The organism is Streptomyces sp. NRRL F-4489, from assembly GCF_001509485.1.
Taxonomy (GTDB): Bacteria; Actinomycetota; Actinomycetes; order Streptomycetales; family Streptomycetaceae; genus Streptomyces.
Genome location: NZ_LLZI01000229.1, coordinates 1 through 54,165 on the forward strand (window position 1 = coordinate 1; position 54,165 = coordinate 54,165).

The 54,165-nt window shown below is 69.1% G+C and carries 65 protein-coding genes and 4 tRNA genes (1 of these 69 only partly in view); 61 read left to right on the forward strand and 8 right to left on the reverse strand.

Annotated features, from left to right (window positions below; genetic code table 11):
• Positions 1-117: 117 nt before the first annotated feature.
• Both htpX and ADL22_RS19010 read left to right on the forward strand, forming a co-directional pair.
• On the forward strand, positions 118-984 hold the full coding sequence (gene htpX, locus ADL22_RS19005; protein ID WP_066980786.1) for a zinc metalloprotease HtpX: 867 nt from the start codon (positions 118-120) through the stop codon (positions 982-984).
• Between the two features lie 87 nt (positions 985-1,071).
• Positions 1,072-1,464, forward strand: coding sequence for a YccF domain-containing protein (locus ADL22_RS19010; protein ID WP_066980789.1), 393 nt, complete (start codon positions 1,072-1,074; stop codon positions 1,462-1,464).
• 136 nt (positions 1,465-1,600) lie between these two features.
• Here the strand turns inward: ADL22_RS19010 and ADL22_RS19015 are convergent, their stop codons facing one another.
• Complete coding sequence (locus ADL22_RS19015) at positions 1,601-2,110, reverse strand: hypothetical protein (RefSeq protein ID WP_066980792.1); 510 nt, start codon at positions 2,108-2,110, stop codon at positions 1,601-1,603.
• A 238-nt stretch (positions 2,111-2,348) separates the two neighbouring features.
• Positions 2,349-2,837: a YajQ family cyclic di-GMP-binding protein gene (locus ADL22_RS19020; protein WP_066980795.1), complete on the reverse strand. Its 489-nt coding sequence runs from the start codon at positions 2,835-2,837 to the stop codon at positions 2,349-2,351.
• A gap of 188 nt (positions 2,838-3,025) precedes the next feature.
• On the opposite strand from ADL22_RS19020, the gene ADL22_RS19025 reads away from it, so the two are divergent.
• Positions 3,026-3,107, forward strand: a tRNA-Tyr gene (locus ADL22_RS19025).
• A 202-nt stretch (positions 3,108-3,309) separates the two neighbouring features.
• Here the strand turns inward: ADL22_RS19025 and ADL22_RS19030 are convergent.
• Positions 3,310-3,972: an NAD(P)H-binding protein gene (locus tag ADL22_RS19030; RefSeq protein ID WP_066980798.1), complete on the reverse strand. Its 663-nt coding sequence runs from the start codon at positions 3,970-3,972 to the stop codon at positions 3,310-3,312.
• Positions 3,973-4,030: 58 nt separating this feature from the next.
• On the reverse strand, positions 4,031-5,287 hold the full coding sequence (locus ADL22_RS19035) for an amidohydrolase family protein (RefSeq protein ID WP_066980801.1): 1,257 nt from the start codon (positions 5,285-5,287) through the stop codon (positions 4,031-4,033).
• Between the two features lie 193 nt (positions 5,288-5,480).
• On the opposite strand from ADL22_RS19035, the gene ADL22_RS19040 reads away from it, so the two are divergent.
• From ADL22_RS19040 to ADL22_RS19065, 6 genes are all read left to right on the forward strand, one after another.
• Positions 5,481-5,553 (forward strand) — tRNA-Thr (locus ADL22_RS19040).
• 47 nt (positions 5,554-5,600) lie between these two features.
• Positions 5,601-5,673 (forward strand) — tRNA-Met (locus tag ADL22_RS19045).
• 89 nt (positions 5,674-5,762) lie between these two features.
• Positions 5,763-5,927, forward strand: a complete 165-nt coding sequence (gene rpmG, locus ADL22_RS19050) for a 50S ribosomal protein L33 (protein WP_006604855.1) — start codon at positions 5,763-5,765, stop codon at positions 5,925-5,927.
• Positions 5,928-6,012: 85 nt separating this feature from the next.
• A complete protein-coding gene (locus tag ADL22_RS19055; RefSeq protein WP_066980804.1) occupies positions 6,013-6,468 on the forward strand; it encodes a MaoC family dehydratase N-terminal domain-containing protein in 456 nt (151 codons plus the stop codon).
• A 1-nt stretch (position 6,469) separates the two neighbouring features.
• Positions 6,470-6,904: a MaoC family dehydratase gene (locus ADL22_RS19060; RefSeq protein ID WP_066980807.1), complete on the forward strand. Its 435-nt coding sequence runs from the start codon at positions 6,470-6,472 to the stop codon at positions 6,902-6,904.
• 59 nt (positions 6,905-6,963) lie between these two features.
• On the forward strand, positions 6,964-8,028 hold the full coding sequence (locus ADL22_RS19065; protein ID WP_066980811.1) for a UDP-N-acetylmuramate dehydrogenase: 1,065 nt from the start codon (positions 6,964-6,966) through the stop codon (positions 8,026-8,028).
• A 37-nt stretch (positions 8,029-8,065) separates the two neighbouring features.
• Here the strand turns inward: ADL22_RS19065 and ADL22_RS19070 are convergent, their stop codons facing one another.
• Together ADL22_RS19070 and ADL22_RS19075 are read right to left on the reverse strand one after the other, a co-directional pair.
• On the reverse strand, positions 8,066-9,094 hold the full coding sequence (locus ADL22_RS19070) for an adenosine deaminase (protein WP_066980813.1): 1,029 nt from the start codon (positions 9,092-9,094) through the stop codon (positions 8,066-8,068).
• A 119-nt stretch (positions 9,095-9,213) separates the two neighbouring features.
• Positions 9,214-10,449 carry a pyridoxal phosphate-dependent aminotransferase gene (locus ADL22_RS19075; RefSeq protein WP_066980815.1) on the reverse strand — a complete coding sequence of 412 codons (1,236 nt, stop codon included), beginning with the start codon at positions 10,447-10,449 and terminating at the stop codon, positions 9,214-9,216.
• A gap of 192 nt (positions 10,450-10,641) precedes the next feature.
• Between ADL22_RS19075 and ADL22_RS19080 the strand changes: the two genes are divergently transcribed.
• The 47 genes from ADL22_RS19080 (at position 10,642) to truA (ending at position 47,674) form a co-directional block, all read left to right on the forward strand.
• Positions 10,642-10,714, forward strand: a tRNA-Trp gene (locus ADL22_RS19080).
• Between the two features lie 107 nt (positions 10,715-10,821).
• Positions 10,822-11,118, forward strand: a complete 297-nt coding sequence (gene secE / locus ADL22_RS19085) for a preprotein translocase subunit SecE (RefSeq protein ID WP_066980818.1) — start codon at positions 10,822-10,824, stop codon at positions 11,116-11,118.
• A 73-nt stretch (positions 11,119-11,191) separates the two neighbouring features.
• Positions 11,192-12,118, forward strand: coding sequence for a transcription termination/antitermination protein NusG (gene nusG, locus ADL22_RS19090; protein ID WP_066980821.1), 927 nt, complete (start codon positions 11,192-11,194; stop codon positions 12,116-12,118).
• Between the two features lie 165 nt (positions 12,119-12,283).
• Complete coding sequence (gene rplK, locus ADL22_RS19095; RefSeq protein ID WP_004941595.1) at positions 12,284-12,718, forward strand: 50S ribosomal protein L11; 435 nt, start codon at positions 12,284-12,286, stop codon at positions 12,716-12,718.
• 112 nt (positions 12,719-12,830) lie between these two features.
• Entirely contained in the window at positions 12,831-13,547 is a 717-nt protein-coding gene (gene rplA / locus ADL22_RS19100) for a 50S ribosomal protein L1 (RefSeq protein ID WP_066980824.1), read from the forward strand.
• A gap of 169 nt (positions 13,548-13,716) precedes the next feature.
• Entirely contained in the window at positions 13,717-14,571 is an 855-nt protein-coding gene (locus ADL22_RS19105; protein WP_324615586.1) for a hypothetical protein, read from the forward strand.
• A 324-nt stretch (positions 14,572-14,895) separates the two neighbouring features.
• Positions 14,896-15,426, forward strand: coding sequence for a 50S ribosomal protein L10 (gene rplJ, locus ADL22_RS19110; protein ID WP_066980830.1), 531 nt, complete (start codon positions 14,896-14,898; stop codon positions 15,424-15,426).
• Positions 15,427-15,533: 107 nt separating this feature from the next.
• Positions 15,534-15,923: a 50S ribosomal protein L7/L12 gene (rplL, locus tag ADL22_RS19115; RefSeq protein WP_066980833.1), complete on the forward strand. Its 390-nt coding sequence runs from the start codon at positions 15,534-15,536 to the stop codon at positions 15,921-15,923.
• Positions 15,924-16,553: 630 nt separating this feature from the next.
• Positions 16,554-20,039, forward strand: coding sequence for a DNA-directed RNA polymerase subunit beta (gene rpoB, locus ADL22_RS19120; protein ID WP_066980836.1), 3,486 nt, complete (start codon positions 16,554-16,556; stop codon positions 20,037-20,039).
• Between the two features lie 97 nt (positions 20,040-20,136).
• Complete coding sequence (locus ADL22_RS19125) at positions 20,137-24,036, forward strand: DNA-directed RNA polymerase subunit beta' (protein WP_066980839.1); 3,900 nt, start codon at positions 20,137-20,139, stop codon at positions 24,034-24,036.
• 223 nt (positions 24,037-24,259) lie between these two features.
• Entirely contained in the window at positions 24,260-24,739 is a 480-nt protein-coding gene (locus ADL22_RS19130; protein ID WP_066980843.1) for a DUF1707 and DUF4190 domain-containing protein, read from the forward strand.
• A gap of 345 nt (positions 24,740-25,084) precedes the next feature.
• Entirely contained in the window at positions 25,085-25,456 is a 372-nt protein-coding gene (rpsL, locus tag ADL22_RS19135; RefSeq protein ID WP_003948652.1) for a 30S ribosomal protein S12, read from the forward strand.
• Between the two features lie 2 nt (positions 25,457-25,458).
• A complete protein-coding gene (gene rpsG, locus ADL22_RS19140; RefSeq protein ID WP_066980846.1) occupies positions 25,459-25,929 on the forward strand; it encodes a 30S ribosomal protein S7 in 471 nt (156 codons plus the stop codon).
• Positions 25,930-25,968: 39 nt separating this feature from the next.
• The gene (fusA, locus tag ADL22_RS19145; RefSeq protein WP_066980848.1) at positions 25,969-28,089 is read left to right on the forward strand and encodes an elongation factor G; all 2,121 of its coding nucleotides are present in this window, start codon (positions 25,969-25,971) and stop codon (positions 28,087-28,089) included.
• Positions 28,090-28,245: 156 nt separating this feature from the next.
• Positions 28,246-29,439 carry an elongation factor Tu gene (gene tuf, locus ADL22_RS19150; protein ID WP_066980851.1) on the forward strand — a complete coding sequence of 398 codons (1,194 nt, stop codon included), beginning with the start codon at positions 28,246-28,248 and terminating at the stop codon, positions 29,437-29,439.
• Positions 29,440-29,863: 424 nt separating this feature from the next.
• On the forward strand, positions 29,864-30,172 hold the full coding sequence (gene rpsJ / locus ADL22_RS19155) for a 30S ribosomal protein S10 (protein ID WP_003948644.1): 309 nt from the start codon (positions 29,864-29,866) through the stop codon (positions 30,170-30,172).
• A 17-nt stretch (positions 30,173-30,189) separates the two neighbouring features.
• Positions 30,190-30,834: a 50S ribosomal protein L3 gene (rplC, locus tag ADL22_RS19160; protein ID WP_066980854.1), complete on the forward strand. Its 645-nt coding sequence runs from the start codon at positions 30,190-30,192 to the stop codon at positions 30,832-30,834.
• Between the two features lie 8 nt (positions 30,835-30,842).
• A complete protein-coding gene (rplD, locus tag ADL22_RS19165; RefSeq protein ID WP_066980857.1) occupies positions 30,843-31,496 on the forward strand; it encodes a 50S ribosomal protein L4 in 654 nt (217 codons plus the stop codon).
• Complete coding sequence (gene rplW, locus ADL22_RS19170; protein ID WP_066980860.1) at positions 31,496-31,819, forward strand: 50S ribosomal protein L23; 324 nt, start codon at positions 31,496-31,498, stop codon at positions 31,817-31,819. Before rplD ends, rplW begins: the two co-directional genes overlap by 1 nt.
• Before the next feature lie 42 nt (positions 31,820-31,861).
• Positions 31,862-32,698 carry a 50S ribosomal protein L2 gene (rplB, locus tag ADL22_RS19175; RefSeq protein WP_016571056.1) on the forward strand — a complete coding sequence of 279 codons (837 nt, stop codon included), beginning with the start codon at positions 31,862-31,864 and terminating at the stop codon, positions 32,696-32,698.
• 12 nt (positions 32,699-32,710) lie between these two features.
• Positions 32,711-32,992 (forward strand): 30S ribosomal protein S19, encoded by a 282-nt coding sequence (gene rpsS, locus ADL22_RS19180; RefSeq protein WP_004571826.1) that lies wholly within the window; start codon positions 32,711-32,713, stop codon positions 32,990-32,992.
• Between the two features lie 70 nt (positions 32,993-33,062).
• A complete protein-coding gene (gene rplV / locus ADL22_RS19185) occupies positions 33,063-33,410 on the forward strand; it encodes a 50S ribosomal protein L22 (RefSeq protein ID WP_066980928.1) in 348 nt (115 codons plus the stop codon).
• Positions 33,410-34,231 carry a 30S ribosomal protein S3 gene (rpsC, locus tag ADL22_RS19190; RefSeq protein ID WP_066980863.1) on the forward strand — a complete coding sequence of 274 codons (822 nt, stop codon included), beginning with the start codon at positions 33,410-33,412 and terminating at the stop codon, positions 34,229-34,231. The genes rplV and rpsC overlap by 1 nt, the downstream gene beginning before the upstream one ends.
• A 5-nt stretch (positions 34,232-34,236) precedes the next feature.
• Positions 34,237-34,656: a 50S ribosomal protein L16 gene (rplP, locus tag ADL22_RS19195; RefSeq protein ID WP_004571829.1), complete on the forward strand. Its 420-nt coding sequence runs from the start codon at positions 34,237-34,239 to the stop codon at positions 34,654-34,656.
• Positions 34,656-34,880, forward strand: a complete 225-nt coding sequence (gene rpmC, locus ADL22_RS19200; protein ID WP_004950453.1) for a 50S ribosomal protein L29 — start codon at positions 34,656-34,658, stop codon at positions 34,878-34,880. The genes rplP and rpmC overlap by 1 nt, the downstream gene beginning before the upstream one ends.
• Complete coding sequence (gene rpsQ / locus ADL22_RS19205) at positions 34,880-35,161, forward strand: 30S ribosomal protein S17 (RefSeq protein ID WP_066980866.1); 282 nt, start codon at positions 34,880-34,882, stop codon at positions 35,159-35,161. The genes rpmC and rpsQ overlap by 1 nt, the downstream gene beginning before the upstream one ends.
• A 98-nt stretch (positions 35,162-35,259) precedes the next feature.
• Positions 35,260-35,628, forward strand: a complete 369-nt coding sequence (gene rplN / locus ADL22_RS19210) for a 50S ribosomal protein L14 (protein WP_003998823.1) — start codon at positions 35,260-35,262, stop codon at positions 35,626-35,628.
• A 3-nt stretch (positions 35,629-35,631) separates the two neighbouring features.
• Complete coding sequence (gene rplX, locus ADL22_RS19215) at positions 35,632-35,955, forward strand: 50S ribosomal protein L24 (protein WP_066980869.1); 324 nt, start codon at positions 35,632-35,634, stop codon at positions 35,953-35,955.
• Positions 35,955-36,515, forward strand: coding sequence for a 50S ribosomal protein L5 (gene rplE / locus ADL22_RS19220; protein ID WP_066980871.1), 561 nt, complete (start codon positions 35,955-35,957; stop codon positions 36,513-36,515). The genes rplX and rplE overlap by 1 nt, the downstream gene beginning before the upstream one ends.
• A gap of 4 nt (positions 36,516-36,519) precedes the next feature.
• On the forward strand, positions 36,520-36,705 hold the full coding sequence (locus tag ADL22_RS19225; protein WP_003956452.1) for a type Z 30S ribosomal protein S14: 186 nt from the start codon (positions 36,520-36,522) through the stop codon (positions 36,703-36,705).
• A gap of 239 nt (positions 36,706-36,944) precedes the next feature.
• Positions 36,945-37,343 (forward strand): 30S ribosomal protein S8, encoded by a 399-nt coding sequence (gene rpsH, locus ADL22_RS19230; protein WP_066980874.1) that lies wholly within the window; start codon positions 36,945-36,947, stop codon positions 37,341-37,343.
• A 21-nt stretch (positions 37,344-37,364) separates the two neighbouring features.
• Complete coding sequence (gene rplF, locus ADL22_RS19235) at positions 37,365-37,904, forward strand: 50S ribosomal protein L6 (protein ID WP_018538749.1); 540 nt, start codon at positions 37,365-37,367, stop codon at positions 37,902-37,904.
• Between the two features lie 3 nt (positions 37,905-37,907).
• Positions 37,908-38,291, forward strand: coding sequence for a 50S ribosomal protein L18 (rplR, locus tag ADL22_RS19240; protein WP_066980877.1), 384 nt, complete (start codon positions 37,908-37,910; stop codon positions 38,289-38,291).
• A gap of 47 nt (positions 38,292-38,338) precedes the next feature.
• Positions 38,339-38,941, forward strand: a complete 603-nt coding sequence (rpsE, locus tag ADL22_RS19245; protein WP_039635375.1) for a 30S ribosomal protein S5 — start codon at positions 38,339-38,341, stop codon at positions 38,939-38,941.
• Positions 38,941-39,123 carry a 50S ribosomal protein L30 gene (rpmD, locus tag ADL22_RS19250; protein WP_066980880.1) on the forward strand — a complete coding sequence of 61 codons (183 nt, stop codon included), beginning with the start codon at positions 38,941-38,943 and terminating at the stop codon, positions 39,121-39,123. Before rpsE ends, rpmD begins: the two co-directional genes overlap by 1 nt.
• A gap of 1 nt (position 39,124) precedes the next feature.
• On the forward strand, positions 39,125-39,580 hold the full coding sequence (gene rplO / locus ADL22_RS19255) for a 50S ribosomal protein L15 (RefSeq protein WP_066980882.1): 456 nt from the start codon (positions 39,125-39,127) through the stop codon (positions 39,578-39,580).
• A 227-nt stretch (positions 39,581-39,807) separates the two neighbouring features.
• Entirely contained in the window at positions 39,808-41,121 is a 1,314-nt protein-coding gene (secY, locus tag ADL22_RS19260) for a preprotein translocase subunit SecY (RefSeq protein WP_066980885.1), read from the forward strand.
• On the forward strand, positions 41,121-41,774 hold the full coding sequence (locus ADL22_RS19265; protein WP_066980888.1) for an adenylate kinase: 654 nt from the start codon (positions 41,121-41,123) through the stop codon (positions 41,772-41,774). Before secY ends, ADL22_RS19265 begins: the two co-directional genes overlap by 1 nt.
• 104 nt (positions 41,775-41,878) lie before the next feature.
• Entirely contained in the window at positions 41,879-42,715 is an 837-nt protein-coding gene (map, locus tag ADL22_RS19270; protein ID WP_066980931.1) for a type I methionyl aminopeptidase, read from the forward strand.
• 171 nt (positions 42,716-42,886) lie between these two features.
• Positions 42,887-43,108 carry a translation initiation factor IF-1 gene (gene infA, locus ADL22_RS19275; RefSeq protein WP_003956442.1) on the forward strand — a complete coding sequence of 74 codons (222 nt, stop codon included), beginning with the start codon at positions 42,887-42,889 and terminating at the stop codon, positions 43,106-43,108.
• A 60-nt stretch (positions 43,109-43,168) separates the two neighbouring features.
• Complete coding sequence (gene rpmJ, locus ADL22_RS19280; protein ID WP_003956441.1) at positions 43,169-43,282, forward strand: 50S ribosomal protein L36; 114 nt, start codon at positions 43,169-43,171, stop codon at positions 43,280-43,282.
• Between the two features lie 206 nt (positions 43,283-43,488).
• Positions 43,489-43,869: a 30S ribosomal protein S13 gene (gene rpsM / locus ADL22_RS19285; RefSeq protein WP_018538741.1), complete on the forward strand. Its 381-nt coding sequence runs from the start codon at positions 43,489-43,491 to the stop codon at positions 43,867-43,869.
• A 64-nt stretch (positions 43,870-43,933) separates the two neighbouring features.
• On the forward strand, positions 43,934-44,338 hold the full coding sequence (rpsK, locus tag ADL22_RS19290) for a 30S ribosomal protein S11 (RefSeq protein WP_004571845.1): 405 nt from the start codon (positions 43,934-43,936) through the stop codon (positions 44,336-44,338).
• Positions 44,339-44,365: 27 nt separating this feature from the next.
• Positions 44,366-44,992, forward strand: a complete 627-nt coding sequence (gene rpsD, locus ADL22_RS19295; RefSeq protein WP_066980891.1) for a 30S ribosomal protein S4 — start codon at positions 44,366-44,368, stop codon at positions 44,990-44,992.
• A gap of 109 nt (positions 44,993-45,101) precedes the next feature.
• Positions 45,102-46,124, forward strand: coding sequence for a DNA-directed RNA polymerase subunit alpha (locus ADL22_RS19300; RefSeq protein WP_066980894.1), 1,023 nt, complete (start codon positions 45,102-45,104; stop codon positions 46,122-46,124).
• 127 nt (positions 46,125-46,251) lie between these two features.
• Positions 46,252-46,740 carry a 50S ribosomal protein L17 gene (gene rplQ, locus ADL22_RS19305; RefSeq protein WP_066980897.1) on the forward strand — a complete coding sequence of 163 codons (489 nt, stop codon included), beginning with the start codon at positions 46,252-46,254 and terminating at the stop codon, positions 46,738-46,740.
• 82 nt (positions 46,741-46,822) lie between these two features.
• On the forward strand, positions 46,823-47,674 hold the full coding sequence (gene truA, locus ADL22_RS19310) for a tRNA pseudouridine(38-40) synthase TruA (RefSeq protein WP_066980899.1): 852 nt from the start codon (positions 46,823-46,825) through the stop codon (positions 47,672-47,674).
• An 18-nt stretch (positions 47,675-47,692) separates the two neighbouring features.
• Here the strand turns inward: truA and ADL22_RS19315 are convergent, their stop codons facing one another.
• A complete protein-coding gene (locus tag ADL22_RS19315) occupies positions 47,693-48,556 on the reverse strand; it encodes a hypothetical protein (protein ID WP_066980903.1) in 864 nt (287 codons plus the stop codon).
• 352 nt (positions 48,557-48,908) lie between these two features.
• On the opposite strand from ADL22_RS19315, the gene rplM reads away from it, so the two are divergent.
• From rplM to glmM, 3 genes are all read left to right on the forward strand, one after another.
• A complete protein-coding gene (gene rplM, locus ADL22_RS19320) occupies positions 48,909-49,352 on the forward strand; it encodes a 50S ribosomal protein L13 (RefSeq protein WP_066980906.1) in 444 nt (147 codons plus the stop codon).
• A gap of 42 nt (positions 49,353-49,394) precedes the next feature.
• Complete coding sequence (gene rpsI / locus ADL22_RS19325; protein ID WP_066980909.1) at positions 49,395-49,898, forward strand: 30S ribosomal protein S9; 504 nt, start codon at positions 49,395-49,397, stop codon at positions 49,896-49,898.
• Between the two features lie 125 nt (positions 49,899-50,023).
• Positions 50,024-51,382 (forward strand): phosphoglucosamine mutase, encoded by a 1,359-nt coding sequence (gene glmM / locus ADL22_RS19330; protein ID WP_066980912.1) that lies wholly within the window; start codon positions 50,024-50,026, stop codon positions 51,380-51,382.
• A gap of 60 nt (positions 51,383-51,442) precedes the next feature.
• Here glmM and coaA read toward each other — a convergent pair whose 3' ends face one another.
• The gene (coaA, locus tag ADL22_RS19335) at positions 51,443-52,438 is read right to left on the reverse strand and encodes a type I pantothenate kinase (protein ID WP_234430771.1); all 996 of its coding nucleotides are present in this window, start codon (positions 52,436-52,438) and stop codon (positions 51,443-51,445) included.
• 149 nt (positions 52,439-52,587) lie between these two features.
• Here coaA and ADL22_RS19340 point away from each other — a divergent pair, with 149 nt between their 5' ends.
• Together ADL22_RS19340 and glmS are read left to right on the forward strand one after the other, a co-directional pair.
• Positions 52,588-52,845 (forward strand): hypothetical protein, encoded by a 258-nt coding sequence (locus ADL22_RS19340; protein ID WP_066980918.1) that lies wholly within the window; start codon positions 52,588-52,590, stop codon positions 52,843-52,845.
• A 25-nt stretch (positions 52,846-52,870) separates the two neighbouring features.
• A protein-coding gene (gene glmS, locus ADL22_RS19345; RefSeq protein ID WP_066980922.1) for a glutamine--fructose-6-phosphate transaminase (isomerizing) crosses the window boundary here: on the forward strand, positions 52,871-54,165 show its 5' portion. It continues 553 nt past the right edge of the window; the window shows 1,295 of its 1,848 coding nt (coding positions 1-1,295); its start codon is at positions 52,871-52,873; the stop codon falls past the right edge of the window.

Genomic DNA, 54,165 nt, shown 5'->3' on the forward strand with positions numbered 1-54,165 from the left:
CTCCCGGGCCGGGGAACCAGCCCCGCCCCTCTCGCGTTGACCAGGGAGTAAGGGTCCACTGGAGAGTGGAGAAACGAAGCCAAGGGTTCCCCTGCCGCACCATTTGGAGGGCGTACCGTGCACCGCCGGCACAACGGGCTCAGGACCGCCGTACTCCTCGGGGGACTGTCCGCACTCATCATCGTCATCGGCAGCTTCTTCGGCCGTACGGGCCTGATCGCCGCGGTCCTCATCGCCGTGGGCACCAACGCCTACGCGTACTGGAACAGCGACAAGCTCGCCCTGCGCGCCATGCGGGCCCGCCCGGTCAGCGAGTTCGAGGCGCCCCAGCTCTACCGCATGGTCCGCGAGCTCTCCACGGCCGCCCGCCAGCCCATGCCGCGCCTGTACATCTCCCCGACCCAGGCCCCCAACGCCTTCGCCACCGGCCGCAACCCCCGCAACGCCGCCGTCTGCTGCACCGACGGCATCCTCCGGCTCCTCGACGAGCGCGAGCTGCGCGGCGTCATCGGCCACGAGCTCAGCCACGTCTACAACCGCGACATCCTCATCTCCTCGGTGGCCGGCGCGCTCGCCTCCATCGTGATGTTCCTGGTGAACTTCGCCTGGCTGATCCCCATAGGCCGCTCCGAGGACGACGAGGGCCCCGGCCTCGTCGGCATGCTCCTGATCATGATCCTCGGCCCGGTCGCGGCCTCCCTGATCCAGCTCGCCGTCAGCCGCTCCCGCGAATACCAGGCCGACGCCTCCGGCGCCCAGCTCACCGGCGACCCGCTCGCCCTCGCCTCCGCCCTGCGCAAGCTGGAGATCGGCACCCAGCAGCTCCCGCTGCCCCCCGAGCCGCGCCTGGAGACCGCCGGCCACATGATGATCGCCAACCCGTTCCGCCCCGGCGAGGGCCTCTCCCGCCTCTTCTCCACCCACCCCCCGATGCCCGACCGCATCGCCCGCCTGGAACGCATGGCCGGCCACCGCCCCTACTGACCCGGCCCCCGCTGCAACGTTTCCCGCGCCCGGCGGCGTCCCCTACGGCGGAACGTTCACCACCCCGCCCGTGGAAGGCTGCCGATCATGAAGTTCCTCCTCAACGTCATCTGGCTGATTCTCAGCGGCTTCTGGATGGCACTCGGCTACGTCCTCGCGGGCGTGATCTGCTGCGTCCTGATCATCACCATCCCGTTCGGCATCGCGTCGTTCCGCATCGCCGGCTACGCCCTGTGGCCGTTCGGCCGGACGACCGTGGAGCGGCGGGACGCCGGCGCCGGTTCGGTGATCGGGAACGTGATCTGGATCATCTTCGCCGGCTGGTGGCTGGCCCTGGGCCATATCGTCACCGGCCTCGCCCTGTGCGTGACGATCATCGGCATCCCGTTCGGCATCGCCAACTTCAAGATGATCCCGATCTCCCTGCTCCCCCTGGGCCGCGAGATCGTCCCCACCGACCAGCCCTTCGCCACGCGCTGAACGAGCCGGACCGGACGCCGAGCGCGCCCCGGCGCGCATCGGCCCGGCAAGGAACAGCAAGAGGCCCCCTCCCGCGAGAACGGGACGGGGCCTCTCGCCGTCTTCAGGGCCCTGACGGGCGGTCTGTCCGGCCCTCTCAGTGCTGGACCGCCGGGCAGCGGCCGGTCTCCTCGCCGATGGAGTTGATCTCGGCGTTGGGCCGCCGGTCCCCGGCGTAGTTGACCTGGTCCGTGCAGCGCACCCCGGGCTTCTTGGGCGTACCGGACGACGCCCCGCCGCCCTTCTGCGGCGCCGGGCAGTGCCCGGTCTGCGCGCCGATGGAGTTGATCTCGGCGTTCGGGCGCGGGTCCCCGGCGTAGTCGATCCGGTCGGTGCAGCGCTTGGCGGACTGCGCGGGGGCGCCCGCCGGCGCGCCGCCGGCGGCGGTGGACTTGGCGGACCTGCCCGGGGTGGCCTTGCCCGGCGCGGCGGTGTCCTGGGCGGTCTTGTCCGGGGCGGCGGCCGACGGCTGGGTGCTGACCGAAGTGGCGGGCGGGGGCGCGGCGTTGGCGCCGCCCTGGCAGGCGGTGAGGCCGAACGCGGCGGCGGCGATCACCAGCGCGGCGGCGGCGCTGCGGGCGTGGCGGAGAGCGGTGCGGTGCGGCATGGTCTTCCCCCGGGTCTACGACGTGGCGGTGCGGGTTCGTGGCACCAACACTGCCGGGCACCGCTGACGCCCCGCCGCCGCACGGCTAACGCCTCACTAACGCACCCGGGGAAGGCCCGGCCCCGGCCGCCGGCCCCCGGCGCGCGCCAGGGGAACGCGGAGGGGGCGGCACCCCCGTGGCGTGCCGCCCCCTCCGCGTACCGCGTACCGCACGGCCCCTTCCGGGACCCGGCGGTGGTCAGCGGTAGTTGACGAACTGGATCGCGAAGTCCAGGTCCTTGCCGCGCAGCAGCTGCTGCACCGCCTGGAGGTCGTCCCGGCTCTTGGAGGTGACCCGCAGCTCGTCGCCCTGCACCTGCGCCTTGACGCCCTTCGGGCCCTCATCGCGGATGATCTTGGCGACCTTCTTCGCGTTCTCCTGCGTGATCCCCTCCTGGAGGGACGCGGAGATCTTGTACTCCTTGCCCGACGCCTGCGGCTCGCCCGCGTCCAGGGCCTTCAGCGAGATGCCGCGCTTGACCAGCTTGGACTGGAAGATGTCCAGGACGGCCTTCACCCGCTCCTCGGCGTTGGCCCGCATCTCGATCTTCTCGCCCGACCACTGGATGGACGCGTCCACGCCCTTGAAGTCGTAGCGCTGGGAGATCTCCTTGGCGGCCTGGTTGAGGGCGTTGTCGACCTCCTGCCGCTCGACCTTCGAGACGATGTCGAAACTGGAGTCGGCCATCGTGGGTTGGCTCCTCGTACGTAGATCCATCAGAGAGGCGGCCCGTCCGGACCGCCCGCCAAGCCTAGCCACCCGGCCAAGATCGAGCGCTCCCGAAGTGAGTGGCGGACCACCCCCTGCCATCGGGTATGGTTTACGTCGTTGCCAGGGAGCACCGCCCCACAGCGGGTCTCCCGGTCAACGTTCTTGGCGGTGTGCCCGAGCGGCCAAAGGGAGCAGACTGTAAATCTGCCGGCTCAGCCTTCCCAGGTTCGAATCCTGGCGCCGCCACAGCCGAAGAGGCCCTGATCGCAGCGATGCGGTCAGGGCCTCTTCGCGTGCGCGGGACGGGAGGGACCGGGTCCGGCCCCGAGGCCGTAGCGGCGCCGCTGGCGGCCTGCCGCCGCGCGGACGGCCCGGGACAGCCCGGCGGTCGTCCGGAGGCGGCAGGCGCGCGCTCAGGGCGCTGACGGGGCGTCCGGCCCCAACGGGCTCAGTGCGCCGCGACGTTCCGCACCGCGTCGGCCACCGGCACGTCCCCGCCGATCAGCTCCAGGGTCCGGCCGATCGTGCCGGGCTCGTCCAGCAGCGCCACCAGCACCGCCGCCACGTCGTCCCGCGGCACCGCCCCGCGCCCGGTGGCGTCCGCCAGCGTCACCTGCCCGGTGCCCGGGTCGTCGGTGAGCCGGCCGGGCCGCAGGATCGTCCAGTCCAGGCCGGCCCGGGCCCGTACGTCGGCGTCCGCGGCGCCCTTGGCGCGCAGATACGCGGCGAAGACCGGATCGGTGCCCTCCGGCGGCTCCCGGTCCGCGCCCATCGACGAGATCACCACGAACCGCCGGACGCCCGCCGCCTCGGCCGCGTCCGCGAACAGCGTCGCCGCGGCCCGGTCCACCGTCTCCTTGCGCGCCACGCCGCTGCCCGGCCCGGCGCCCGCCGCGAAGACCGCCGCGTCCGCGCCCTCCAGATGCCGGGCGATATCGCCCACCGACGCGGACTCCAGGTCGCAGACCACCGGTTCGGCCCCGGCGGCCAGCAGATCGCCGGCCTGTTCCGGACGCCGGACGATGCCCGCCACGTCCTCCCCGCGCGCGTGCAGCAGCCGCTCCAGCCGCAGCGCGATCTGACCATGTCCACCTGCGATGACAATGCGCATGCCGCCGACCGTACGCCGAACCGCCCCGGCGCACCCGGGGGACCGGCCGGTGCGCCGCTCAGCGCTGCGACTGGCGCGGCAGCTCCAGCGCCGCGTCCACCGCCGAATCGCAGTACTCGCGCACCGCGCTGGTCCGCGCCACCACGCGCCCCCGGTGCACCACGATCCGGCTGTACGCCAGCGACAGCACCCCGGCGATCCGCTCCCCGCGCACCGCCAGCAGCTCCGCCGGGAAGCCCGCCTCGACCCGCACCTCCGGGAGCCCCAGCGTGGCCCGCGCCGCCGTGCTCACCGCCTCGTACGCCGCCTCCGGGGTGGCCTCGCCCAGGGACGCCAGGAGGTACGCGGCCTCCAGCGGGTCCCCGCGGCCCACCGGGTTGGCCGCGTCCCGCAGCGCCCCGCTGCCCGCCGCCACCCGCACCCCGGCCGCCCGCAGCAGCCGCACCGGCGCCGGCCGCGCCACCCGCGAACCGTGCCGCTCCAGCCCCGAGCAGTCCCCCTGCGGCAGGCACACCACCGCCACGTCGGCCGCCGCCAGCTGCTCGGCGACCCGGGACGCCACGCTCCGCGGCATCCGCGCCATCCCGGCGCACGGCCCGATCGCCACCCCCGGGCGCAGCCCGCCGCACATCGCCGCGAACCGCGCCAGCCGCGCCGGATCGTCCCCGTCGGTGTGCAGGTCCACCGGGCAGCCGTGCTCCCCGGCGACCTCCAGGACGGTCTCGACGTACCCGGCCGGATCGGGGTCCAGGTCCGGGCAGCCGCCGATGACCGTGGCGCCCATCCGCACCGCGTCCCGCAGCAGCGCCACCCCGTTGGCGCCGGCCACCCCGGTCAGCACCCGGGGCACCGCCACCGCCGCCAGGTCAGCCAGGCCCCGCAGCGACCGGCGGGCCTGGAGGACGGCCTCCAGCGCGCGCAGCCCCTGGACGCCGCCGATCCGCACATGGCTCCGGGAGGCGGTGGCGCCGTGGCCCAGCTGGAGGAGCGCGGCCTCCGTGGTCCGGCGCTGGACGTCCTCGGGGGAGTCGGAGGCCGGCCCGTCCTCGTCGGCGGTCAGCGCGGTGTCGCAGTGCGCGTGCGGTTCGGCGGGCGCGGGGAGCAGCAGATAGCCGGCGAGGTCCACCCGGGCGCCCTGCGGCGCCAGGCTGCCGGCCGTGCCGACCGCCTCGATGCGCCCGCCGCCCAGCCGTACGTCCACGGTGCGGCCGTCGGCGAGCCGGGCGCCGCACAGGACCAGCGCGCCGGAATCCGGCCGGGCGTACCGGCCGGCGCCCCCGGGCTTCCCCGGCTGCGGCGAACTGCTCTCGGACATCGCGCTCCTCGAAGCCCCGGGCGTGCAAGATCACGCAGCGTGGGTCCGAGCCTAGGGCGCCGCCCGGAGACCGCCGCGCAGGCGCGGAATAGTCGTACCGGTGTGGTGCGGGGGCGGCGCGCGGGGCCGGAGGGACGCGGCGCGGATACGGATTTCACGTTTGGCGGCGGGCCGTGTAATGTCTTCCTCGCTCGCCCCAATAGCTCAGTCGGCAGAGCGTCTCCATGGTAAGGAGAAGGTCTACGGTTCGATTCCGTATTGGGGCTCTGATGTGTGGGGGATCCCGCCCTCGGGCGGGGAACTCTCACATCACAGCGGTGTAGCTCAGTCGGTAGAGCAAGCGGCTCATAATCGCTGTGTCACCGGTTCAAGTCCGGTCACCGCTACTGACAGTAGCCGATTGTGGGGTCGGTCCTCCGGTCGGCTACTCTTCCATGCGTTCGTATTGCCTACCCGTCCGTCAAGGAGCACTCACGTGGCTGCCACCGACGTCCGCCCGAAGATCACGCTGGCCTGCGTGGAGTGCAAGGAGCGGAACTACATCACCAAGAAGAACCGGCGCAACGACCCGGACCGCCTGGAGATGAAGAAGCACTGCCCCCGCTGCAACTCGCACACCGCGCACCGCGAAACGCGATAATTCAGGCTCGTCCGTGAGGCCGTCCCCATTTCCTGGGGGCGGCCTCGCGGCTTTGGCACACCAGTACAGGGAGGTTGCGAGCCCCATGGCGCTCGACCAGTCATTCGTCGGACGCACGTACCCGCCCACCGACCCGTACGAGGTCGGCCGGGAAAAGATCCGCGAATTCGCCGAGGCGATCGGCGACCCCAACCCGGCCTACACCGACACCGAAGCCGCCAAGGCGCTCGGTCACCCCGATGTGATCGCGCCGCCGACTTTTGTGTTCGCCATCACCTTCAAGGCCGCCGGGCTGGTCATCGCCGACCCGCAGCTGGGCCTGGACTACAGCCGGGTCGTCCACGGCGACCAGAAGTTCGCCTACCGGCGGCCGGTGCGCGCCGGGGACCGGCTGACCGTGACCTCCACCATCGAGGCCGTGCGGACCATGGCCGGCAACGAGGTCATCGATATCCGCGGCGAGGTGCACGACGAGGGCGGCGAGCACGTCGTGACCGCGTTCACCAAACTCGTCGCCCGCCCCGCTGAGGAGGACGCCTGAGATGACCGCGCAGATCTCCTACGACGACGTCGAGGTCGGCACCGAACTCCCCGCGCAGTCCTTCCCGGTGACCCGCGCCACACTCGTCCAGTACGCCGGCGCCTCCGGCGACTTCAACCCGATCCACTGGAACGAGCGGTTCGCCAAGGAGGTCGGACTGCCGGACGTCATCGCGCACGGCATGTTCACGATGGCCTCGGCGATCCGGGTGGTCACCGACTGGGCCGGCGACCCGGGGGCGGTCGCCGAGTACGGCGTGCGCTTCACCAAGCCGGTCGTCGTCCCCGATGACGGCACCGGCGCGCTGATCGAGGTCAGCGGCACGGTCGCGGCCAAGCTCGACGACGCCGAGCGGACCGTCCGGGTCGACCTCACGGCCAAGAGCGCCGGCCAGAAGGTGCTGGGCATGTCCCGCGCCGTGGTCAAGCTCGCCTGATACGGGCGCGGGGGGCGGCCGGCCCGGTGGCGCCGGACCGCCCCCGTACCCTTGGGCGGGTGCAGGAACGCCACGTAGCCAAGAACGCCCCGCTCGCCCCGCTGACCACCTTCCGCCTGGGCGGCCCCGCGAACCGCCTCGTCACGGCCACCACCGACGACGCGGTGATCGCGGCCGTCCGCGAGGCCGACGACACCGGCACCCCGCTGCTGATCATCGGCGGCGGCAGCAACCTCGTCATCGGCGACAAGGGCTTCGACGGCACCGCCCTGCGCATCGCCACCCGCGGTTTCGCCCTCGACGGCACGGCCCTGGAGCTCGCCGCCGGCGAGAACTGGTCCGACGCCGTCGCCCGCACCGTCGCGGCCGGGCTGGCCGGCGTCGAGTGCCTGGCCGGCATCCCCGGCTCGGCCGGCGCGACCCCGATCCAGAACGTCGGCGCCTACGGGCAGGACGTCTCCGAGACCCTCACCGAGGTCGTGGCCTACGACCGCCGGGCCGGCGAGACGGTCACCCTCCCCGCCGCCGAATGCGGCTTCTCGTACCGCCACAGCCGCTTCAAGCAGCACCCGGACCGCTTCGTGGTGCTGCGGGTGCGGTTCGCCCTGGAGGACGCCGGCGGGCTCTCCGCGCCCGTGCGGTACGCGCAGACGGCCCGGGCGCTGGGCGTGGCCCCGGGGGAGCGGGTGCCGCTGGCGACGGCCCGGGAGACCGTCCTCGCGCTGCGGGCCGGCAAGGGCATGGTGCTGGACCCCGCCGACCACGACACCTGGTCGGCCGGCTCGTTCTTCACCAACCCCGTCCTCACCGAGGACGAGCACACCGAGCTGGTCCGGCGCGTCCGGGAGCGGCTGGGGCCGGACGCGGCGCCGCCGGCCTTCCCCGACGGCGGCGGCCGGGTCAAGACCTCGGCGGCCTGGCTGATCGAGCGGGCCGGCTTCACCAAGGGCTACGGCAGCGGCCCGGCCCGGATCTCCACCAAGCACACCCTGGCCCTGACCAACCGCGGCGAGGCCACCACCGAGGACCTGCTCGCGCTGGCCCGCGAGGTGCGCGACGGGGTCCGGGACGCCTTCGGGGTCACCCTGGTCAACGAGCCGGTCACGGTTGGCGTCAGCCTGTAGAGCTCGTACGGCCCGGCGGGCGGCCCTCAGCGGCCCGCTACGGCGCCGGGGCGGCCAGCCAGGCGTCGATGTCCGCCAGGGCCGCCCGGCGGGCCTCCTCGGGCGCCCGGGAGGCCCGTACGGACTGCCGGGCCAGCTCGGCGAGTTCGGCGTCGGTGAAGCCGTGCGCGGTGCGGGCGATCTCGTACTGGGCGGCCAGCCGGGAGCCGAACAGCAGCGGGTCGTCGGCGCCCAGCGCCATCGGCACGCCCGCCTCGTAGAACGTCCGCAGCGGTACGTCCTCCGGCTTCCCGTAGACCCCCAGCGCCACGTTGGACGCCGGGCACACCTCGCAGGTCACCCCGCGCGCGGCCAGCCGGCGCAGCAGCGCCGGGTCCTCCGCGGCCCGCACCCCGTGCCCGATCCGGGCGGCGTGCAGATCGTCCAGGCAGTCCCGGACGCTCGCCGGGCCGGACAGCTCCCCGCCGTGCGGGGCCGACAGCAGCCCGCCGTCCCGGGCGATGGCGAAGGCCCGGTCGAAGTCCCGCGCGAAACCCCGCCGTTCGTCGTTGGAGAGCCCGAAGCCCACCACCCCGCGGTCGGCGTAGCGGACCGCCAGCCGGGCCAGTGTGCGGGCGTCCAGGGGGTGCTTCATGCGGTTGGCGGCCACCAGGACGCGGATGCCCAGCCCGGTGTGGCGGGCGGCCCGGTCCACCGCGTCCAGGATGATCTCCAGCGCCGGGATCAGCCCGCCCAGCCGCGGCGCGTACGAGGTCGGGTCGACCTGGATCTCCAGCCAGCGGGAGCCGTCCCGGACGTCCTCCTCGGCCGCCTCCCGGACCAGCCGCTGGATGTCCTCCGGGGAGCGCAGGCAGGACCGGGCGATGTCGTAGAGCCGCTGGAAGCGGAACCACCCGCGCTCGTCGGTGGCGCTCAGCCGGGGCGGCTCCCCGCCCCGGAGCGCGTCCGGCAGGTGGACGCCGTACTTGTCGGCGAGTTCCCGCAGGGTCGCCGGCCGCATCGAGCCGGTGAAGTGCAGGTGCAGATGGGCCTTCGGCAGTTGACGCAGATCACGAGCACGCTCCATCCGCAGATATTGCCGTACCCGGCCGTCACCGGGACAGCCCCCGGCCCCGAACGGAGGGGCCGCCGCAAAGGCGTGCGGGGCCGGACGGCGCCGGCCCCGCGTCCTCGGTGCTGCGGGTGCTACTTGGCCTCGGCCAGCAGCTTCTGGATCCGGGAGACGCCCTCGGCCAGGTCCTCGTCGCCCAGCGCGTAGGACAGCCGCAGGTAGCCGGGCGTGCCGAACGCCTCACCGGGGACGACGGCGACCTCCGCCTCCTCCAGGATCAGCTCGGCCAGCTCCACGCTGGTCTGCGGGCGCTTGCCGCGGATCTCCTTGCCGAGCAGCCCCTTGACCGACGGGTAGGCGTAGAACGCGCCCTCCGGCTCCGGGCACAGCACGCCGTCGATCTCGTTGAGCATCCGCACGATCGTCTTCCGGCGCCGGTCGAAGGCGGTCTTCATCTCCTCGACGGCCGCCAGGTCGCCGCTGACCGCCGCGATCGCCGCGGCCTGCGCGACGTTGGAGACGTTGGAGGTGGCGTGCGACTGGAGGTTGGCGGCCGCCTTGATGACGTCCTTCGGGCCGATCGCCCAGCCCACCCGCCAGCCGGTCATCGCGTACGTCTTGGCCACGCCGTTGACGACGATGCACTTGTCGCGCAGCTCCGGCACCACCACCGGGAGCGAGGAGAACTCCGCGTCCCCGTAGACCAGGTGCTCGTAGATCTCGTCGGTGAGCACCCACAGGCCGTGCTCGGCGGCCCAGCGGCCGACCGCCTCGACCTGCTCGCGCGGGTAGACCGCGCCGGTGGGGTTGGACGGGGAGACGAAGAGCAGCACCTTGGTGCGCTCGGTGCGGGCCGCCTCCAGCTGCTCGACGGTCACGCGGTAGCCGGTGGTCTCGTCGGCGACCACCTCGACCGGCACGCCGCCGGCCAGCCGGATCGACTCCGGGTACGTCGTCCAGTACGGGGCCGGGACGATGACCTCGTCACCCGGGTCCAGGATCGCGGCGAACGCCTCGTAGATGGCCTGCTTGCCGCCGTTGGTGACCAGGACGTTCGCGGCCTCGATCTCGAAGCCGGAGTCGCGCCGGGTCTTCTCGGCGATCGCGTTCTTCAGCTCGGGCAGCCCGCCGGCCGGGGTGTAGCGGTGGTACTTCGGGTTGCGGCACGCCTCGACCGCCGCCTCGACGATGTAGCCGGGCGTGGGGAAGTCGGGCTCGCCGGCGCCGAAGCCGATCACCGGGCGCCCGGCGGCCTTGAGGGCCTTGGCCTTGGCGTCCACGGCGAGGGTGGCGGACTCGGAGATCGAGCCGACCCGGACGGAGACCCGGCGGTCGGCGGGGGACGATGCGGAAGGAGTGGCAGCGCTCATACAGGCATCGTCGCAGACCGCCGCCGGGCCCGGTACACGGGTTTCGAGGGGCGGTACGGGGCGGTACGGGAGGTTCCTGTTCGACGCCCGGCGCCGAACCACGTACACTCGCTGACCGTTGGCTCCCATCGGGTCGCCGCGGCAGACGACGTAGTGCAGTCGCCCGCATGCGGTAGGTTGGGGGAACCACAAAGGGTCGTAGCTCAATTGGTAGAGCACTGGTCTCCAAAACCAGCGGTTGGGGGTTCAAGTCCCTCCGGCCCTGCTACACGCACTTCTTCACCGAGTGCGTGCACGCGTACGTACGAAATGCACCGCCGTGCGGCCGGGCCGGGCGCGCCACGGCCACGACCCGGATTCAGGTGAGGACGAGTGACGGACGCCCTGGGCTCCATCGACATGCCTGAGCGCGGTCGTTCCGAGGACAGCAGCCCGGAATCCCAGAAGAAGCCCCGCCGCGGCGGCAAGCGCGGCAAGAAGGGGCCTTTCGCGCGTCTCGCGCTCTTCTACCGCCAGATCATCGCGGAGCTCCGCAAGGTCGTCTGGCCCACCCGCGGCCAGCTGTCGTCGTACACCACCGTGGTGATCGTCTTCGTAGCCATCATCATTGGTCTCGTAACCGTGATTGACTTGGGAATCAACCGAGTCGTCGGGTACGTCTTCGGCTGATCCCGCGGAGGGTGCCTCTGCGGGGTGGCCCTTTCGCACGTTCAACCCCTTGAAGCAAGGAAGAAGCAGCCACGTGTCTGACCCGAACCTGAACGACGCCACCGAGCCGGTCGCGGCTGCAGAGGCCGAGGTTGACGAGGCCGTCCCGGCCGAGGTCGAGGGGGACGCTGCGGCCATCGCTGACGCCGAGGGCGCCGCGGAGATCGTCGCGGACGCCGATGGTGCCGACGAGCTGGACGCCGAGGAGGCCGCCGCCGGCGAGCCCGCCGAGTCCGCCGCCGTGCACGTCGAGGACGCCGCGGACGACGAGGCCGCCGCCGACGAGGCCGCCGAGGCTTCCGAGGACGCGGAGGAGGCCGAAGAGGCCGAGGAGCAGGAGCCGGTCGACCCGGTCGCCGCCCTCCGCGAGGAGCTGCGCGGCCTGCCCGGCGAGTGGTACGTCATCCACACCTACGCGGGCTACGAGAACCGCGTGAAGACCAACCTCGAGCAGCGCGCCGTCTCGCTGAACGTCGAGGACTACATCTTCCAGGCCGAGGTGCCGCAGGAAGAGGTCGTGCAGATCAAGAACGGCGACCGCCGCACCGTCCGCCAGAACAAGCTCCCGGGCTACGTCCTGGTGCGCATGGATCTGACGAACGAGTCCTGGGGCGTGGTCCGCAACACCCCCGGTGTCACCGGCTTCGTCGGCAACGCCTACGACCCCTACCCGCTGACCCTGGACGAGATCGTCAAGATGCTCGCCCCGGAGGCCGAGGAGAAGGCCGCCAAGGAGGCCGCCGCGGCCGAGGGCCGGCCGGCGCCGTCCCGCAAGGTCGAGGTCCAGGTCCTGGACTTCGAGGTGGGCGACTCGGTCACCGTCACCGACGGTCCGTTCGCGACGCTCCAGGCGACGATCAACGAGATCAACGCCGACTCCAAGAAGGTCAAGGGCCTGGTCGAGATCTTCGGCCGCGAGACCCCGGTCGAGCTGAGCTTCGACCAGATCCAGAAGAACTAGCGTCTTCCTGGACCACAGCCACCGACCGGGTCAGAGCGGCACACAGCCGTTCTGACCTGCTCGGTTTTTGGCCGCGTAAGGGTACCCGTTATCGTTGTGCGGTATGCCTCCGTCCGGATGACCGGATCGGGGGCGAATCACCTCTCACTAGGACCCGGAGAGAGCATGCCTCCCAAGAAGAAGAAGGTCACGGGGCTGATCAAGCTCCAGATCCAGGCCGGTGCCGCCAACCCGGCCCCGCCGGTCGGCCCCGCGCTGGGTCAGCACGGCGTCAACATCATGGAGTTCTGCAAGGCCTACAACGCCGCGACCGAGTCGCAGCGCGGCATGGTCGTGCCGGTGGAGATCACGGTCTACGAGGACCGCTCCTTCACCTTCGTCACCAAGACCCCGCCGGCCGCGAAGCTCATCCTGAAGGCCGCGGGCGTGGACAAGGGCTCCGGCGAGCCGCACAAGACCAAGGTCGCCAAGATCACCCGCGACCAGGTCCGCGACATCGCCACCACCAAGATGCCCGACCTGAACGCCAACGACCTGGACGCCGCCGAGAAGATCATCGCCGGTACCGCCCGCTCCATGGGCATCACCGTCGAGGGCTGATCCCCGGCCGTTCGGCACCGGGTCGCGCGACACCGTCGCGTACCGGCACCACCGTGGCAGGGCCAGGCGCTGGTCCGGACCACGACTCCACCCCTTTGCATCAGGAGCAGAAGTGAAGCGCAGCAAGACTCTTCGCAACGCGGACGCGAAGATCGACCGGGAGCGGCTGTACGCCCCGCTCGAGGCCGTCCGTCTCGCCAAGGACACCACGTCCGTCAAGTTCGACGCGACCGTCGAGGTCGCCATGCGCCTGGGTGTCGACCCGCGCAAGGCCGACCAGATGGTCCGCGGCACCGTGAACCTCCCGCACGGCACCGGTAAGACCGCCCGGGTCCTGGTCTTCGCGACCGGTGACCGTGCTGCGGCCGCGGAAGCCGCCGGCGCCGACATCGTCGGCTCGGACGAACTGATCGACGAGGTCGCCAAGGGCCGGCTGGACTTCGACGCCGTCGTCGCCACCCCGGACCTGATGGGCAAGGTCGGCCGCCTGGGCCGCGTGCTCGGTCCCCGTGGTCTGATGCCGAACCCGAAGACCGGCACCGTCACCCCCGACGTCGCCAAGGCCGTCACCGACATCAAGGGCGGCAAGATCGAGTTCCGCGTGGACAAGCACGCGAATCTCCACTTCATCATCGGCAAGGTGTCCTTCGACGACACCAAGCTGGTGGAGAACTACGCCGCGGCGCTGGAGGAGATCACCCGTCTGAAGCCGTCCGCCGCCAAGGGCCGGTACATCAAGAAGGCGACGATCACCACCACCATGGGCCCCGGCGTCCCGGTGGACCCCAACCGCACCCGCAACCTCCTCGTCGAGGACGAGGCCGTCTGACCCTCCCGGTCGATGCCTCGTAGCGTGTGACGCGTACGCCGTCAGGCCCCGCTTTCCGTACGGAGAGCGGGGCCTGACGCGTTCGGAACAACACCTGGCGCCCCCGCTGTCGGTGGTCTGCACTACAGTCCCGTGCGAGGTCCATCGAGGAGATCAAGGGGGAGCCTCAGTGCGCACTACGCGTATAGCCGCGGCCGTCGCGGCGGGAGTTGTCATGATGGCCGGTCTGACCGCCTGCAACGGCGGCGGTGACAAGAGCGCCGGCACCGGTGGCGGCGCCGGCGGCGGCAGCAACGACGCGGCGGGGGCCAAGTCTCCGCTGGAGGCCGCGCTGGCCTCGCTGAAGACCGCCGCGCAGCAGACGGGCGGCAAGAAGTCCGCGAAGATCGACGGCACCCAGAAGACCGCCATGGGCACGCGCACGATGAAGGGCGCGATGGACTGGTCGAACGGGATCAACATGACCCTCGACATCACCCAGACCGGCGGCCCGATGGCGTCCGGCAAGCCCCAGAAGGCGCTGTACACGCCCCAGGCGATGTACATCAACATGGGCATGCCGGTCGGCGGCAAGAACTGGCTCAAGTACGACTACGACGCCCTCGCCAAGAAGGGCCCGGCCGGCGCCCTGATGAAGGACGCCATGCAGAACAACGACCCGGTCAAGTCGGTGGACCTGCTCATCGCCTCCGGCAAGGTGCAGGAGGCCGGCAAGGAGGACGTCCGCGGCGTCCAGGCCACCCACTACACCGGCAAGGTCGACGTGGCCGAGATGGCCAAGATGCAGTCCAAGTCGCTCAGCGCGGCCGACCTTCAGGCGCTGGAGGCCCAGCTCAAGAAGGCCGGCGCCACGACGGAGACCATCGACCTGTGGATCGGTCCCGACAACCTCCTCGTCAAGAAGCGCGAGCAGGTGGACGGCACGCAGGGCACCGACTCCACCGTCTTCTACTCGGACTACGGCACCAAGGTCACGGTGACCCCGCCGCCGGCCTCCGACACCACGCCGGCTCCCGGCTTCTGATCCGCGCGGCCGCGCGGGGTGTTCCGGGCACCGTCCCGGGTGCCCCGCGCGGCCGTCCGGCGCCCGATTTGCCTGCGCGCGGTCCGTTCCCGTACGGTGTCCCGGAAGCCAAAGACCGCTGGTTGTCCCCGCGTGTCCGCTCCCGGACATGTGGTGGCCGAAGGATCCGCTAGCTGCGGACGGCCTGCGCAGGTTGTGTGAGGAAGAAGCTCCCGGGCACGAGTCTGCCCGGTCGAGTAACCGCCCCGTGCGCCTGCGCCGGGGCGTTTGTGTTGCCCAGCCCCTTCTGCGCGGTCCTCATCACCCGGAAGGAGGCCGAGGCTCATGGCGAGGCCCGACAAGGTCGCAGCCGTCGACGAGATCGCGGAGAAGTTCCGCAACTCGAACGCCGCTGTTGTGACCGCGTACACCGGTCTTACCGTCGCGCAGATCAAGAATCTGCGCCGTTCGCTCGGTGACAACGCTCAGTACCGTGTGGTGAAGAACACGCTGACCAAGATCGCGGCCCAGGAGGCCGGGATCTCCGTGCTGGACGAGCACCTCAGTGGCTCGACGGCCGTCGCCTTCGTTACCGGTGACCCGGTCGAGGCGGCGAAGGGTCTTCGTGACTTCGCCAAGGAGAACCAGAACCTCGTCATCAAGGGCGGTGTCCTTGACGGCAAGGCGCTCTCCGCCGACGAGATCAAGAAGCTTGCGGACCTCGAGTCCCGCGAGGTTCTGCTCAGCAAGCTGGCCGGTGCCTTCAAGGCGAAGCAGTCCCAGGCTGCCTCCGTCTTCCAGGCGCTGCCGTCGAAGCTCGTCCGCACCGTGGACGCGCTGCGCGCCAAGCAGGCCGAGCAGGGCGGTGCCGAGTAATTCGGCTCGCGTCATGATCCGTGCCGTCCCGGCGCGGGTCGCAGCGGGCCGCACGCCCGCCGAACTGTACATCCGGCACCAGCCGAATTAGTGGAAGGACCGCCATCATGGCGAAGCTCACCCAGGACGAGCTGCTCGAGCAGTTCGAAGGCATGACCCTCATCGAGCTCTCCGAGTTCGTGAAGGCGTTCGAGGACAAGTTCGACGTCACCGCCGCCGCTGCCGCGCCGGTCGTCGTCGCCGGTGGTGCCGCTGGTGGCGCCGCCGCCGAGGCCGAGGAGGAGAAGGACGAGTTCGACGTCATCCTCACCGGCGCCGGCGACAAGAAGATCCAGGTCATCAAGGTCGTGCGCGAGCTGACCTCCCTCGGCCTGAAGGAGGCCAAGGACCTGGTCGACGGCACCCCGAAGCCGGTTCTGGAGAAGGTTGCCAAGGACGCCGCCGACAAGGCCAAGGAGGCCCTCGAGGGCGCCGGCGCCTCCGTCGAGGTCAAGTGACCTCGCTGAGTCCCGCGGACTCCGTCCGGTGCGCCTGAGGGCGTAACGCGGACACCGCCAAGGGCGATCACCCATACGGGTGGTCGCCCTTCGGCGTACCCGCCCCGGCTGCGTTGCCTCGCGCCGGTGAGCGAGTATGGTGATCTTCGTTGTCCGGGCGCACCTCCCTGTGACGATCTCCCGGAGGCGGGGGGCCTTGACGAACCGGACGCGGCGCGCAATTCTCTGGACGCGACGCGGAAGCGGTCCAGGGTCCGAGGCATGGATCGCCGACGAAGAGGGAAGCATCGGTGTGCGCCACTGGCGCAGGGCTTTCGGCAGGCGCAGGGCTTTGGGCGTAGAGAAGAACAACGAGGGGCTCCTCCGGCACGGAGGGCAGGACCTCCCGGAGGGAGAAGATCGGTATCACGGTGCTGTACCGGTCTCCGGAAACTCGCTCTGGACATCAGTGGGCCATGTGGCTACACTGACCCTTTGCGCTGCCTGTTAGCTGCTCCCTGCCCGTCACCAGGGGCATACCCGAGCCCGTGCAAAGCTGAATGATTGGCCCTGACCTGGGCTTTCTCTCGGTCTGCTGGATTCGGGACCGGTACGCGCGTAGTGAGTCCGAGCCCTCGGAAGGACCCCCTCTTGGCCGCCTCGCGCAACGCCTCGACTGCCAATACGAACAACGGCGACAGCACCGCCCCGCTGCGCATCTCCTTTGCGAAGATCAAGGAGCCCCTCGGGGTTCCGAACCTCCTTGCGCTGCAGACCGAAAGCTTCGACTGGCTGCTCGGCAACGCCGCATGGAAGGGTCGCGTCGAGGCTGCGCTGGAGAGTGGGCAGGAAGTCCCCACCAAGTCCGGTCTGGAAGAGATCTTCGAAGAGATCTCCCCGATCGAGGACTTCTCCGGGTCGATGTCGCTGACGTTCCGCGACCACCGCTTCGAGCCTCCGAAGAACTCCATCGACGAGTGCAAGGAGCGGGACTTCACGTACGCGGCTCCGCTGTTCGTCACCGCGGAGTTCACCAACAACGAGACCGGCGAGATCAAGTCCCAGACGGTCTTCATGGGCGACTTCCCGCTCATGACCAACAAGGGCACCTTCGTCATCAACGGCACCGAGCGTGTCGTGGTGTCGCAGCTCGTCCGCTCGCCGGGTGTGTACTTCGACAGCTCGATCGACAAGACGTCCGACAAGGACATCTTCTCCGCCAAGATCATCCCGTCCCGGGGTGCCTGGCTGGAGATGGAGATCGACAAGCGCGACATGGTCGGTGTCCGCATCGACCGCAAGCGCAAGCAGTCCGTGACCGTCCTGCTCAAGGCGCTCGGTTGGACCACCGACCAGATCCTTGAGGAGTTCGGCGAGTACGAGTCGATGCGCGCCACCCTGGAGAAGGACCACACCCAGGGCCAGGACGACGCACTGCTCGACATCTACCGCAAGCTGCGTCCGGGCGAGCCCCCCACGCGCGAGGCCGCGCAGACGCTGCTGGAGAACCTCTACTTCAACCCCAAGCGCTACGACCTCGCCAAGGTCGGCCGCTACAAGGTCAACAAGAAGCTGGGCGGCGACGAGCCGCTGGACGCCGGCGTGCTGACCGTGGACGACATCATCGCCACGATCAAGTACCTGGTGAAGCTGCACGCCGGTGAGACCGAGACGGTCGGCGAGAACGGCAACACCATCGTTGTCGAGACCGACGACATCGACCACTTCGGCAACCGCCGCCTGCGCAACGTCGGCGAGCTGATCCAGAACCAGGTCCGCACGGGTCTGGCCCGTATGGAGCGGGTCGTGCGCGAGCGCATGACCACCCAGGACGTCGAGGCGATCACGCCGCAGACGCTGATCAACATCCGGCCGGTCGTCGCCTCCATCAAGGAGTTCTTCGGCACCAGCCAGCTGTCCCAGTTCATGGACCAGACCAACCCGCTGTCGGGTCTGACCCACAAGCGCCGCCTGTCGGCGCTGGGCCCGGGCGGTCTGTCCCGTGAGCGGGCCGGCCTGGACGTCCGTGACGTGCACCCCTCGCACTACGGCCGCATGTGCCCGATCGAGACCCCCGAAGGCCCGAACATCGGTCTGATCGGCTCGCTCGCGTCCTACGGCCGGGTCAACGTCTTCGGCTTCATCGAGACGCCGTACCGCAAGGTCGTCGACGGCCAGGTCACCGAGGACGTCGACTACCTCACCGCCGATGAGGAGGACCGCTACCTCATCGCCCAGGCGAACGCCAAGCTCACCGAGGACCTGCGGTTCGCCGAGAACCGCGTGCTGGTCCGCCGGCGCGGCGGCGAGGTCGACCTCGTCCCGGCCGACGAGGTGCACTACATGGACGTCTCGCCGCGCCAGATGGTGTCGGCCGCGACCGCCATGATCCCGTTCCTCGAGCACGACGACGCCAACCGCGCGCTCATGGGATCGAACATGATGCGCCAGGCCGTGCCGCTGATCAAGGCGGAGTCGCCGCTGGTCGGTACGGGCATGGAGTACCGCTGCGCGGTCGACGCCGGCGACGTCATCAAGGCCGAGAAGAACGGTGTGGTCCAGGAGGTCTCCGCGGACTACATCACCGTCGCCAACGACGACGGCACGTACACCACGTACCGCGTCGCCAAGTTCACCCGCTCCAACCAGGGCACCTCCTTCAACCAGAAGGTCGTCGTGGACGAGGGCGCGCGGGTCGTCGAGGGCCAGGTCCTCGCCGACGGTCCGTCCACGGACCAGGGCGAGATGGCGCTCGGCAAGAACCTCCTCGTCGCGTTCATGCCGTGGGAGGGCCACAACTACGAGGACGCGATCATCCTGTCGCAGCGCCTCGTGCAGGACGACGTCCTCTCCTCGATCCACATCGAGGAGCACGAGGTCGACGCCCGCGACACCAAGCTGGGCCCCGAGGAGATCACCCGGGACATCCCGAACGTCTCCGAGGAGGTCCTCTCCGACCTCGACGAGCGCGGCATCATCCGGATCGGTGCCGAGGTCGTGGCCGGCGACATCCTCGTCGGCAAGGTCACGCCCAAGGGTGAGACCGAGCTGACCCCCGAGGAGCGCCTGCTGCGCGCGATCTTCGGTGAGAAGGCGCGCGAGGTGCGCGACACCTCGCTGAAGGTGCCGCACGGCGAGATCGGCAAGGTCATCGGCGTCCGCGTCTTCGACCGCGAGGAGGGCGACGAGCTGCCGCCGGGCGTGAACCAGCTGGTCCGCGTCTACGTCGCGCAGAAGCGCAAGATCACCGACGGTGACAAGCTCGCCGGCCGCCACGGCAACAAGGGCGTCATCTCCAAGATCCTGCCGGTCGAGGACATGCCGTTCATGGAGGACGGCACCCCGGTCGACATCATCCTCAACCCGCTGGGTGTCCCGTCCCGTATGAACCCGGGACAGGTCCTGGAGATCCACCTCGGCTGGCTCGCCAGCCAGGGCTGGGACGTCTCCAGCCTCGGCGACGAGTGGGCCCAGCGCCTCCAGGCCATCGGCGCCGACCAGGTCGAGCCGCGCACCAACGTCGCGACCCCGGTCTTCGACGGTGCCCGCGAGGACGAGCTGGCCGGTCTGCTGGAGAACACCCGCCCCAACCGCGACGGCGACCGCATGGTCCTGCCGTCCGGCAAGGCCCGGATGTTCGACGGCCGCTCCGGTGAGCCGTTCCCGGACCCGATCTCGGTCGGGTACATGTACATCCTCAAGCTCCACCACCTGGTCGACGACAAGCTGCACGCGCGCTCGACCGGTCCGTACTCGATGATCACCCAGCAGCCGCTGGGCGGTAAGGCTCAGTTCGGTGGCCAGCGCTTCGGTGAGATGGAGGTGTGGGCGCTGGAGGCTTACGGCGCCGCGTACGCCCTCCAGGAGCTGCTGACGATCAAGTCCGACGATGTCACCGGCCGCGTGAAGGTCTACGAGGCCATCGTCAAGGGCGAGAACATCCCCGAGCCCGGCATCCCCGAGTCCTTCAAGGTGCTCATCAAGGAGATGCAGTCCCTGTGCCTCAACGTGGAGGTGCTGTCCTCGGACGGCATGTCCATCGAGATGCGCGACACCGACGAGGACGTCTTCCGCGCTGCGGAGGAGCTCGGCATCGACCTGTCCCGGCGCGAGCCGAGCAGCGTCGAAGAGGTCTGACGGGTCTGGCTGGGAGCTTCTCCTCCCGAAGCTCCCAGCCCCGCCCCGGACCCCGTACAGACCATCTAGATACGACCCTGAGAGGGATTGACGCATAGTGCTCGACGTCAACTTCTTCGACGAGCTGCGGATCGGCCTCGCCACCGCTGACGACATCCGTCAGTGGTCCCACGGTGAGGTCAAGAAGCCGGAGACCATCAACTACCGCACCCTCAAGCCCGAGAAGGACGGCCTCTTCTGCGAGAAGATCTTCGGCCCGACCCGGGACTGGGAGTGCTACTGCGGTAAGTACAAGCGCGTCCGCTTCAAGGGCATCATCTGCGAGCGCTGCGGCGTCGAGGTCACTCGCGCCAAGGTGCGCCGCGAGCGGATGGGCCACATCGAGCTGGCCGCGCCGGTCACGCACATCTGGTACTTCAAGGGCGTGCCGAGCCGGCTGGGCTACCTGCTGGACCTCGCGCCCAAGGACCTCGAGAAGGTCATCTACTTCGCCGCCTACATGATCACGTGGGTGGACGAGGAGCGCCGTACGCGCGACCTGCCCTCGCTGGAGGCGCACGTCTCCGTCGAGCGCCAGCAGATCGAGCAGCGCCGCGACTCGGACCTGGAGGCCCGGGCCAAGAAGCTCGAGTCCGACCTGGCCGAGCTGGAGGCCGAGGGCGCCAAGGCGGACGCCCGCCGCAAGGTGCGCGAGGGCGCCGAGCGGGAGATGAAGCAGCTGCGCGACCGCGCGCAGCGCGAGATCGACCGCCTCGACGAGGTCTGGAACCGCTTCAAGAACCTCAAGGTCCAGGACCTCGAGGGCGACGAGCTGCTCTACCGCGAGCTGCGGGACCGCTTCGGCACGTACTTCGACGGTTCGATGGGTGCCGCGGCGCTGCAGAAGCGCCTGGAGACCTTCGACCTGGAGGAGGAGGCCGAGCGCCTCCGCGAGATCATCCGGACCGGCAAGGGCCAGAAGAAGACCCGTGCGCTCAAGCGCCTGAAGGTCGTCTCGGCGTTCCTGCAGACCCGGAACAGCCCCAAGGGCATGGTCCTGGACTGCATCCCGGTGATCCCGCCGGACCTGCGTCCGATGGTGCAGCTGGACGGTGGCCGCTTCGCGACCTCCGACCTGAACGACCTGTACCGCCGTGTCATCAACCGCAACAACCGCCTGAAGCGGCTTCTCGACCTCGGCGCGCCCGAGATCATCGTGAACAACGAGAAGCGCATGCTCCAGGAGGCCGTCGACGCGCTCTTCGACAACGGCCGCCGCGGCCGCCCGGTCACGGGCCCCGGCAACCGCCCGCTGAAGTCGCTGTCCGACATGCTCAAGGGCAAGCAGGGCCGCTTCCGTCAGAACCTCCTCGGCAAGCGCGTCGACTACTCGGCCCGTTCGGTCATCGTCGTCGGCCCGCAGCTGAAGCTGCACCAGTGCGGTCTGCCCAAGGCCATGGCGCTGGAGCTCTTCAAGCCGTTCGTGATGAAGCGCCTGGTGGACCTCAACCACGCGCAGAACATCAAGTCGGCCAAGCGCATGGTCGAGCGCGGCCGCACCGTGGTGTACGACGTCCTCGAAGAGGTCATCGCCGAGCACCCGGTGCTGCTGAACCGTGCGCCCACGCTGCACCGCCTCGGCATCCAGGCGTTCGAGCCGCAGCTGGTCGAGGGCAAGGCCATCCAGATCCACCCGCTCGTCTGCACCGCGTTCAACGCGGACTTCGACGGCGACCAGATGGCCGTGCACCTGCCGCTGTCCGCGGAGGCGCAGGCCGAGGCCCGCATCCTGATGCTGTCCTCGAACAACATCCTCAAGCCGGCCGACGGCCGTCCGGTCACCATGCCGACCCAGGACATGGTGCTGGGCCTCTTCTTCCTCACCACGGACGAGGAGGAGCGCGAGGTCAAGGGTGAGGGCCGCTCGTTCTCCTCGGTCTCCGAGGCGATCATGGCCTTCGACGCCCGCGAGCTCTCGCTCCAGGCGAAGGTCGACATCCGCTTCCCGATCGGCACCGTGCCGCCGCGCGGCTGGACCCCGCCGGCCCCGGCCGAGGGCGAGCCGGAGTGGCAGCAGGGCGACAGCTTCCGGCTGCGGACGACCCTGGGCCGCGCGCTCTTCAACGAGCTGCTGCCCGAGGACTACCCGTTCGTCGACTACTCGGTCGGCAAGAAGCAGCTCTCCCAGATCGTCAACGACCTGGCCGAGCGCTACCCGAAGGTCATCGTGGCGGCGACGCTCGACAACCTGAAGGCGGCCGGCTTCTACTGGGCCACCCGCTCCGGCGTCACCGTCGCCGTCTCCGACATCGTCGTGCCGGAGGCCAAGAAGGGGATCGTCGCGGGCTACGAGGCCCAGGACGAGAAGGTCCAGAAGCAGTACGAGCGCGGTCTGATCACCAAGGACGAGCGCACGCAGGAGCTCATCAACATCTGGACCAAGGCGACCAACGAGGTCGCCGAGGCGATGAGCGACAACTTCCCGAAGACCAACCCCATCTTCATGATGGTGGACTCGGGTGCGCGCGGAAACATGATGCAGATGCGTCAGATCGCCGGTATGCGTGGTCTGGTGTCGAACGCCAAGAACGAGACCATCCCGCGTCCGATCAAGGCGTCCTTCCGCGAGGGCCTGTCCGTGCTGGAGTACTTCATCTCCACCCACGGTGCCCGTAAGGGTCTGGCGGACACCGCCCTGCGTACCGCCGACTCCGGTTACCTCACCCGCCGTCTGGTCGACGTCTCCCAGGACGTCATCATCCGCGAGGAGGACTGCGGCACCGAGCGCGGTCTGAAGCTGCGGATCGCGTCGAAGGGCGCGGACGGTGTGCTGCGCAAGGCGGACGACGTCGAGTCGTCGGTGTACGCGCGGATGCTCGCCGAGGACGTCGTGGTGGACGGCAAGGTCGTCGCCCCGGCCAACGTCGACCTCGGTGACGTGCTCATCGACCAGCTGATCGCGCACGGCGTGGAGGAGGTCAAGACCCGCTCGGTCCTGACCTGCGAGTCCGCGGTCGGTACGTGTGCGTACTGCTACGGCCGTTCGCTGGCCACCGGCAAGCTGGTCGACATCGGTGAGGCGGTCGGCATCATCGCCGCCCAGTCCATCGGTGAGCCCGGTACCCAGCTGACGATGCGTACCTTCCACACCGGTGGTGTGGCCGGTGACGACATCACCCTGGGTCTGCCGCGTGTCGTCGAGCTCTTCGAGGCCCGTACGCCCAAGGGCGTCGCGCCGATCTCGGAGGCGGCCGGCCGCGTCCGGATCGAGGAGACCGAGAAGACCAAGAAGGTCATCGTCACGCCGGACGACGGCAGCGACGAGACGGCCTACGGCGTCTCCAAGCGCGCCCGCATGCTGGTGTCCGAGGGTGACCACGTCGAGGTCGGCCAGCCGCTGACCGTCGGTGCGATCAACCCGCACGACGTGCTGCGGATCCTGGGTCAGCGCGCCGTCCAGGTCCACCTGGTCGGCGAGGTCCAGAAGGTCTACAACAGCCAGGGCGTGGCGATCCACGACAAGCACATCGAGATCATCATCCGGCAGATGCTGCGCCGGGTGACGATCATCGAGTCCGGCGACGCGGAGCTGCTGCCGGGCGAGCTGGTCGAGCGCTCGAAGTTCGAGAGCGAGAACCGCCGCGTGGTGGCGGAAGGCGGCCACCCGGCCTCCGGCCGTCCGCAGCTGATGGGTATCACCAAGGCCTCGCTGGCGACGGAGTCCTGGCTGTCGGCCGCCTCCTTCCAGGAGACGACCCGAGTCCTGACGGACGCGGCGATCAACGCCAAGTCCGACAGCCTCATCGGCCTGAAGGAGAACGTCATCATCGGTAAGCTCATCCCGGCCGGTACGGGCCTGTCCCGCTACCGCAACATCCGGGTCGAGCCGACCGAGGAGGCCAAGGCCGCGATGTACTCGGCCGTCGGCTACGACGACATCGACTACTCGCCCTTCGGCACCGGCTCCGGCCAGGCGGTGCCGCTGGAGGACTACGACTACGGTCCGTACAACCAGTAAGCGAGCCGGTCAACCGCAGGGCGGTCATCCCGTAACGGGGTGGCCGCCCTGCGGCGTTGGTGGCGGATATCGGGCGGCGCGTGCCGCGGGGAACTTGTCCTCCCATTGCCGCGTCTGTGATGAGAGGATGGGGAGAACTGTAGAGCGGGGGGAGGTTCGCGACATGGCATTCCAGCCGTGGCAGGGTGGGCAGCCTGCTCAGAATCCGTATCAGCTGCCGGCCATGCGTGCCTCGCACGCCGATCGCGAGCGGGCGGTGGACGTGCTCAAGGCCGGCTTCGCCGAGGGCCGGCTCGGCCAGGCGGAGTACGAGCAGCGGATCGCCCGGGCCTATCAGGCGCAGACGCACACCGAGCTGCAGGCGCTGGTCGCCGATCTGCCGCAGGGCCCGGTGCCGCAGGCGCAGTTCGCGCCGCGCCCGGCCATGCCGGCCACCTTCCTCCCGGTGCAGCTGCCGCCCCCGCCGACCACCAACGGCTCCGCCACCGGCGCGCTGGTGTGCGGGCTGATAGCGCCGTTCACCTGGGGGCTGACGGCGATCCCCGCGGTGGTGCTGGGGCACAAGGCGCGGGCCGAGATCCGGCGGACGGGGGAGCGCGGGGACGGCCAGGCGGTGGCCGGGCTGGTGCTGGGCTGGCTGGGGATCGGCGGCTGGGCGCTGTTCCTCCTGGTGATGGTGCTGGTCGGGGTCACCCGGGCCTGACGGCCGGGTGCCGTCTTCCGCGCCGGGCGCCGCACGCACTACGGTGGCCGCAGCGCGGGGGAGTCCGGCGTGTCCTTCGCGTGTGCATTTGTTTTGACCGCAGCCAATGCGCTAGGTACGCTCTGACCTTGTGCCTGGGGTGTCCCTGGGCTGCCGTGCGCGCCTTCTCCCCCCACTTCCGGACGGAGAGTCCCGGCAGCGCGGAAGCCAGGTCTTTTGACACCGCAATCTGCCGCCCCTCGTTCCAGCGAGGCCGGTCTGCAGTATTCGACACACCCGACCGCGTGGGTCGGGAACGTTCCAGGTTAGCTTTACCGAGACTGGCACACAGAAACCGGAGAAGTAGTGCCTACGATCCAGCAGCTGGTCCGCAAGGGCCGGCAGGACAAGGTCGAGAAGAACAAGACGCCCGCACTCGAGGGTTCGCCCCAGCGCCGCGGCGTCTGCACGCGTGTGTTCACGACCACCCCGAAGAAGCCGAACTCGGCCCTGCGTAAGGTCGCGCGTGTGCGTCTGACCAGTGGGATCGAGGTCACCGCTTACATTCCGGGTGAGGGCCACAACCTCCAGGAGCACTCCATCGTGCTCGTGCGCGGCGGCCGTGTGAAGGACCTGCCGGGTGTTCGGTACAAGATCATCCGCGGCTCCCTCGACACGCAGGGCGTCAAGAACCGCAAGCAGGCTCGCAGCCGCTACGGCGCCAAGAAGGAGAAGTAAGAATGCCTCGTAAGGGCCCCGCCCCGAAGCGCCCGGTCCACGTCGACCCGGTGTACGGCTCTCCTCTGGTGACCTCCCTCATCAACAAGGTCCTGCTGAACGGGAAGCGCTCCACCGCCGAGCGCATCGTGTACGGCGCCATGGAGGGTCTGCGTGAGAAGACCGGTACCGACCCGGTCATCACGCTGAAGCGCGCGCTGGAGAACATCAAGCCCACCCTTGAGGTGAAGTCCCGCCGCGTCGGTGGTGCGACCTACCAGGTCCCGGTCGAGGTCAAGCCGGGCCGCGCCGCCACCCTCTCGCTCCGCTGGCTCGTGGGCTACTCCCGCGCCCGCCGCGAGAAGACCATGACCGAGCGCCTCATGAACGAACTGCTCGACGCCTCCAACGGCCTCGGCGCTTCGGTCAAGAAGCGTGAGGACACGCACAAGATGGCCGAGTCCAACAAGGCCTTCGCGCACTACCGCTGGTAGTCGCAACCCACATCGAGACCGAGAGAAGACTGAGCCACTATGGCTACCACTTCGCTTGACCTGGCCAGGGTCCGCAACATCGGGATCATGGCCCACATCGACGCGGGCAAGACGACCACCACCGAGCGGATCCTGTTCTACACCGGTGTTTCGTACAAGATCGGTGAAGTCCACGACGGCGCTGCCACGATGGACTGGATGGAGCAGGAGCAGGAGCGCGGCATCACGATCACGTCTGCCGCGACGACCTGCCACTGGCCGCTGGACAGCGTCGACCACACCATCAACATCATCGACACCCCGGGCCACGTCGACTTCACCGTCGAGGTGGAGCGCTCGCTGCGCGTGCTCGACGGTGCGGTGACGGTGTTCGACGGCGTCGCCGGTGTCGAGCCCCAGTCGGAGACCGTCTGGCGCCAGGCGGACCGCTACGGCGTCCCGCGGATCTGCTTCGTCAACAAGCTGGACCGCACCGGCGCCGAGTTCCACCGCTGCGTCGACATGATCTCGGACCGCCTGGGCGCGACCCCGATCGTCATGCAGCTGCCGATCGGCACCGAGGCGGACTTCAAGGGCGTTGTCGACCTGGTCCGCATGAAGGCGCTGGTCTGGTCGGCCGAGGCCGCCAAGGGCGAGATGTACGACACCGTCGACATCCCGGACACGCACATCGAGGCCGCCGAGGAATGGCGCGGCAAGCTCCTCGAGGCCGTGGCCGAGAACGACGAAGAGATCATGGAGCTCTACCTCGAGGGCCAGGAGCCCACCGAGGAGCAGCTCTACGCGGCGATCCGCCGGATCACCATCGCCTCCGGCAAGGCCGACGTGACCACCGTCACCCCGGTCTTCTGCGGTACCGCGTTCAAGAACAAGGGCGTGCAGCCCCTGCTCGACGCGGTCGTGCGCTACCTCCCCTCCCCGCTGGACGTCGAGGCCATCGAGGGCCACGCGGTCGGCAACCCGGAGGAGGTCGTCAAGCGCAAGCCGTCCGAGGAAGAGCCGCTGGCCGCCCTGGCGTTCAAGATCGCGAGCGACCCCCACCTGGGCAAGCTCACCTTCATCCGGGTGTACTCGGGCCGCCTCGAGGCCGGCACGCAGGTGCAGAACTCGGTGAAGGGCAAGAAGGAGCGCATCGGCAAGATCTACCGGATGCACGCGAACAAGCGTGAGGAGATCGACGCGGTGGGTGCCGGCGACATCGTCGCCGTCATGGGTCTGAAGCAGACCACCACCGGCGAGACCCTCTGCGACGCGGGCGCCCCGGTGATCCTGGAGTCGATGGAGTTCCCGGCCCCGGTCATCCAGGTCGCCATCGAGCCGAAGTCCAAGGGCGACCAGGAGAAGCTGGGTGTCGCCATCCAGCGTCTCGCCGAGGAAGACCCCTCGTTCCAGGTGCACACCGACGAGGAGACCGGCCAGACCATCATCGCGGGTATGGGCGAGCTGCACCTCGACGTGCTGGTCGACCGCATGAAGCGCGAGTTCCGGGTCGAGGCCAACGTCGGCAAGCCGCAGGTCGCCTACCGTGAGACCCTGCGCAAGCCGGTCGAGCGCCTGGACTACACGCACAAGAAGCAGACCGGTGGTTCCGGCCAGTTCGCGAAGGTGCAGATCGCGCTGGAGCCGCTGGAGGGCGACGGGTACGAGTTCGAGAACAAGGTCACCGGTGGCCGCATCCCGCGGGAGTACATCCCGTCCGTGGACGCGGGCTGCCAGGAGGCCATGGAGTTCGGTGTTCTCGCCGGCTACCCGCTGACCGGTGTCAAGGTCACCCTGCTCGACGGTGCGTTCCACGAGGTCGACTCGTCGGAAATGGCCTTCAAGATCGCCGGTTCGATGGCCTTCAAGGAGGCCGCCCGCAAGGCCAGCCCGGCCCTGCTCGAGCCGATGATGAAGGTCGAGGTCACCACGCCCGAGGACTACATGGGCGATGTGATCGGCGACATCAACTCCCGCCGTGGGCAGATCCAGTCCATGGAGGACCGCGCCGGCGCCAAGCTCGTCACGGGCCTGGTTCCGCTCTCGGAGATGTTCGGCTACGTCGGAGACCTCCGCAGCAAGACGTCGGGTCGCGCGAGCTACTCGATGCAGTTCGACTCCTACGCCGAGGTTCCGAAGAACGTCGCCGAGGAGATCATCGCCAAGGCCAAGGGCGAGTAACTCACGCCGCGAGTTAACGCTCTAGGCTTGACTCCGGAGCCTGTCGGGGCATTCCACCGCAACAACGGCGGAATGCCCCCGGGCCCGGGCTATCCAGCAAAGATCACCTGGCGCCGATGAGTAAGGCGTACAGAACCACTCCACAGGAGGACCCCAGTGGCGAAGGCGAAGTTCGAGCGGACTAAGCCGCACGTCAACATCGGCACCATCGGTCACATCGACCACGGTAAGACGACCCTCACGGCCGCCATTACCAAGGTGCTGCACGACGCGTACCCGGACCTGAACGAGGCCTCGGCCTTCGACCAGATCGACAAGGCTCCTGAGGAGCGCCAGCGCGGTATCACCATCTCCATCGCGCACGTCGAGTACCAGACCGAGTCGCGTCACTACGCCCACGTCGACTGCCCCGGTCACGCGGACTACATCAAGAACATGATCACCGGTGCCGCCCAGATGGACGGCGCGATCCTGGTGGTCGCCGCCACCGACGGCCCGATGCCGCAGACCAAGGAGCACGTGCTCCTGGCCCGCCAGGTCGGCGTTCCGTACATCGTCGTCGCCCTGAACAAGGCCGACATGGTGGACGACGAGGAGATCCTGGAGCTCGTCGAGCTCGAGGTCCGTGAGCTCCTCTCCGAGTACGAGTTCCCCGGCGACGACGTTCCGGTCGTCAAGGTCTCCGCCCTGAAGGCCCTGGAGGGCGACAAGGAGTGGGGCCAGACCGTCCTCGACCTGATGAAGGCCGTCGACGAGAACATCCCGCAGCCGGAGCGCGACGTCGACAAGCCGTTCCTGATGCCGATCGAGGACGTCTTCACGATCACCGGTCGTGGCACCGTCGTCACCGGTCGTATCGAGCGCGGTGTCCTCAAGGTCAACGAGCCGGTCGACATCATCGGCATCAAGACCGAGAAGACCTCCACCACGGTCACCGGCATCGAGATGTTCCGCAAGCTGCTCGACGAGGGCCAGGCCGGTGAGAACGTCGGTCTGCTGCTCCGCGGCATCAAGCGCGAGGACGTCGAGCGCGGCCAGGTCATCATCAAGCCGGGCTCGGTCACCCCGCACACCGAGTTCGAGGCGCAGGCCTACATCCTGTCCAAGGACGAGGGTGGCCGCCACACGCCGTTCTTCAACAACTACCGTCCGCAGTTCTACTTCCGTACCACGGACGTGACGGGCGTTGTGACCCTCCCCGAGGGCACCGAGATGGTCATGCCGGGTGACAACACCGAGATGAAGGTGGACCTCATCCAGCCTGTCGCCATGGAGGAGGGCCTGAAGTTCGCCATCCGCGAGGGTGGCCGGACCGTCGGCGCCGGCCAGGTCACCAAGATCGTCAAGTAAGACGGTCCCGGTTGACCCGGTAGCTCCCCGGAGCTCCTGAGAAGCCCCGCTCACCACCCGGTGGGCGGGGCTTCTTGACAGGCGGGGCTCGATTGGCCTTGGGCGTGCCCGGTATGGCACACTGTCCAGGTTGCTCGGTTGAGTGCCGATGCTGCGCGCCTCCCGCCGGGAGGACCGGAAGCGAGTCCCAGGTATTCGTCGCCCCTTCTCAGGGGCGGAAGTACGGGAATCTTCCGGGAAGCGTCAGCGGGGTGCCTCGGCCAGGCGCCCGGTGGGTGTTCTTCCCCCACGCTCTCCTCCTCGAGGGATCCGCTCTGCGGAGATTTACGAGAAGGAGCGCGACACGCCCGACCGCGTGGGTCGGAGAAGAACGGTGACCTCCCGGGTCCCAGAGCGTTACGAGAGACAGGACTACGAAGTAGCCATGGCGGGACAGAAGATCCGCATCCGGCTCAAGGCCTACGACCACGAGGTCATCGACTCCTCGGCGAAGAAGATCGTCGAGACGGTGACCCGCACGGGTGCGTCGGTCGCGGGCCCGGTGCCGCTGCCCACTGAGAAGAACGTGTACTGCGTCATCAAGTCGCCGCACAAGTACAAGGACTCGCGCGAGCACTTCGAGATGCGCACGCACAAGCGCCTGATCGACATTCTCGACCCGACGCCGAAGACCGTTGACTCCCTGATGCGACTCGACCTCCCGGCCGGTGTCGACATCGAGATCAAGCTCTGAGGGTCGGTGATCTGAGAATGGCTAAGCAGATCAAGGGGCTCCTGGGCGAGAAGCTCGGCATGACCCAGGTCTGGGACGAGAACAACCGTGTCGTCCCCGTGACCGTGGTGAAGGCCGGCCCCTGTGTCGTTACCCAGGTGCGCACCAATGACCAGGACGGCTACGACTCCGTCCAGATCGCCTTCGGCGAGATCGACCCGCGCAAGGTGAACAAGCCCCTCAAGGGCCACTTCGCCAAGGCCGACGTCACCCCCCGCCGCCACCTCGTCGAGGTCCGTACGGCGGACGCCGCCGAGTACACCCTCGGCCAGGAGCTCAGCGCCGACGTGTTCGAGGCCGGCGTCAAGGTCGACGTGACCGGCAAGAGCAAGGGCAAGGGCTTCGCCGGTGTCATGAAGCGTCATGGCTTCGGCGGTGGCAAGGCTTCGCACGGTGCCCACCGCGTGCACCGCAAGCCGGGCTCCATCGGTGGCTGCGCCACCCCGGGCCGCGTGTTCAAGGGCATGCGGATGGCCGGCCGTATGGGCAATGAGCGGGTCACCACCCAGAACCTGACCGTCCACGCCGTTGACGCGGAGAAGGGCCTGCTGCTCATCAAGGGCGCAGTTCCTGGTCCGAACGGCGGCCTCGTCCTGGTCCGTACCGCGGCCAAGGGGGCCTGAGGTAACCGATGAGCACCATTGACATCCTTTCGCCGGCAGGCGACAAGGCCGGGACCGTCGAGCTCCCCGCGGAGATCTTCGACGCGAAGGTCAGCGTTCCGCTGATCCACCAGGTCGTCGTCGCGCAGCTGGCCGCTGCCCGTCAGGGCACGCACAAGACCAAGACTCGCGGAGAGGTCCGCGGCGGTGGCAAGAAGCCGTACCGCCAGAAGGGCACCGGCCGCGCGCGCCAGGGTTCGACCCGTGCGCCGCAGTTCGCCGGCGGTGGCGTCGTCCACGGCCCCGTGCCGCGTGACTACAGCCAGCGGACCCCGAAGAAGATGAAGGCCGCCGCGCTGCGCGGTGCGCTGTCCGACCGGGCCCGCCACAGCCGCGTCCACGTCGTCACCGGCGTGGTCGACGGCGCGGTGTCCACGAAGGCCGCCAAGGGCCTGCTCGGCAAGATCTCGGAGCGCAAGAACGTGCTCCTGGTCGCCGAGCGCTCCGACGAGGCCGCGTGGCTCTCCGCCCGCAACCTGCCCCAGGTCCACATCCTGGAGCCGGGCCAGCTGAACACGTACGACGTGCTCGTCTCCGACGACGTGGTCTTCACCAAGGCCGCCTTCGAGTCCTTCGTGTCTGGCCCCAAGGCCGCCGTTGAGACCGAAGGGAGCGACGCCTGATGACTGAGGCCGTCGTCACCAGCAAGACCTTCACGGACCCCCGCGACGTCCTCGTCAAGCCGGTGGTCTCGGAGAAGAGCTACGCGCTGCTGGACGAGAACAAGTACACGTTCATCGTCGACCCGCGTGCCAACAAGACCCAGATCAAGCAGGCCGTCGAGGCGGTCTTCTCGGTCAAGGTCACCGGGGTCAACACGATCAACCGGCAGGGCAAGCGCAAGCGCACCCGCACCGGTTTCGGTAAGCGCGCCAACACCAAGCGCGCCATCGTGACCCTCGCCGAGGGCGACCGTATCGACATCTTCGGCGGCCCGGCCTCCTGAATCAGGAGTCCGAGTCGTCCGGAATCGGACGAGGACTGAGAAATGGGTATCCGCAAGTACAAGCCGACGACCCCGGGCCGTCGTGGCTCCAGCGTCGCCGACTTTGTCGAGATCACGCGGTCCACGCCGGAGAAGTCGCTGGTCCGCCCCCTGCACAGCAAGGGCGGCCGTAACAACGCCGGTCGTGTGACCGTTCGCCACCAGGGCGGTGGCCACAAGCGCGCCTACCGCGTGATCGACTTCCGTCGTCACGACAAGGACGGCGTGCCGGCCAAGGTCGCGCACATCGAGTACGACCCCAACCGCACCGCGCGCATCGCGCTGCTGCACTACGCAGACGGCGAGAAGCGCTACATCATCGCCCCGCGCGGCCTCCAGCAGGGCGACCGGATCGAGAACGGCGCTGGCGCCGACATCAAGCCGGGCAACAACCTGCCGCTGCGCAACATCCCGGTCGGTACGACCATCCACGCCATCGAGCTGCGGCCCGGCGGCGGCGCGAAGTTCGCCCGCTCCGCGGGTGCCTCCGTGCAGCTGCTGGCGCGGGAGGGCTCCATGGCCCACCTGCGCATGCCGTCCGGTGAGATCCGCCTGGTCGACGTCCGCTGCCGCGCCACCGTTGGCGAGGTCGGCAACGCCGAGCAGTCGAACATCAACTGGGGCAAGGCCGGCCGCATGCGCTGGAAGGGCGTCCGCCCGACCGTGCGTGGTGTCGTGATGAACCCGGTCGACCACCCGCACGGTGGTGGTGAGGGCAAGACCTCCGGTGGTCGCCACCCGGTCTCGCCCTGGGGCAAGAAGGAGGGTCGTACGCGCTCGCCGAAGAAGGCCAGCAACAAGTACATCGTCCGCCGCCGCAAGACGAACAAGAAGCGCTAGGAGCGGGTTTAGATGCCGCGCAGTCTCAAGAAGGGGCCCTTCGTCGACGACCACCTCGCCAAGAAGGTGGATGTACAGAACGAAGCCGGCACCAAGAACGTCATCAAGACCTGGTCCCGCCGCTCGATGATCGTCCCGGCCATGCTCGGCCACACGATCGCGGTGCACGACGGCCGCAAGCACGTCCCGGTGTTCGTCACCGAGTCGATGGTCGGCCACAAGCTCGGCGAATTCGCGCCGACCCGCACCTTCCGCGGCCACGAGAAGGACGACCGCAAGTCGCGTCGTCGCTGATCGACCGGAGAGGTGGTTCCCCGCTCACCGCGGGGGTGAACCGACTATGACTGACACCGAAGGGACAACCATGGAAGCCAGGGCCCAGGCGCGGTACATCCGCGTCACGCCCATGAAGGCCCGCCGCGTGGTGGACCTTATCCGTGGCATGGATGCCACGGAGGCTCAGGCGGTCCTGCGATTCGCTCCGCAGGCCGCGAGCGTGCCCGTGGGCAAGGTGCTGGACAGCGCCATTGCCAATGCCGCGCACAACTACGACCACTCGGACGCCTCCACGCTGTTCGTCAGCGAGGCGTACGTCGACGAGGGTCCGACCCTGAAGCGGTTCCGGCCGCGCGCCCAGGGCCGTGCCTACCGGATCCGCAAGCGGACCAGCCACATCACCGTGGTCGTCAGCAGCAAGGAAGGAACCCGGTAATGGGCCAGAAGGTAAACCCGCACGGGTTCCGGCTCGGCGTCACGACGGACTTCAAGTCCCGCTGGTACGCCGACAAGCTGTACAAGGACTACGTCAAGGAAGACGTCGCCATTCGTCGCATGATGACGAAGGGCATGGAGCGCGCCGGTATCTCCAAGGTGGAGATCGAGCGCACCCGTGAGCGCGTCCGCGTTGACATCCACACCGCTCGCCCGGGCATCGTCATCGGCCGCCGCGGCGCCGAGGCCGACCGCATCCGCGGTGAGCTGGAGAAGCTGACCGGCAAGCAGGTCCAGCTGAACATCCTCGAGGTCAAGAACCCCGAGACCGATGCGCAGCTGGTGGCCCAGGCCGTCGCCGAGCAGCTCTCCTCCCGCGTCTCCTTCCGTCGCGCCATGCGCAAGAGCATGCAGTCGACGATGAAGGCCGGCGCCAAGGGCATCAAGATCCAGTGCGGTGGCCGTCTCGGCGGCGCCGAGATGTCCCGCTCGGAGTTCTACCGCGAGGGCCGGGTGCCCCTGCACACGCTCCGCGCGAACGTCGACTACGGCTTCTTCGAGGCCAAGACCACCTTCGGCCGCATCGGTGTGAAGGTCTGGATCTACAAGGGCGACGTCAAGAACATCGCCGAGGTGCGTGCCGAGAACGCCGCCGCGCGTGCGGGCAACCGCCCGGCCCGCGGTGGCAACGAGCGCCCGCGCCGCGGTGGCGAGCGTGGCGGTCGCGGCCGCAAGCCGCAGCAGCAGGCTCCCGCTGCCGAGGCCCCCAAGGCCGAGGCCGCTGCCGCTGCTCCGGCGGAGAACCCTGGAACGGAGGGCTGACCGACATGCTGATCCCTCGCAGGGTCAAGCACCGCAAGCAGCACCACCCGAAGCGGAACGGTATGGCCAAGGGCGGTACCGAGCTGGCCTTCGGTGAGTACGGCATCCAGGCCGTCACCCCGGCCTACGTGACGAACCGGCAGATCGAGTCCGCTCGTATCGCCATGACCCGTCACATCAAGCGTGGCGGCAAGGTGTGGATCAACATCTACCCCGACCGTCCGCTGACGAAGAAGCCGGCCGAGACCCGCATGGGTTCCGGTAAGGGTTCTCCGGAGTGGTGGGTCGCGAACGTCAAGCCCGGCCGGGTGATGTTCGAGCTGTCCTTCCCGAACGAAAAGGTTGCCAAGGAGGCGCTGACCCGCGCCGCCCACAAGCTTCCGATGAAGTGCCGCATCGTGCGGCGCGAGGCAGGTGAGTCGTGATGGCGGCCGGTACCAAGGCGACCGAGCTGCGCGAGCTGAACAACGAGGACCTCGTTGCCAAGCTGCGTGAGGCCAAGGAGGAGCTGTTCAACCTCCGCTTCCAGGCGGCGACCGGACAGCTCGAGAACCACGGCCGGCTGAAGGCCGTCCGCAAGGACATCGCCCGGATCTACACCCTGATGCGTGAGCGTGAGCTGGGCATCGAGACGGTGGAGAGCGCCTGATGAGCGAGAAGAATGTGACTGAGACGACCGAGCGCGGCTTCCGCAAGACCCGTGAGGGCCTCGTCGTCAGCGACAAGATGGACAAGACCGTCGTCGTCGCTGTCGAGGACCGCGTCAAGCACGCCCTGTACGGCAAGGTCATCCGCCGTACCAACAAGCTCAAGGCGCACGACGAGCAGAACGCCGCGGGTGTCGGCGACCGCGTCCTCCTCATGGAGACCCGGCCGCTGTCCGCGACCAAGCGCTGGCGCGTCGTCGAGATCCTCGAGAAGGCCAAGTAATCCCTCCTGGGGGACCCCCCAGGAACAGTTCCGCCAGGCTCGGCAGGTGTTTCACGTGAAACACCTGCCGGGAACCGGCAGACATTCAGGAGATAGACGTGATCCAGCAGGAGTCGCGACTGCGCGTCGCCGACAACACTGGTGCGAAGGAGATCCTTTGCATCCGTGTTCTCGGTGGTTCCGGTCGCCGCTACGCGGGCATCGGTGACGTCATCGTCGCCACCGTCAAGGACGCGATCCCCGGTGGCAACGTGAAGAAGGGTGACGTCGTCAAGGCCGTCATCGTTCGCACCGTCAAGGAGCGCCGCCGTCCGGACGGCTCGTACATCCGCTTCGACGAGAACGCGGCCGTCATCCTCAAGAACGATGGCGACCCCCGCGGCACCCGCATCTTCGGCCCCGTGGGCCGGGAGCTGCGCGAGAAGAAGTTCATGAAGATCATCTCGCTCGCGCCGGAGGTGCTGTAACCGATGAAGATCAAGAAGGGCGACCTGGTCCAGGTCATCACCGGCAAGGACAAGGGCAAGCAGGGCAAGGTCATCGCGGCCTACCCCCGCGAGGACCGCGTCCTGGTCGAGGGTGTCAACCGGGTCAAGAAGCACACCAAGGCCGGACAGACCGCTCGCGGTGCGCAGACCGGCGGCATCGTGACGACCGAGGCCCCCGTCCACGTCAGCAACGTTCAGCTGGTCGTGGAGCAGGACGGCAAGAAGGTCGTGACCCGCGTCGGATACCGCTTCGACGAGAACGGCAACAAGATCCGCGTTGCCAAGCGGACCGGTGAGGACATCTGATGACTGCCACCACCAACGCGCCGCGCCTCAAGACGCGCTACCGCGAAGAGATCGCCGGGAAGCTGAAGGACGAGTTCTCGTACGAGAACGTCATGCAGATCCCCGGCCTGACCAAGATCGTGGTCAACATGGGTGTGGGCGACGCCGCCCGCGACTCCAAGCTGATCGAGGGCGCCGTGCGCGACCTCGCCACGATCACCGGCCAGAAGCCGGCCGTCACCAAGGCCCGGAAGTCCATCGCGCAGTTCAAGCTGCGTGAGGGTCAGCCGATCGGCGCCCACGTCACCCTCCGCGGTGACCGCATGTGGGAGTTCCTGGACCGCCTGCTGTCGCTGGCGCTGCCGCGCATCCGCGACTTCCGTGGTCTGTCCCCCAAGCAGTTCGACGGTCGGGGCAACTACACCTTCGGTCTCACCGAGCAGGTCATGTTCCACGAGATCGACCAGGACAAGATCGACCGCACCCGGGGTATGGACATCACCGTGGTCACCACGGCGACCAACGACGACGAGGGCCGCGCCCTGCTTCGTCACCTCGGCTTCCCGTTCAAGGAGGCGTGAGCGAATGGCGAAGAAGGCTCTGATTGCCAAGGCTGCTCGCAAGCCGAAGTTCGGTGTGCGCGCGTACACCCGCTGCCAGCGCTGCGGCCGTCCGCACTCCGTGTACCGCAAGTTCGGCCTGTGCCGCGTGTGCCTTCGTGAGATGGCTCACCGTGGCGAGCTGCCGGGCGTGACCAAGAGCTCCTGGTAAATCCCCAGTTGGGATTTACCGGAGGCTCTCGGTAAGCAACCGGTCGGCGGGCGCCCAGTCCTCCTTCCCGTACGCTGGAAGGGTTTGGGCGCCCCGCCGCCCCAGACCGACCGCGGGCCCCGCCCGCATAACGTCGCTTACTACGCCGTAGGTCCCCGCACCGCACCCGTCCCGACCGAGCTCGGGGAGAGGGATGGCGCAGATAGGAAACCCCGGCGAGAGAGGCCGAAGGCCAATTCATGACCATGACTGATCCCATCGCAGACATGCTGACCCGTCTGCGGAACGCGAACTCGGCGTACCACGACACCGTGTCGATGCCGCACAGCAAGATCAAGTCGCACATCGCGGAGATCCTCCAGCAGGAGGGCTACATCACCGGCTGGCGCGTCGAGGACGCCGAGGTGGGCAAGAACCTCGTCCTCGAGCTGAAGTTCGGACCGAACCGCGAGCGCTCGATCGCCGGCATCAAGCGGATCTCGAAGCCGGGTCTGCGGGTCTACGCCAAGTCCACCAACCTGCCGAAGGTCCTCGGTGGCCTGGGCGTGGCCATCATCTCCACGTCCCACGGTCTCCTGACCGGCCAGCAGGCGCAGAAGAAGGGCGTGGGTGGGGAAGTCCTCGCCTACGTCTGGTAACAGGGAACGGAGGAAAAGCTAATGTCGCGTATTGGCAAGCTGCCCATCCAGGTTCCCGCTGGTGTGGACGTCACCATCGAGGGCCGCACGGTCAACGTGAAGGGCCCCAAGGGCTCCCTTTCGCACACCGTCGCGGCGCCCATCGAGGTCGCCAAGGGTGAGGACGGCGTCATCGCCGTCTCCCGCCCGAACGACGAGCGGCAGAACAAGGCCCTCCACGGCCTGTCCCGCACGCTGGTGGCGAACATGATCACTGGCGTGACCCAGGGCTACGTGAAGAAGCTCGAGATCAGCGGTGTTGGTTACCGCGTCCAGGCCAAGGGCTCCAACCTGGAGTTCTCCCTGGGCTACAGCCACCCGATCCTGATCGAGGCCCCCGAGGGCATCTCGTTCAAGGTCGAGTCGCCGACGAAGTTCAGCGTCGAGGGCATCGACAAGCAGAAGGTCGGCGAGGTCGCCGCGAACATCCGCAAGCTGCGGAAGCCCGACCCGTACAAGGCCAAGGGCGTCAAGTACGAGGGCGAAGTCATCCGCCGCAAGGTCGGAAAGGCGGGTAAGTAAGCCATGGCATACGGTGTGAAGATCGCTAAGGGCAACGCCTACAAGCGCGCTGCCGCCAAGCGTCGCCACATCCGGATCCGCAAGCGGATTTCGGGTACGCCCGAGCGTCCTCGTCTGGTCGTGACGCGTTCCAACCGCGGCATCTTCGCCCAGGTCATCGACGACATCCAGGGCCACACCCTGGCGTCGGCGTCGACCCTGGACGCGTCGATCCGCGGCGGCGAGGGCGACAAGAGCGCTCAGGCCAAGAAGGTCGGGGCCCTGGTCGCGGAGCGCGCCAAGGCCGCCGGCGTCGAGGCCGTCGTGTTCGACCGCGGTGGCAAGCAGTACGCCGGGCGGATTGCCGCTCTGGCCGACGCCGCCCGCGAAGCCGGGCTGAAGTTCTAAAGCCCCGGTTCCGGAGCTAGCGGACGCAAACGAGAGAGGTAAATCCAATGGCTGGACCCCAGCGCCGCGGGAGCGGTGCCGGTGGCGGCGAGCGGCGGGACCGGAAGGGTCGCGACGGTGGCGCTGCCGCCGAGAAGACCGCGTACGTTGAGCGCGTTGTCGCGATCAACCGCGTCGCCAAGGTTGTCAAGGGTGGTCGTCGTTTCAGCTTCACCGCGCTGGTCGTGGTGGGCGACGGTGACGGCACCGTAGGTGTCGGTTACGGCAAGGCCAAGGAAGTTCCGGCTGCCATCGCCAAGGGCGTGGAAGAGGCCAAGAAGAACTTCTTCAAGGTCCCGCGTATCGCCGGTACCGTTCCGCACCCGATCCAGGGCGAGAAGGCCGCGGGCGTCGTCCTGCTCAAGCCGGCTTCGCCTGGTACCGGTGTGATCGCCGGTGGCCCGGTGCGCGCCGTCCTGGAGTGCGCCGGTATCCACGACGTGCTGAGCAAGTCCCTCGGTTCGTCGAACCCGATCAACATCGTGCACGCCACGGTGACGGCGCTCAAGGGCCTGCAGCGGCCCGAGGAGATCGCCGCCCGCCGCGGCCTGCCGCTGGAGGATGTCGCTCCCGCCGCTCTGCTGCGGGCGCGTGCCGGGGTGGGTGCGTAATGGCGCGTCTCGAGATCACCCAGGTCAAGTCCCTGATCGGCAGCAAGCAGAACCACCGCGACACCCTGCGCTCGCTTGGTCTGAAGAAGATCAACGACGTGGTTGTCAAGGAGGACCGTCCCGAGTACCGCGGCATGGTGCACACCGTCCGCCACCTCGTGTCGGTCAAGGAGGTCGACTGACATGGCGGAGAGCAACCCGCTGAAGGTCCACAACCTCCGGCCCGCCCCTGGCGCCAAGACCGCCAAGACCCGTGTCGGTCGTGGTGAGGCGTCCAAGGGTAAGACCGCTGGTCGTGGTACCAAGGGCACCAAGGCCCGTTACCAGGTTCCGGAGCGCTTCGAGGGTGGGCAGATGCCCCTCCACATGCGCCTCCCGAAGCTGAAGGGCTTCAAGAACCCCGCCCACAAGCAGTTCCAGGTCGTGAACCTGGACCGGCTGGCCGCGCTCTACCCGCAGGGTGGCGAGGTCACGGTGGCCGACCTGGTCGCCAAGGGCGCGGTGCGCAAGAACGAGCTCGTCAAGGTCCTGGGCCAGGGCGAGATCTCCGTGGCGCTGCAGGTGACGGTGGACTCCGTCTCCGGCTCCGCCAAGGAGAAGATTGCCGCTGCCGGCGGCAGCGTCACCGAACTCCTCTGAGTTCGTTGGTTCAACTGACCGGGGATGCCCACCGATTGGGGCATCCCCGGTTGGTCGTTCCACGGGGGTACGGTCGCCGGTAAGGTGGCCTGCACTGTTTGTCTTGTCCGGGGACCTCCCCGGACCCGCCGTGCGGGCGAGCCCCGCGCGGTACAGCCGCTACGTATTCGTCGATCCTCAAGACCGTCACCTCCTGGCCTCATGGGGCGGGAGGCGCAGGAGGCACCGTGCTCACCGCGTTCGCCCGAGCGTTCAAGACGCCCGACCTGCGCAAGAAGCTGCTGTTCACGTTGGGCATCATCGTGCTCTACCGGATCGGAGCGCACGTCCCGGTCCCAGGGGTGAACTACGCGAACGTCGAGACCTGCATGAAGCAGGCCGGCGGCAACAGCGGGTTGTTCGCCCTGGTGAACATGTTCAGCGGTGGAGCGCTGCTGCAGATCACGATCTTCGCGCTGGGGATCATGCCGTACATCACGGCGAGCATCATCCTCCAGCTGCTGACCGTGGTGATCCCCCGGCTGGAGGCCCTCAAGAAGGAGGGCCAGACCGGCCAGGCGAAGATCACCCAGTACACCCGCTACCTGACCGTGGCGCTGGCCGTCCTCCAGGGCACCGGCCTGGTGGCCACCGCCCGCAGCGGCGCGCTCTTCCAGAGCTGCCCGGTCGCCAGCCAGATCGTCCCCAGCGACTCGATCTTCACCACCATCACGATGGTGATCACGATGACCGCCGGCACCTGCCTGATCATGTGGCTCGGTGAGCTGGTCACCGACCGCGGTATCGGCAACGGCATGTCGATCCTGATGTTCATCTCGATCGCCGCCGGCTTCCCGGGCGCGCTGTGGCAGATCAAGCTCACCGGCAAGCTGGCCGACGGCTGGATCGAGTTCTTCTCGGTGATCGCGGTGGGCCTGGCGATGGTGGCCCTGGTGGTCTTCGTCGAGCAGGCGCAGCGCCGCATCCCGGTGCAGTACGCGAAGCGGATGATCGGGCGCCGGTCCTATGGCGGTACGTCCACGTACATCCCGCTGAAGGTGAATCAGGCGGGTGTGATTCCCGTCATCTTCGCGTCCTCGCTGCTCTACATCCCGGCCCTGATCGCTCAGTTCAGCGGGTCGAACGCGGAGTGGGCGCGGTGGATCGCGTCCAACTTCACCAAGGGAAATCACCCCGTTTACATCATTACGTACTTCCTCCTGATCGTTTTCTTCGCCTTCTTCTACGTGGCCATCAGCTTCAACCCCGAAGAAGTTGCCGACAACATGAAGAAGTATGGTGGCTTCATCCCGGGCATCCGGGCTGGTCGCCCGACGGCCGAGTACCTCAGCTACGTGCTCAACCGGATCACGTGGCCGGGCTCGCTGTACCTGGGGCTGATCGCGCTCGTACCAACAGTGGCGTTGGTGCTGTTCAACGCGAACCAGAACTTCCCGTTCGGCGGGACGAGCATCCTGATCATCGTGGGTGTGGGCCTGGAGACCGTGAAGCAGATCGAGAGCCAGCTTCAGCAGCGCAACTACGAAGGGTTCCTCCGCTGATGCGAATCGTCCTCGTCGGACCCCCGGGGGCCGGTAAGGGTACGCAGGCCGCGTACCTCGCCAAGAACCTCGCGATCCCGCACATCTCCACGGGGGACCTGTTCCGGGCCAACATCTCCCAGGGCACGCCGCTGGGTGTCGAGGCCAAGTCCTACATGGACGCCGGCAACCTCGTCCCGGACTCGGTCACCATCGGGATGGCCGAGGACCGGATGGAGCAGTCCGACGCGGCCGGGGGCTTCCTGCTGGACGGTTTCCCGCGCAACATCGGCCAGGCGAAGGCGCTGGACGGGTACCTGACGGGCAAGGGCCTGAAGCTGGACGCCGTCCTGGACCTGGAGGTCCCGGAGGACGAGGTCGTCAAGCGGATCGCCGGCCGGCGGATCTGCCGCAAGGACTCCAGCCACGTCTTCCACGTGGAGTACAACAAGCCGGCGGCCGAGGGCGTCTGCGACGCCTGCGGCGGTGAGCTGTACCAGCGCGAGGACGACCGCGAGGAGACCGTCCGCAAGCGGCTGGAGGTCTACCACTCGGAGACCGAGCCGATCATCGACTACTACCGGGCCCAGGGCCTGGTCGTGACGATCCCGGCGCTCGGCAAGGTCGCGGAGGTCACCCGGCGGGCGATGGACGCCCTGGGTCGCGGCGAGTAAGCACGCAACTGCGTACGGCCGCGGTGTCCCTGAGGGGCGCCGCGGCCGTAGTGTTGGATCAGCGGGAAATCCCCGGGACGAGAGTGAAGGCGGAAGGCACCGGCATGCTGGAGATCAAGAACCCCGCGCAGATCGCGAAGATGCGCGAGGCGGGGCTGGTGGTCGCCGCCATCCACGCGGCCACCCGGGAGGCCGCGGTGCCCGGCGCCACCACCAAGGACCTGGACGAGGTGGCCCGAAAGGTCCTCGCCGAGCACGGCGCGAAGTCGAACTTCCTCGGCTACGGCGGCTTCCCCGCCACCATCTGCACCTCGGTGAACGACGTCGTCGTCCACGGCATCCCCTCCGAGGACGTGGTCCTCAAGGACGGGGACATCATCTCCATCGACTGCGGCGCGATCATCGACGGCTGGCACGGCGACGCGGCGTACACCGCCTTCGTCGGCGCCGGGCACGGGCCGGAGCTGGTCGAGCTGAGCCGGGTCACCGAGGAGTCGATGTGGGCCGGCATCGCCGCGGTGGCCAAGGGCAACCGCCTGGTGGACATCTCCAAGGCGATCGAGGGCTACATCCGCCGCCAGCCGCGGCCGGCGAGCGGCAAGTACGGCATCGTCGAGGACTACGGCGGCCACGGCATCGGCTCGCAGATGCACATGGACCCGCATCTGCTGAACTACGTCGACCGCAAGCGGGGCCGCGGCCCGAAGCTGGTCCCGGGCTTCTGCATCGCGATCGAGCCGATGGTCAATCTGGGCACCGCGAAGACCCACGTCCTGGACGACGACTGGACGGTCAAGACCGACGACGGCAGCTGGTCCTCGCACTGGGAGCACTCGGTCGCGCTGACCGAGGACGGCCCGCTGGTGCTGACCGCGCCGGACGGCGGCCGGGCCAAGCTGGCGAGCCTCGGCGTCACCGCGGCGCCGGACCCGCTGGCCTGATGCGGGCCGCGCGGCGTAACGATCTCCACGGGTGGGCAATAACCCTGGATTCGTCTTTTCTCAGGCGCTGACGTAGACTGACGCGTCGGCTCTCGTGCATCCGTGTGCCCGCACATCGGGTGCCGGCCGTGCACATGAGTCGATCAAGGTAGCCGATCCGAAAGGCGAAGCGTGGCCAAGAAGCAAGGTGCCATCGAGATTGAGGGCACCGTGATCGAGTCTCTGCCGAACGCCATGTTCAAGGTGGAGCTCCAGAACGGTCACAAGGTCCTCGCGCACATCAGCGGCAAGATGCGGATGCACTACATCCGCATCCTCCCGGATGACCGGGTCGTCGTGGAGCTCTCTCCCTACGACCTGACGCGTGGCCGAATCGTCTACCGCTACAAGTAGATCTTGCCGGCGCCCCGCTCCCGTGGGGCAGCGGCACTGACCCGGAGAACCTCACATCCCATGAAGGTCAAGCCGAGCGTCAAGAAGATCTGCGACAAGTGCAAGGTGATCCGCCGCCACGGCCGGGTCATGGTCATCTGCGACAACCTGCGCCACAAGCAGCGCCAGGGCTGACGCACGCCGACCTCCTGCACTCCCGCAGATCGCGCGACGCAAGCACAACACGTACATACGCAGTCACCCGACCCCCGCGCCGCGCGCGAGGGACGACACCCCCGGCTCGGAGGCCGGGGACCCGGCTCGTAACGCTGCACACGCTGCAGAGTCTTACGGGAACGGTGCTGCGGAAGACCTCCGAATAGCCATCAGGAGCCACATCAATGGCACGCCTCGCAGGCGTTGACCTCCCGCGCGACAAGCGCGTGGTGGTCGGCCTCACCTACGTCTTCGGTATCGGGCGGACGCTCTCCGAGCAGACCCTCGCGGCCACCGGCGTGAACCCGGACACCCGGGTCCGCGACCTGACCGAGGAAGACCTGGTCAAGATCCGCGAGTACGTGGACAACAACCTCAAGACCGAGGGTGACCTCCGTCGCGAGATCCAGGCCGACATCCGCCGCAAGGTCGAGATCGGCTGCTACCAGGGTCTGCGTCACCGCCGCGGTCTGCCGGTGCACGGACAGCGCACCAGCACGAACGCCCGTACCCGCAAGGGTCCGCGTCGCGCGATCGCCGGCAAGAAGAAGCCGGGCAAGAAGTAGTCCTCAGCAGGACCACGCAAGCGGTCTTCGCTGTAGGACCGACCACCTCCACGGGAGATACTGAATGCCTCCGAAGGGCCGTACGGCCGGCGCCAAGAAGGTGCGCCGCAAGGAGAAGAAGAACGTCGCCCACGGGCACGCTCACATCAAGAGCACGTTCAACAACACGATCGTTTCGATCACCGACCCGACCGGGAACGTGATCTCCTGGGCCTCCGCCGGCCACGTCGGCTTCAAGGGCTCGCGCAAGTCGACCCCGTTCGCCGCGCAGATGGCCGCCGAGTCGGCCGCGCGCCGCGCGCAGGAGCACGGCATGCGCAAGGTCGACGTCTTCGTCAAGGGTCCCGGCTCCGGCCGTGAGACCGCGATCCGCTCGCTCCAGGCCACCGGCCTGGAGGTCGGTTCGATCCAGGACGTCACCCCCACCCCGCACAACGGATGCCGCCCGCCCAAGCGCCGCCGCGTCTGACCATCTGAAGTAGGAGACAACTAGACAATGGCGCGTTACACCGGGGCCGACTGCAAGCGTTGCCGTCGGGAGAAGCAGAAGCTCTTCCTCAAGGGGAGCAAGTGCGAGAGCGCGAAGTGCCCGATCGAGATCCGTCCTTACCCCCCGGGTGAGCACGGTCGCGGGCGCACCAAGGACAGCGAGTACCTGCTCCAGCTTCGTGAGAAGCAGAAGTGCAGCCGCATCTACGGTGTCCTTGAGAAGCAGTTCGTGAACTACTACAAGGAAGCGAACCAGAAGTCCGGCAAGACCGGTGAGAACCTTCTGCGCATCCTTGAGACCCGCCTCGACAACGTGGTCTACCGGGCCGGCTTCGCCAAGTCCCGCGACCACGCCCGTCAGCTGGTGCGTCACGGACACATCCAGGTCAACGGCCGCAAGACCGACATCCCGTCGGCGCGGGTGGCCGTGAACGACATCATCGAGGTCCGCTCGGGCTCCAAGAACCTGACCCCCTTCCAGGTGGCGCAGGCGGAGGCCGGCGAGAAGACCGTTCCGGCGTGGCTGGAGTCGATCCCCTCGCAGCTGCGGATCCTCGTGCACAGCCTGCCCGAGCGCCAGGTGATCGACACCCAGGTGCAGGAGCAGCTGATCGTGGAGCTCTACTCCAAGTAAGAGCTGACCGGTGGGGGCGGTACGGAGCCGATGGCGCCGTACCGCCCGTACCCTTGTCAGTACAGCGGACGTCAAATAGCGGGCGTCCACGACTGAAGGAACGAACACCATGCTGATTGCTCAGCGCCCGTCGCTGACCGAAGAGGTCGTCGACGAGTACCGCTCGCGGTTCGTGATCGAGCCGCTGGAGCCCGGCTTCGGCTACACCCTCGGCAACTCCCTCCGCCGGACCCTGCTCTCCTCCATCCCGGGTGCGGCGGTCACGTCCATCCGCATCGACGGCGTGCTGCACGAGTTCACCACCGTGCCCGGCGTCAAGGAGGACGTCACCGACCTGATCCTCAACATCAAGCAGCTGGTCGTCTCCTCGGAGCACGACGAGCCGGTCGTGATGTACCTGCGCAAGCAGGGCCCGGGTCTGGTCACCGCCGCCGACATCGCCCCGCCGGCCGGTGTCGAGGTGCACAACCCCGACCTGGTCCTGGCCACGCTGAACGGCAAGGGCAAGCTGGAGATGGAGCTGACCGTCGAGCGCGGTCGCGGCTACGTCTCCGCGGTGCAGAACAAGCAGGTCGGCCAGGAGATCGGCCGGATCCCGGTCGACTCGATCTACTCGCCGGTGCTCAAGGTCACGTACAAGGTCGAGGCGACCCGTGTCGAGCAGCGCACCGACTTCGACAAGCTGATCGTCGACGTCGAGACGAAGCAGGCCATGCGGCCGCGCGACGCCATGGCGTCGGCCGGCAAGACCCTGGTCGAGCTGTTCGGTCTGGCGCGTGAGCTGAACATCGACGCCGAGGGCATCGACATGGGCCCGTCCCCGACGGACGCCGCCCTCGCCGCCGACCTGGCGCTGCCGATCGAGGAGCTGGAGCTGACCGTCCGCTCCTACAACTGCCTCAAGCGCGAGGGCATCCACTCCGTGGGTGAGCTCGTGGCGCGGTCCGAGGCGGACCTGCTCGACATCCGCAACTTCGGTGCGAAGTCGATCGACGAGGTCAAGGCGAAGCTGGCCGGTATGGGCCTGGCGCTGAAGGACTCGCCTCCCGGGTTCGACCCGACCGCCGCCGCCGACGCGTTCGGCGCGGACGACGACGCGGACCAGGGGTTCGTGGAGACCGAGCAGTACTGAGCCGAGCTCTTCCGGCCCGGGCGCCTTCGGGCGCCCGGGCCGGCGTACGACTTCCGCGGGGCGGCCGCCTCGTGGGAACTGACACCGGTACCTGATACGGCCGGTGCAGCGATGAAGGAGATACACCATGCCGAAGCCCACCAAGGGTGCCCGTCTGGGCGGCAGCGCGGCGCACGAGAAGGCGCTCCTGCGCAACCTGGCGACCAGCCTGTTCGAGCACGGCCGCATCACCACGACCGAGGCCAAGGCCCGTCGTCTGCGCCCGTTCGCGGAGCGCCTGGTGACCAAGGCGAAGAAGGGCGACCTGCACAACCGCCGCCAGGTCATGGAGCTGGTCACGGACAAGAGCGTCGTGCACACGCTCTTCACCGAGATCGCGCCGCGGTTCGCGGAGCGTCCGGGTGGCTACACCCGTATCACCAAGATCGGCAACCGCCGCGGTGACAACGCCCCCATGGCCGTCATCGAGCTGGTCGAGGGCGAGATCGCCAAGAAGGCCACCGTCGCCGAGGCCGAGGCCGCGGCGAAGCGCGCGGTGAAGGAGGCCGACGAGGCCGCCGCCGCGAAGGCCGACGAGGCCGCCGAGGCTCCGGCCGAGGAGAACAAGGACGCCTGACGTCCCGGTTTCGCGTGAGCGGGTCCGTCCCTCCGGGGGCGGGCCCGCTTTCGTGTGCGGCGGGCCTGAGAGGATTGCTGGTGTGAGTGACGAAGTGGAGCCCGGGTTCGTCCGGGTGCGGCTGGACCTGTCGTACGACGGCACGGACTTCTCCGGGTGGGCCAAGCAGCGGGCGCGGCGCACGGTCCAGGGGGAGGTGGAGGACGCCCTGCGGACGGTGACGCGGTCCGCGGAGACCTACGAGCTCACCGTGGCCGGGCGGACCGACGCCGGGGTGCACGCGCGCGGCCAGGTGGCCCATGTGGACCTGCCGGCGGAGCTGTGGGCCGAGCACGGCGACAAGCTGCTGCGGCGGCTGGCCGGGCGGCTGCCCAAGGACGTCCGGGTGTGGCGGGTCGCCGAGGCGCCGTACGGCTTCAACGCGCGGTTCTCGGCGATCTGGCGGCGGTACGCGTACCGGGTCACCGACCGGCGCGGCGGCGTCGATCCGCTGCTGCGCGGGCACGTGCTGTGGCACGACTGGGATCTGGACGTGGCGGCGATGAACGCCGCGTCGCAGGCGCTGCTGGGGGAGCACGACTTCGCGGCGTACTGCAAGCGGCGGGACGGCGCGACGACGATCCGCACGCTCCAGGAGCTGAGCTGGGAGCGGGGCGCGGACGGGATCGTCACGGCGACGGTCCGGGCGGACGCGTTCTGCCACAACATGGTGCGGTCGCTGGTGGGCGCGCTGCTGTTCGTCGGCGACGGGCACCGGCCGGTGGACTGGCCGGGGAAGGTGCTGGCCGCCGGGGTGCGGGACTCCGCGGTGCATGTCGTCCGGCCGCACGGGCTGACGCTGGAGGAGGTCGGCTATCCGGCCGATGAGCTGCTCATGGAGCGCAACCGCGCGGCGCGCAACAAGCGGACGCTGCCGGGGGCCGGCTGCTGCTGAGCCGGCCCCGGCCGGGCGTCAGGAGGTCTGGCCGGCCTTCCGGCGGGCCTCCTTCAGCTGCTCCTCGGCGGCCTTGGCGGCCTGGTCCTTGCCGCGCTGGCTGATCTGGGTGAAGGCGTAGCCGCCGCCGTCCCGGCTGATCTGCTGGGCGGCGGGGGCGCTGGCCGTGACGTCCTTGCCGCTGGTGAAGCCGGCGATGGTGAAGTACGCGTAGCGGCCGGTGGCGTTGGTGGTCATCAGGCACTTGCTGCCCTGGCAGAACTCCGCGGGGACGCCGCCGCCGGCCAGCGGCTTGAGGTTGGGCTTGCCCTCGTTCATCACCGCGGCGGCCTGGGCGGGGGAGTCGAAGACCGCGACGCCGATGGTGACCGCCACGCCGCCCTTGGCGTACGTGGCGCGCAGCAGCTTGCGGCAGCCGTTGTGGGTGAGCGAGGAGACCAGGGGGCCCTGGGCGGCGGCGGTGCAGTCGGTGACGGCGTCGGTGGCGGTGCGCGGGTAGCTGTGCTCGCCGACGACCATGGTCTGCTGCGGGAAGAGGGTGGCCGGGGTGAGCGGCGCGGTGTCCTTCTTCGGATCGGAGATGTAGTCCCGCGGGTTGGGCGGGGGCGGGACCGAGACGTCGGGGAAGGACGGCTTGTCGTCCGGCACCACGGCGGAGCCGGAGGCGGCGGGCTTGGCGGTGGGGCCGCCGTCGGGGGAGCCGCCGCTGCTGATCACCGCGGCGGCGACGATGCCGGCGATCGCCAGGGCCGCGACCGCACCGCCGCCGATCATCAGCCAGCGCTTGCGGCGGGCGCGCGCCTCGCTCTCCTCGGCGAGCGCCTCCCAGTTCGGAGTGGATCCCCCGGGGCCCTCGAACGGCCCCCCTTGCCCAAAGCTCATGCCGGGCATCCTAATGGGCGGGTCCGGCGCCGCGGGGGGCGGAGCGGGTGCGGATCCGGGCCGGTTCCGGGGGCCGGGCGGGGGCGGGGGCGCACGCGTGTCCGGGGCGCGTTTTGACCCGTACGGGGGCGGGTCGGTATCCTGCGAGTTCGTTATGCGTATGGGCTTGCTCTATCTCACGTGAGGGGCCTTACGCCGGCTTTCCGGGCCGCTGACCAGCGGCGGACGATCGGGTTGCGTCGCCCGTAGTGCCGTCTCACTGTGTGAGCAGCTCTGGCGCCAGTACAGGACCCTTCTCCCCGGTCCGCACGGATCAGGGGGATACCCCAACTCACGAAGCGAAGGCTACGACGTGCGTACGTACAGCCCCAAGCCCGGCGATGTTCAGCGCCAGTGGCACATCATCGACGCCCAGGATGTGGTTCTGGGCCGCCTGGCCAGCCAGGCCGCCTCCCTCCTGCGGGGTAAGCACAAGCCGGTTTACGCCCCTCACGTTGACACCGGTGACTTCGTCATCATCATCAACGCCGACAAGGTGCACCTCTCCGGCAACAAGCGCACCCAGAAGATGGCGTACCGCCACTCCGGCTACCCGGGCGGTCTGCGCTCGGTCCGTTACGACGAGCTGCTGGCGAAGAACCCCGAGAAGGCCGTCGAGAAGGCCATCAAGGGCATGCTTCCCAAGAACACCCTCGGCCGTCAGATGCTCTCGAAGCTGAAGGTCTACGCGGGTGCCGAGCACCCGCACGCTGCGCAGCAGCCGGTCCCGTTCGAGATCACCCAGGTCGCGCAGTAAGTCCCGGCCACCCCAAGACGACAGAGAATCTGAGGAAGCATCGTGGCTGAGACCACCCCCGAGATCCCGCTGGACGAGGTCGAGCAGTACACCACCGAGTCGGAGGCCGTGGAGACGGAGTACACCTCCGAGTCCGTCGCGTCCCGCTTCGGCGAGCCGCAGCCGGCCGCCGGCCTGGGCCGCCGCAAGAACGCCATCGCCCGCGTCCGGATCGTTCCGGGCACCGGCCAGTGGAAGATCAACGGCCGCACCCTTGAGGGCTACTTCCCGAACAAGGTGCACCAGCAGGAAGTCAACGAGCCCTTCAAGGTGCTCGAGCTGGAGAACCGCTACGACGTCATCGCCCGCATCGCCGGCGGCGGCATCTCCGGCCAGGCCGGCGCGCTGCGCCTGGGCGTGGCCCGTGCGCTGAACGAGGCGGACGTGGACAACAACCGCCCCGCCCTGAAGAAGGCCGGGTTCCTCAAGCGCGACGACCGTGCGGTCGAGCGCAAGAAGGCCGGTCTGAAGAAGGCCCGCAAGGCTCCGCAGTACAGCAAGCGCTAATCGCTGCCTGCTTGTACGTCACGTTCGCCCCGGCGGCACCGCTGTGTGCTGCCGGGGCGTTCTCGTAGGCACCCCGGTGGCGGGCGCCCGGGGCGGCGCCTGGTGGAACGCAATGGAGGACAGCAGTGGGACGACTCTTCGGCACGGACGGTGTGCGCGGTGTCGCCAACGCGGATCTGACGGCGGAGCTGGCGCTCGGCCTCTCGGTCGCGGCGGCGCACGTGCTGGCCGAGGCCGGGACGTTTGAGGGGCACCGGCCGGTGGCCGTGGTCGGGCGGGATCCGCGGGCGTCGGGGGAGTTCCTGGAGGCCGCGGTGGTGGCCGGCCTGGCCAGTGCCGGGGTGGACGTGCTGCGGGTGGGCGTGCTGCCGACCCCGGCGGTGGCGTACCTGACCGGGGCGCTCGGCGCGGACCTGGGCGTGATGCTCTCGGCCAGCCACAACCCGATGCCCGACAACGGCATCAAGTTCTTCGCCCGGGGCGGCCACAAGCTCGCCGACGAGCTGGAGGACCGGATCGAGCGGACGTACCGGGCGCACAGCTCCGGTGAGCCGTGGGACCGGCCGACCGGCGGCGGCGTGGGCCGGGTCACCGACTACGACGAGGGGTTCGACAAGTACGTCGCGCACCTGGTCGGGGTGCTGCCCAACCGCCTGGACGGGCTGAAGATCGTCATCGACGGGGCGCACGGCGCGGCGGCCCGGGTCTCCCCGGAGGCGTTCGCGCGGGCCGGGGCCGAGGTGATCACGATCGGCACCGAGCCGGACGGGCTCAACATCAACGACGGCTGCGGCTCCACCCACCTGGCCAAGCTGCGGGCCGCGGTGGTCGAGCACGGCGCGGACCTCGGTGTCGCGCACGACGGGGACGCCGACCGCTGCCTGGCCGTGGACCACACCGGCAACGAGGTCGACGGCGACCAGATCCTTGCCGTCCTCGCGCTCGGCATGCGGGAGGCCGGCACGCTGCGGCAGAACACCGTCGTGGCCACCGTCATGTCCAACCTCGGCTTCAAGCTCGCCCTGGAGCGGGCCGGTATCGCGCTGGTGCAGACCGCGGTCGGCGACCGGTACGTGCTGGAGGAGATGAAGGCGCACGGCTTCGCGCTGGGCGGTGAGCAGTCCGGGCACGTCATCGTGCTGGACCACGCCACCACCGGCGACGGCACGCTGACCGGTCTGATGCTGGCGGCCCGGGTCGCCGCGACCGGGCGGCCGCTGGCCGAGCTGGCCGGGGTGATGGAGCGGCTGCCGCAGATCCTCATCAACGTCCCGGACGTCGACAAGTCGCGGGTGGCCACCTCCCCGGAGCTGGCCACCGCGGTCGGCGAGGCGGAGCGGGAGCTGGGCGCCACCGGGCGGGTGCTGCTGCGGCCGTCCGGGACCGAGCCGCTGGTGCGGGTGATGGTCGAGGCGGCCGACATCGAGCAGGCGCGGGCGGTCGCGGAGCGGCTGGCCGACGCGGTCAAGACGGCGCTGGGCTGACGGCCCGGCAGGTGCGTGCGGCGGCGGTCCCGGAGGTTTCCGGGGCCGCCGCCGGCCGTTTCACAGCTTCCGCAGGGAGAGCCTCTGGACCTTGTGGTCCGGGCCCTTGCGCAGGACGAGGCTGGCGCGGCTCCGGGTGGGGGCCACGTTCTGCTCCAGGTTGGGCTTGTTGATGGTGCGCCACATCAGGCGGGCGTAGTCCAGCGCCTCCTCCTCGGAGACCTGGGTGTACTTGCGGAAGTACGAGCACGGGTCCTGGAAGGCGGTCTGGCGCAGTTTGCGGAAGCGGCCGAGGTACCACTGCTCGATGTCCTCGGTGCGGGCGTCGACGTAGACCGAGAAGTCGAAGAAGTCGGCCAGGCCCAGCCGGGTGCGGCCGTCCTTGCCGGGCAGGGCCGGCTGGAGGACGTTGAGGCCCTCGACGATGAGGATGTCGGGGCGCTGCACGGTGAGCCGCTCGCCGGGCACGATGTCGTAGACCAGGTGCGAGTAGACGGGGGCGGTGACCTCCGCGCGGCCGGCCTTCACATCCGCCACGAAGCGGGTCAGGGCGCGGCGGTCGTAGGACTCCGGGAAGCCCTTGCGGGACATCAGGCCGCGCCGGTGGAGTTCGGCGTTGGGGTAGAGGAAGCCGTCGGTGGTGACCCGCTCCACGCGCGGGTGCTCGGGCCAGCGGGCCAGCAGCGCCTGGAGGAGCCGGGCGGTGGTGGACTTGCCGACCGCGACGCTGCCCGCCACGCCTATCACGAACGGCGTGCCGGGCTGGGAGCCGTGGCCGTTGCCGGCGTCGCCCAGGAAGGTGTTGAGCGCGCCGCGGAGGTTGCTGGTGGCGCCCACGTAGAGGTTGAGCAGCCGGGACAGCGGGAGGTAGACGTCGCGGACCTCGTCGAGGTCGATGACGTCGCCCAGGCCGCGGAGCCGTTCCACCTCCTCGGCGGTCAGCGGGAGCGGGGTCTTCTCCCGCAGGGCGCTCCACTCCGCGCGCGTCAGGTCGACGTACGGCGAGCTGTCGGTGCGGCGTCGTTGCGGATCCGTCGTCAGGGACACACGGCCCATTGTCCGGGGCCGGGCGCGGGCGGCCCCCGGCGGGGTGGGTCCGAAGGGCCCGGGCCGTCCGGACCCCGGGCGGTGGTGCCGCCGCGGCCCGGAAAACGGTATTTTCGGACCGGTGCGGCAGGGGGCCGCCGGGACACAGGGGGGTCGGCGTGCGGGCACGCCTGCGGGAACTGCTGCGCGAGCGCGCCCGGGAGCGCCGGCTGCGCGCGGCCGCCGCCCGGGCCGGGGCGGCGGGCTTCGCGGCCCGCGTCCACGCCGAGCTGGCCGAGGAGCTGCCGGACGCGGACCTCGGCGAGGATCTGTCGGATTTCCTGGACCACCACGAGCCCGGCGCGGACCCGGAGGCGGACGCGGAACTGCGCGCCCGGGTGCGCGAGGCGCGGGACCGGATCGCTCGCGGGTATTGAGAACGCCCCGGCGTAGGCTGCCCCCATGTGCGGAATCGTGGGATACGTGGGCGGGCAGAGCGCCCTTGAGGTGGTGCTCGCGGGGCTGAAGCGGCTGGAGTACCGCGGCTACGACTCGGCCGGTGTCGCGGTGCTCGCGGACGGCGGGCTGGCCGCGGCCAAGAAGGCCGGCAAACTCGCCAACCTGGAGAAGGAACTGGCCGACCGCCCGCTGCCCACCGGCACGGTCGGCATCGGCCACACCCGGTGGGCCACGCACGGCGCCCCCACCGACGCCAACGCCCATCCGCACCTGGACAACGCCGGCCGGGTCAGCGTCGTGCACAACGGCATCATCGAGAACTTCGCCGCGCTGCGCGCCGAACTCACCGACCGGGGCCACGCGTTGGCGTCCGAGACCGACACCGAGGTGGTGGCCCACCTGCTCGCCGAGGCGTACTCCTCGTGCGGGGAGCTGGCCGAGGCGATGCGGCAGGTGTGCCGGCGGCTCCAGGGCGCGTTCACGCTGGTCGCGGTGCACGCCGACGCCCCGGACGTGGTGGTCGGCGCGCGCCGCAACTCGCCGCTGGTGGTGGGGCTCGGCGAGGACGAGGCGTTCCTGGCCTCGGACGTGGCGGCGTTCATCGCGTACACCCGGGAGGCCGTCGAGCTGGGCCAGGACCAGGTCGTGGAGGTGCGCCGGGACGGGGTCGCGGTCACCGACTTCGACGGCGCGCCCGCCGAGGTCCGGCCGTACCACGTCGGCTGGGACGCCTCGGCCGCCGAGAAGGGCGGCTACGACTACTTCATGCTCAAGGAGATCGCCGAGCAGCCGAAGGCGGTCGCCGACACCCTGCTGGGCCGGGTGGACGACGCCGGGGTGCTGTCGCTGGACGAGGTGCGGATCGCGCCGGCGGTGCTGCGCGAGGTCTCCAAGGTCGTCATCGTGGCCTGCGGGACCGCGTACCACGCCGGGATGATCGCCAAGTACGCCATCGAGCACTGGACGCGGATCCCCTGCGAGACCGAGCTGGCCAGCGAGTTCCGCTACCGCGACCCGATCCTGGACGACCGCACGCTGGTCATCGCCATCAGCCAGTCCGGGGAGACCATGGACACCCTGATGGCGCTGCGGCACGCCCGCGAGCAGGGCGCGCGGGTGCTGGCCATCTGCAACACCAACGGCTCGACCATCCCCCGCGAGTCCGACGCGGTGCTCTACACGCACGCCGGGCCCGAGGTGGCGGTGGCCTCCACCAAGGCGTTCCTGACCCAGCTGGTCGCGGTCTACCTCGTCGCGCTGTACCTGGGGCAGGTGCGCGGCACGAAGTGGGGCGACGA

What these genes read in the sequence shown, in the direction of transcription:
- ADL22_RS19030 (WP_066980798.1), bottom strand. Translation starts at nt 3,972, where the DNA reads ATGCGCATTGTCATCGCAGGTGGACATGGTCAGATCGCGCTGCGGCTG.
- rplF (WP_018538749.1), top strand. Translation starts at nt 37,365, where the DNA reads ATGTCGCGTATTGGCAAGCTGCCCATCCAGGTTCCCGCTGGTGTGGAC.
- ADL22_RS19265 (WP_066980888.1), top strand. Translation starts at nt 41,121, where the DNA reads ATGCGAATCGTCCTCGTCGGACCCCCGGGGGCCGGTAAGGGTACGCAG.
- rpsQ (WP_066980866.1), top strand. Translation starts at nt 34,880, where the DNA reads ATGAGCGAGAAGAATGTGACTGAGACGACCGAGCGCGGCTTCCGCAAG.
- coaA (WP_234430771.1), bottom strand. Translation starts at nt 52,438, where the DNA reads ATGGGCCGTGTGTCCCTGACGACGGATCCGCAACGACGCCGCACCGAC.
- rplP (WP_004571829.1), top strand. Translation starts at nt 34,237, where the DNA reads ATGCTGATCCCTCGCAGGGTCAAGCACCGCAAGCAGCACCACCCGAAG.
- rplW (WP_066980860.1), top strand. Translation starts at nt 31,496, where the DNA reads ATGACTGAGGCCGTCGTCACCAGCAAGACCTTCACGGACCCCCGCGAC.
- ADL22_RS19060 (WP_066980807.1), top strand. Translation starts at nt 6,470, where the DNA reads ATGACCGCGCAGATCTCCTACGACGACGTCGAGGTCGGCACCGAACTC.
- rpsJ (WP_003948644.1), top strand. Translation starts at nt 29,864, where the DNA reads ATGGCGGGACAGAAGATCCGCATCCGGCTCAAGGCCTACGACCACGAG.
- ADL22_RS19020 (WP_066980795.1), bottom strand. Translation starts at nt 2,837, where the DNA reads ATGGCCGACTCCAGTTTCGACATCGTCTCGAAGGTCGAGCGGCAGGAG.
- ADL22_RS19035 (WP_066980801.1), bottom strand. Translation starts at nt 5,287, where the DNA reads ATGTCCGAGAGCAGTTCGCCGCAGCCGGGGAAGCCCGGGGGCGCCGGC.
- rpsE (WP_039635375.1), top strand. Translation starts at nt 38,339, where the DNA reads ATGGCTGGACCCCAGCGCCGCGGGAGCGGTGCCGGTGGCGGCGAGCGG.
- map (WP_066980931.1), top strand. Translation starts at nt 41,879, where the DNA reads ATGCTGGAGATCAAGAACCCCGCGCAGATCGCGAAGATGCGCGAGGCG.
- rpmJ (WP_003956441.1), top strand. Translation starts at nt 43,169, where the DNA reads ATGAAGGTCAAGCCGAGCGTCAAGAAGATCTGCGACAAGTGCAAGGTG.
- rpsK (WP_004571845.1), top strand. Translation starts at nt 43,934, where the DNA reads ATGCCTCCGAAGGGCCGTACGGCCGGCGCCAAGAAGGTGCGCCGCAAG.
- rpsS (WP_004571826.1), top strand. Translation starts at nt 32,711, where the DNA reads ATGCCGCGCAGTCTCAAGAAGGGGCCCTTCGTCGACGACCACCTCGCC.
- rplO (WP_066980882.1), top strand. Translation starts at nt 39,125, where the DNA reads ATGGCGGAGAGCAACCCGCTGAAGGTCCACAACCTCCGGCCCGCCCCT.
- rpsG (WP_066980846.1), top strand. Translation starts at nt 25,459, where the DNA reads ATGCCTCGTAAGGGCCCCGCCCCGAAGCGCCCGGTCCACGTCGACCCG.
- rplV (WP_066980928.1), top strand. Translation starts at nt 33,063, where the DNA reads ATGGAAGCCAGGGCCCAGGCGCGGTACATCCGCGTCACGCCCATGAAG.
- ADL22_RS19055 (WP_066980804.1), top strand. Translation starts at nt 6,013, where the DNA reads ATGGCGCTCGACCAGTCATTCGTCGGACGCACGTACCCGCCCACCGAC.
- ADL22_RS19225 (WP_003956452.1), top strand. Translation starts at nt 36,520, where the DNA reads ATGGCGAAGAAGGCTCTGATTGCCAAGGCTGCTCGCAAGCCGAAGTTC.
- rplC (WP_066980854.1), top strand. Translation starts at nt 30,190, where the DNA reads ATGGCTAAGCAGATCAAGGGGCTCCTGGGCGAGAAGCTCGGCATGACC.
- rpsM (WP_018538741.1), top strand. Translation starts at nt 43,489, where the DNA reads ATGGCACGCCTCGCAGGCGTTGACCTCCCGCGCGACAAGCGCGTGGTG.
- rplX (WP_066980869.1), top strand. Translation starts at nt 35,632, where the DNA reads ATGAAGATCAAGAAGGGCGACCTGGTCCAGGTCATCACCGGCAAGGAC.
- ADL22_RS19300 (WP_066980894.1), top strand. Translation starts at nt 45,102, where the DNA reads ATGCTGATTGCTCAGCGCCCGTCGCTGACCGAAGAGGTCGTCGACGAG.
- rpsD (WP_066980891.1), top strand. Translation starts at nt 44,366, where the DNA reads ATGGCGCGTTACACCGGGGCCGACTGCAAGCGTTGCCGTCGGGAGAAG.
- ADL22_RS19015 (WP_066980792.1), bottom strand. Translation starts at nt 2,110, where the DNA reads ATGCCGCACCGCACCGCTCTCCGCCACGCCCGCAGCGCCGCCGCCGCG.
- rplD (WP_066980857.1), top strand. Translation starts at nt 30,843, where the DNA reads ATGAGCACCATTGACATCCTTTCGCCGGCAGGCGACAAGGCCGGGACC.
- rplL (WP_066980833.1), top strand. Translation starts at nt 15,534, where the DNA reads ATGGCGAAGCTCACCCAGGACGAGCTGCTCGAGCAGTTCGAAGGCATG.
- rplJ (WP_066980830.1), top strand. Translation starts at nt 14,896, where the DNA reads ATGGCGAGGCCCGACAAGGTCGCAGCCGTCGACGAGATCGCGGAGAAG.
- ADL22_RS19010 (WP_066980789.1), top strand. Translation starts at nt 1,072, where the DNA reads ATGAAGTTCCTCCTCAACGTCATCTGGCTGATTCTCAGCGGCTTCTGG.
- ADL22_RS19075 (WP_066980815.1), bottom strand. Translation starts at nt 10,449, where the DNA reads ATGAGCGCTGCCACTCCTTCCGCATCGTCCCCCGCCGACCGCCGGGTC.
- rpmC (WP_004950453.1), top strand. Translation starts at nt 34,656, where the DNA reads ATGGCGGCCGGTACCAAGGCGACCGAGCTGCGCGAGCTGAACAACGAG.
- ADL22_RS19070 (WP_066980813.1), bottom strand. Translation starts at nt 9,094, where the DNA reads ATGGAGCGTGCTCGTGATCTGCGTCAACTGCCGAAGGCCCATCTGCAC.
- rplK (WP_004941595.1), top strand. Translation starts at nt 12,284, where the DNA reads ATGCCTCCCAAGAAGAAGAAGGTCACGGGGCTGATCAAGCTCCAGATC.
- rplE (WP_066980871.1), top strand. Translation starts at nt 35,955, where the DNA reads ATGACTGCCACCACCAACGCGCCGCGCCTCAAGACGCGCTACCGCGAA.
- rpmD (WP_066980880.1), top strand. Translation starts at nt 38,941, where the DNA reads ATGGCGCGTCTCGAGATCACCCAGGTCAAGTCCCTGATCGGCAGCAAG.
- ADL22_RS19315 (WP_066980903.1), bottom strand. Translation starts at nt 48,556, where the DNA reads ATGAGCTTTGGGCAAGGGGGGCCGTTCGAGGGCCCCGGGGGATCCACT.
- rplQ (WP_066980897.1), top strand. Translation starts at nt 46,252, where the DNA reads ATGCCGAAGCCCACCAAGGGTGCCCGTCTGGGCGGCAGCGCGGCGCAC.
- rplR (WP_066980877.1), top strand. Translation starts at nt 37,908, where the DNA reads ATGGCATACGGTGTGAAGATCGCTAAGGGCAACGCCTACAAGCGCGCT.
- fusA (WP_066980848.1), top strand. Translation starts at nt 25,969, where the DNA reads ATGGCTACCACTTCGCTTGACCTGGCCAGGGTCCGCAACATCGGGATC.
- ADL22_RS19130 (WP_066980843.1), top strand. Translation starts at nt 24,260, where the DNA reads ATGCGTGCCTCGCACGCCGATCGCGAGCGGGCGGTGGACGTGCTCAAG.
- rpsH (WP_066980874.1), top strand. Translation starts at nt 36,945, where the DNA reads ATGACCATGACTGATCCCATCGCAGACATGCTGACCCGTCTGCGGAAC.
- rplB (WP_016571056.1), top strand. Translation starts at nt 31,862, where the DNA reads ATGGGTATCCGCAAGTACAAGCCGACGACCCCGGGCCGTCGTGGCTCC.
- rpsC (WP_066980863.1), top strand. Translation starts at nt 33,410, where the DNA reads ATGGGCCAGAAGGTAAACCCGCACGGGTTCCGGCTCGGCGTCACGACG.